This window comes from Paraburkholderia sp. UYCP14C, assembly GCF_004197395.1.
Lineage (GTDB): Bacteria > Pseudomonadota > Gammaproteobacteria > Burkholderiales > Burkholderiaceae > Paraburkholderia.
Map to the genome: position 1 here is coordinate 114,156 of NZ_SELS01000018.1, position 48,734 is coordinate 162,889.

Below are 48,734 nucleotides of genomic sequence, written 5' to 3' on the forward strand. Positions count from 1 at the left end.
GACTTCGACGGCATGACCGATCTCGCGAAGTCCTTGCGCGAAAAGCTTAAAGGGCGCGCCACGATAGCGATGCCGGGCATCGTCAGCGACCATGTTTCGTCGGACGGCACACGCAAGTGGCTGATCGACGTCGGTAACGGCAATGCCGTTGAAACCGTCTACATCCCGGAAGAAACGCGCGGCACGCTGTGTGTCTCGTCGCAGGCCGGGTGCGCGGTCAACTGCCGGTTCTGCTCGACCGGCAAGCAGGGGTTCTCCCGCAATCTCACCACCGGCGAAATCATCGGCCAGCTGCGCATGGCGGAGTTCGCGCTGCGCGCGTCGCGCGCCGATGCGGGTGGCCGCGCGATGGGCGGCGACGGCAAGGGCGAACGCGTCGTCACGAACGTCGTGATGATGGGCATGGGCGAGCCGCTCCTCAATTACGACGCGGTTGTGCCGGCCATGCGCCTGATGCTGGACGACAACGCGTACGGCCTGTCGCGTCGGCGTGTGACGCTGTCCACCTCGGGCGTCGTGCCGATGATGGACCGGCTCGGCGCCGATCTGCCCGTGGCGCTCGCGGTGTCGCTGCATGCGTCGAACGACGCGCTGCGCGACGAACTGGTGCCGTTGAATAAGAAGTATCCGTTGCGCGAGCTGATGGCGGCGTGCGAACGCTATCTGAAAGTCGCGCCGCGCGATTTCATTACATTCGAATATTGCATGCTCGATGGCGTGAACGACAGCGAGGCGCACGCGCGCGAGCTGCTCGCCGTCACGCGCAACGTGCCGTGCAAGTTCAATCTGATTCCGTTCAATCCGTTCCCCGAATCGGGCCTCATCCGCTCGAAGCAGGAACAGATCAAGCGGTTTGCGCAGGTGTTGATGGACGCTGGCGTCGTCACCACCGTGCGCAAGACCCGCGGCGACGATATCGATGCTGCCTGCGGTCAGCTGGCCGGCGCGGTGAAAGACCGCACGCGTCTTGCTGAGCGCACCGGGAAGGCGGCGAAGGTGATCGAAGTTCGCGCCGTGTAATCGCGCGAGGCGGCAGGGCATCGGCGTTCGGCGGAAGGTGTCGCGAGCGCAAAAATGCTCTTATGCCACCGGCGATTGAAAAGAAAGTTTGCTGAATCGATCGGGAGCGGCACACAAAGCCGCACATTTTGTTATAAACGGTCTGCGATTTGGACGTGAGGCTCGAGCCCGTCCAGTCGCACGATTAAAAGAATCGACGCGAAAGGAATTGGGATGAGTGAGCCGCAGCACCCGCAGCCGCACGAGACAGACACGAACGACGGCCATCCGGCACCGATTGCACGGGCGGTGGTCCAGCCTGTCGTGCAGCCGGCACTCGATTCGTTGGCGGCGGTTGGCGCGCGCTTGACCCAGTTGCGCGAGTCGAAGGGCTGGACGATCGAGGACGTGTCGGCGCGGCTGAAGGTGTCGGTCGTCAAGCTGAGCGCGCTCGAGGCGGGCGACGTCAGCCATCTGCCGGACACGACGTTCGCACTCGGGGTCGTGCGCAGCTACGCGAAAATGCTTGGCGCCGATCCGGCGCCTTTTACGGCGGCGCTGCGGCGCGAGAAGGGTGTGCCGGCACCGAATCTGTCGATGCCGGCGTCATCGGGCAAAGATTTGCCGCGCGGCAAGGTTTCGCTGTCGCTCGGCGACAGCGGGCACAAGAGCCGTTCGTGGCTATGGGGCGTTGCGGCGATCATCGTCGCGGTCATCGCTCTCGGCATGTGGCGTACCAACGGCGGCGATTCGTCCGCGTGGCTCGCGCGCCTGAAGGCAAGCGCGAATAGTTCGACGAGCAGCGACACGGCGGCATCGGGCACGGTCGCGCAAGGTCCGGCGACGTCGGCAGCGGAAGGTGCATCGGCGGCAGACGCGGCGGCCACCGCGGATAATGCGGCGTCCGCGTCGGCTACGCCGATGCCTGCGCCGCTTGCCACCGGCGCCGCGCCGGGCTCGACGCCGGCAGCGAATCCAGCGGCAACTCCGGCACCGACGGCAGAGGCGCCGAAGGCCGGCTCGCAGGCTCAGGCTCAGGTCGCGACGGAGAGTGCGAGTGCACCGGTGGTCGTGGCGAACGCGTCGGCACCGGCGGTCACGCCGGCAACTGGCGAGGCGGTCGTCGCCCTGCGCGTGACTCAGGACAGCTGGTTCAGCGTGCGCGACAAGAACGGCAAGGAACTGTTCTCCGGACTCGTGCATGCGGGCGATCCGAAGGAAGTGACGGGCGTCGGTCCGTTCAAGGTTACGGTCGGCAACAAGGCAGGTCTCGAATCGGTGACGCTCGACGGTCAGCCGGTCGATCCGTCGAAATATGCGGCAGCCAAGGGCAACGTGGCGCGCTTCGCGCTGCCTTGACAGACATGGTACGCGCCGCGGCCAACAACCGGTCCGCGGCGCTTTTTCAATTCAGGCGCTGCGTTTTTGCATAGCGCGTGCGGCGTAAATGGGTTTTTCGATGCAAACCGAAGCTCAATCCCAATCCTGTAGCAAGATCGTTTCAGACGAGCCGGTGTTCGGCGGCCCGGCGATGCGGCGCAAGTCGCATGCGGTCAACGTCCGCTGGGGCGGCCAGCTCGTGACGATCGGCGGCGATGCGCCGGTGCGCGTGCAGTCGATGACCAACACCGACACCGCCGACGCAATCGGCACCGCCATCCAGATCAAGGAGCTGGCGCAAGCCGGTTCCGAGCTGGTGCGTATCACCGTGAATACGCCGGAAGCGGCGGCGGCTGTGCCGGCGGTCCGCGAGCAACTCGACCGCATGGGCGTGACGGTGCCGCTCGTCGGCGACTTCCATTACAACGGCCACCTGCTTTTGCGCGACTTTCCGGGCTGCGCGGAATCGTTGTCGAAGTACCGGATCAATCCGGGCAACGTCGGGCACGGCGCGAAGCGCGACACGCAGTTCGCGCAGATGATCGAGGCGGCGGTCAAGTACGACAAGCCGGTGCGCATCGGCGTGAACTGGGGCAGTCTCGACCAGGACCTGCTCGCGAAGATGATGGACGAGAATGCATCGCGCGCTACCCCGTGGGAAGCACAAAGCGTGATGTACGAAGCGCTGATCCAGTCGGCGATCGGCTCGGCTGAGCGCGCGGTCGAACTCGGCCTCGGGCGCGACCAGATCATCCTGTCGTGCAAGGTTAGCGGCGTGCAGGATCTGATCGCGGTGTACCGCGAACTCGCGCGCCGTTGCGACTTCGCGCTGCATCTTGGCCTCACGGAAGCAGGCATGGGCTCGAAGGGCATCGTTGCGTCGACCGCGGCTCTGTCGGTTCTGCTGCAGCAGGGCATCGGCGACACGATCCGTATTTCGCTGACGCCGGAACCGGGCGCATCGCGCACCGGCGAAGTGATCGTCGGACAGGAAATCCTGCAGACCATGGGCCTGCGCTCGTTCACGCCGATGGTGATCGCGTGCCCGGGCTGCGGCCGCACCACGAGCACGCTGTTCCAGGAACTCGCGTCGCAGATCCAGACCTATCTGCGTCAGCAGATGCCGGTGTGGCGCGACCAGTATCCTGGCGTCGAAACGATGCACGTCGCGGTGATGGGTTGCATCGTCAACGGGCCAGGCGAGTCGAAGCAGGCCAACATCGGTATCAGCCTGCCGGGCTCGGGCGAGAACCCGGCCGCGCCGGTGTTCATCGACGGCGAGAAGGTGAAGACGCTGCGCGGCGAGAACATCGCGCAAGAATTCCAGCAAATCGTGAGCGACTACGTCGAGCGCCGCTATGGCCGCGCCGACGCGCTCAACTAAATAGCGGCTATCGAAACACAGATGACTGAACAGAAGAAAAAGCTCGAGAAGCTGTCCGGCGTGAAGGGCATGAACGACATCCTTCCGCAGGAAGCCGGGCTCTGGGAATTTTTCGAAACCACCGTCAAGTCGATGCTGCGTTCGTACGGATACCAGAATATCCGCACGCCGATCGTCGAGCATACGCAGCTGTTCACGCGCGGCATCGGCGAAGTGACCGACATCGTCGAAAAAGAGATGTACAGCTTCACCGACGCATTGAACGGCGAAAACCTGACGATGCGCCCGGAAAACACGGCGGCCGTCGTGCGCGCGTCGATCGAGCACAACATGCTGTACGACGGCCCGAAGCGCCTGTGGTACGTCGGCCCGATGTTCCGTCATGAGCGTCCGCAACGCGGCCGCTATCGCCAGTTCCACCAGGTCGGCGTCGAGGCCCTCGGCTTCGCGGGTCCGGATGCGGACGCGGAAATCATCATGATGTGCCAGCGCCTGTGGGATGACCTCGGACTGACCGGCATCAAGCTCGAAATCAACTCGCTAGGCCTCGCTGAAGAGCGCGCCGCGCATCGCGTCGAGCTGATCGCATACCTCGAAAAGCACATGGACGTGCTCGACGAAGACGCGAAGCGCCGTCTGTATACGAACCCGCTGCGGGTGCTCGATACGAAGAATCCTGCGCTGCAGGAAGTCGCGCAGAACGCGCCGAAGCTGATCGACTTTCTCGGCGCAGAATCGCTCGCGCATTTCGAAGGGCTGCAACGTCTGCTGAAGGCGAACAACCTTCCGTTCACGATCAATCCGCGTCTCGTGCGTGGTCTCGATTACTACAATCTGACCGTGTTCGAGTGGGTCACCGACAAGCTCGGCGCGCAAGGCACGGTCGCGGCGGGCGGTCGCTATGACCCGCTGATCGAGCAGCTCGGCGGCAAGCCGACGGCTGCTTGCGGGTGGGCGATGGGTGTCGAGCGGATTCTCGAGCTGCTGAAGGAAGAACAGCTCGTGCCCGAAGACGAAGGCTGCGACGTGTACGTGGTTCATCAGGGCGACGCCGCGCGCGAGCAGGCGTTCATCATCGCCGAGCGTCTGCGCGATACCGGTCTCGACGTGATCCTGCATTGCAGCGCCGACGGTCAGTCGGCCAGCTTCAAGTCGCAGATGAAGCGCGCCGATGCGAGCGGCGCCGCGTTTGCGGTGGTGCTCGGCGAAGACGAGATCGCCAACGGCACGGTCGGCGTGAAACCGTTGCGCGATACGCAAGCCAACGGCGGTAAGAGCGAGCAACAGAACGTGCCCGCCGAAGACTTGACCGAATATCTAATCAATGCGATGGTTGCATCCGCCGAAGACGGCGACGACTGATCGCGATGTCGTTGGGCCGGCTGGCTCGACACGCACACGTAGCAAGAAAGAGGAAATCGCCGGGCGATGAGTTACCACGACGAACAAGAATCGATTGAAAGTCTGAAGGCATGGTGGCAGCAGTGGGGCAATGCGACCACGTGGATTGTGCTGGTGGTGTTGTTGGCAGGCGCGAGCTGGAATGGCTGGAATTTCTGGCAGCGTCGCCAGGCTGCGGAAGCCGCGGTGCTTTATGACCAGGTTCAGCAGGCCGCGGCAAGCGGCGACAAGGCGCAGATCGCGCGGGTCGCCGCCGACATGGAAGACAAGTTCGGCCGCACCGCCTACGCGCAGATGACCTCGCTCGGCGCAGCCAAGGCGCTTTACGCCGCTGGCGACGAAGCCGGCGCCAAAGCGCAGTTGCAGTGGACGATCGATCACGCGAAGGACGACGAGTTCAAGCAGATCGCGAAGCTGCGCATGGCATCGCTGCTGCTCGACGACAAGGCCTACGACCAGGGCCTCGCGCTGCTGGCCGAGCCGCAATCCGATGCCTTCAAGGGCGTCGTGGCGGACCGCCGCGGCGACCTGCTCGCCGCCCAGGGCAAGCGCGACGACGCGCGCGCCGCCTATAAGCTCGCGCTCGACTCGCTGTCGAAGAGCGACAGTTCGGCACGCCAACTGATCCAGTTCAAGCTGGATGCGCTTGGCGGCTGAACGTCCCGCGCGGCGCGCCGCGAGCCACGACCGCAAGACGGTCTCCTTTAATCCATTTCCTGAATGCTTCGTCCACCGATGAATCTGCTGAAACGTTACGCCGTGCCCGTTATCTGTGCGATGACCGTTCTCACGCTGGCGGCTTGCTCATCCACGAAAGACGAGCGCCGTGTGCCGACGCCGCTCACCGAGTTCAAACCCGTGCTCGACGTGCAGCAGTCCTGGTCGGCGAGCGTCGGCAAGGCGGGCCGCTACCTGTTCTCGCCGGTTGCGGTCGGCAATGCCGTGTACGCTGCCGGCACCAACGGCACGGTCGCCAAGATCGACGCGCAAACCGGCAAGGACGTGTGGCGCGTCAAGCTGCATGACGATCTGTCGGCGGGTGTCGGCAGCGATGGCACGCTGACCGCGGTCGGCGGCCTGAAGGGCGACGTGTACGTGCTCGGCGCCGACGGCAAGCAGGTGTGGACCGCGAAGGCGCCGGGCGAGCTTATTACGCCACCGCTCGTCGGCAACGGCCTCGTGGTCGTGCGCACGATCGACGGCCAGATCGTCGCCTTCAACGCGCAAACCGGCGAGCAGAAGTGGAACTTCCGCAACCGCGCGGTGCCGCTGAATCTGCGCGTGTCGTCGGGCATGACGTTCGCGGGCGACGCGGCCGTGCTGGCCGGCTTCCCGGGCGGCTCGTTCGCGGCGATCAATCTGCAGACGGGCGACGCCTACTGGCAGACCCCGGTGTCGTATCCGAAGGGCGTGACCGAAGTCGAGCGTATCAACGACGTGACCGGGCCGCCCACGCTGGTTGGTTCGGAGACTTGCGCGGTGACGTTCCAGGGCCAGATTGGCTGTTTCGACGCGAACTCTGGCCGCGCGCTGTGGGGCAAGGCGTTCTCGAGCACGAGCGGCCTCGCGCAGGATGAGCGCAGCGTGGTCGCCGCCGACGACTGGTCGGTCGTGTCCGCATTCGACGTGAGCAACGGCTCGGCGCTGTGGAAGAACGAGACGCTGAAGAACCGCGACCTGAGCGTGCCGATGCTGCTCGGCCGCGCGGCCGTGTTCGGCGACTATCAGGGCTTCGTGCATTTTCTGTCGACCGTCGACGGTACGCTCGTCGCGCGGGTGAAGACCGACGGCAGCGCGATTACCGCGGCGCCGGTGCTGGCCGGCGACACGCTGGTCGTACAGACGCGCGACGGCGGCCTGTTCGGCTATCGTCCGCGCTGATCGCTACAGATGGTGTCAGGCGCGCAGGCCGGCTTTGCCGGCCGCGCGCTTTTTAATTGAAGTCTGGGTTGGCCTAGGCGTGGGACGCCGGCGTCGGATTGCCACGCTGCGCCGCCGCGAGATCGGCCAGGCTCACTAGAAGAAATCGCCGGACGGGCTGGTCCGGCAAGTCGGTTCGAGGCAGTGCCCGCCGGTATGCAAGGCGGCGCGTGCGCTTCGTCGGCGGCTTTGCAAACTCAGGACGCGCTCGAGCACGAGCGGGTCAGCCGTCGAGCAGCCCGATCTGAAGCAGGCGACCCCGGAAGCGTCTGTGCAGCCCACTCCCGTCCGCCTGGATGCGCATATCGATCGCGCATCCGGAGCAGGCCGAATTCGTGATAATTTCGTCAAAACGCCGCCGCGTCGCGGCTGCCTGGCGTCGCTACGCGCGCGATCGGTTGCGATCCCGCGTTTCACCGTGAACAACATCAGATGAAACCCGTTATTGCCCTCGTTGGGCGCCCCAATGTGGGGAAATCCACGCTTTTCAACCGTCTCACGCGCTCGCGTGACGCGCTGGTTGCCGACCTGCCCGGTCTCACGCGGGATCGCCATTACGGCGAAGGTCGCACCGGCGAGCGGCCGTATCTGGTCGTCGATACCGGCGGCTTTGAGCCGGTCGCGAAGGACGGCATCCTGCACGAGATGGCGCGCCAGACCCGCCAGGCGGTCGAGGAGTCGGACGTCGTCGTATTCATCGTCGATGGCCGCAATGGTCTCGCGCCGCAGGACAAGTCGATCGCCGACTATCTGCGCAAAGTCGGCCGGCCGATCTTCCTCGTCGTCAACAAGGCCGAGGGCATGAAGTACAGCAACGTCGCGGCCGACTTCTACGAACTCGGCCTCGGCGACCCGCGCGCGATCTCGGCCGCGCACGGCGACGGCGTCACCGACATGATCAACGAGGCGCTCGAAGTCGCGTATGCCGGGCAGCCGGAAGAGAGCGAGGAAGACAAGGAAGCGCGCGGCGTGAAGATCGCGATCGTCGGCCGGCCGAACGTCGGCAAGTCGACGCTGATCAATGCGCTGGTCGGCGAAGAGCGCGTGATCGCGTTCGACATGCCGGGCACCACGCGCGACTCGATCTACGTCGATTTCGAGCGCAACGGCAAACCGTACACGCTGATCGACACGGCCGGCCTGCGCCGCCGCGGCAAGGTGTTCGAGGCGATCGAAAAGTTTTCGGTGGTGAAGACGCTGCAGTCGATCTCGGATGCGAACGTCGTGATCCTGCTGCTCGACGCGCGTCAGGACATTTCGGATCAGGATGCGCACATCGCCGGCTTCGTCGTCGAGCAGGGCCGTGCGCTGGTGGTTGGCGTGAACAAATGGGACGGTCTCGATCCCCATGTGCGCGAGCGCACCAAAGCCGACCTCGAACGCAAACTAAAATTTCTGGACTTCGCCAAATTCCATTTCATTTCCGCCGCGGAAAAAACCGGAATTGGGCCGCTGATGCGTTCGGTCGACGACGCGTACACGGCCGCGATGTCGAAGCTGCCGACGCCGAAACTGACGCGCGCGCTGATCGAGGCGGTCGAGTTCCAGCAGCCGCGCCGCCGCGGTCCGGTACGTCCGAAGCTGCGTTACGCACACCAGGGCGGGCAGAATCCGCCGATTATCGTGATTCACGGCAACGCGCTCGACGCGATCACCGACACGTATAAGCGGTACCTCGAAAATCGCTTCCGGGAAACTTTCAAGCTGACGGGGACTCCATTGCGAATAGAGTTCAGATCGTCGACGAACCCTTACGCGGACAAAGGCTGAAGCTGGCTGACGCTGGTCTTAAACCTGGGCTGAAACCCGCGTGTACGCTGGGTTTGGCCGGGGGTCCCGGGCCCGCGCGTCGAAATGAAAATCAGCTATAGTGTAGCGGTTGGCGGCGGATCTCTTTTTCTTCGCCGTCAATTTAGTCAACCTGCAAAAAAATACGGAGTTTGCTATGAGCAACAAAGGGCAATTGTTACAAGACCCGTTTTTGAACGCACTGCGTAAAGAGCATGTGCCGGTGTCGATCTACCTGGTCAACGGCATCAAGCTTCAAGGGAACATCGAATCGTTCGACCAGTACGTCGTGTTGCTCCGGAATACGGTCACCCAGATGGTCTACAAGCACGCCATTTCGACGGTTGTGCCTGCCCGTCCGGTGAATTTCCACCCGGATTCCGAACAGTCCTAACCCTCGCCGCGGCCGGCACAGCGTCGCCCGTTGGCGATCATTCCCGGCCGCGTCATTTTGATACCCTCCAATTTGATCAATGCAGCGCTTGTTGGCATCGACTTCGGCAAGATCGATTTCGAAGCCAGTCTCGAAGAACTCAGCCTGCTCGCGCAAAGCGCGGGTGCGAATCCCGTAGTCACCCTCACCGGACGCCGTTCCAGTCCCGACGCGAAGATGTTCGTCGGCAGCGGCAAGGCCGAAGAATTGCGCCTTGCTTGCGAAGCGAACGACATCGAACTCGTGATCTTCAACCATGCTCTGGCGCCTGCGCAGCAGCGCAATCTGGAGCGGGCGCTTAATCGGCGCGTGGTCGATCGCACCAGTCTGATCCTCGACATTTTCGCGCAGCGCGCACGCAGCCACGAAGGCAAGCTGCAAGTCGAGCTCGCGCAGTTGCAATACCTGTCGACCCGGCTGATTCGCGCGTGGACCCACCTCGAACGTCAGAAGGGCGGTATCGGTCTGCGCGGTCCAGGTGAAACGCAGCTCGAAACCGACCGCCGGCTGATCGGCGAGCGCATCAAGGCGCTCAAGATCCGGCTCGACAAGCTGCGTCGCCAGCATGGCACGCAGCGCCGCGCGCGTAGTCGCAACCAGACGATGTCGGTGTCGCTCGTCGGCTACACGAACGCGGGTAAATCGACCCTTTTCAACGCGCTGACCAAGGCGCAGGCCTATGCGGCCGACCAGCTGTTCGCCACGCTCGATACCACCTCGCGGCGCGTGTATCTGGGCGACGAAGCGGGGCAGGTGGTGGTGTCCGATACCGTCGGTTTTATTCGCGAACTGCCGCACCAGCTCGTCGCCGCGTTTCGCGCGACGCTCGAGGAAACTATTCACGCGGACCTGCTGCTGCATGTCGTCGATGCATCGAGCGCGGTGCGGCTCGACCAGATCGATCAGGTCAACGAGGTGTTGCATGCGATCGGCGCGGACACGATCCGTCAGGTGCTGGTGTTCAACAAGATCGATGCGGTGCCAGAGCTGGCGGCCCGTGGCGACGCGGTCGAGCGGGACGAGTATGGTAATATTTCGCGCGTCTTTTTGAGCGCGCGCACCGGGCAGGGGCTGGATGCGTTGCGCGCTGCCATCGCTGAAATCGCTACAGCCGAACCGCTTGCCGACATGCCGCTCGATGCGTCGCAAGATGACCGTACGGCGCAACTGCGCGACGACCACAAGGTTCCAGAACTCGGGCACTGACCCGTTCCAATTGCACTGACCCGCTGTCTACTCTGGTGAACGAACACAGGTGAACGATTACAACGAGCGGAGTATCTGGCTGCGCATGCGCGCCTTGCTTTCACTGAACGATCCGCGTTGGGGCCGGGGCGACGGCAACGGCGACCGGCAACGGCCGAACGATCCGAAGCGACCGGCGCGCGATGGTGAAGGCCCACCCGATCTCGACGAAATGTGGCGCGATTTCAATCGCCGTCTGTCGCGGGTGTTCGGGCGCAAGGGTGGCGGCGGTGTCGGCGGCGGCCGTCCGGACAATGGCCGCGGCGCGCGCATCGGCGTCGGCATCGTGATCGGCGTGCTGATCGCGATCTATCTCGGCAGTGGCGTGTTCGTCGTGCAGGATGGCCAGGCGGCCGTCGTGCTGCAGTTCGGCAAGTATCGCTATACCGCGGCGCAGGGCGTGCATTGGCGTCTGCCGTATCCGTTCGAGTCCCACGAGTTCGTCAACGTCGGACAGATCCGCCAGGTCGAGATCGGCCGCAGCAATGTGGTGCGTCTCGCGAACGTGAAGGAAGCAGCGATGCTCACGCACGACGGCGACATCGTCGACGTGCGCTTCGCCGTGCAGTACCAGGTGCGCAAGCCCAACGACTTTCTGTTCCGCAGCGTCGATCCCGATCAGAGCGTGATGCATGCCGCGCAGGCGGCGGTGCGTGGTATCGTCGGCGCGCACAGCACCAGCGATATTCTCGATCAGGATCACGAAACATTGCGTCAGCAGCTGATTGCGGCGATCCAGCAATCGCTCGACCAGTATCAGTCCGGTCTGGGGGTCACGGGCGTGACGATCCAGAGTGTGCAGGTGCCCGAGCAGGTGCAACCCGCGTTCGACGACGCCGCCAAGGTGCACGACGAAAACGAACGCGCGAAGCGCGAAGCGCAGGCTTACGCGGCCGAGCTGCTGCCGCGTGCGCAAGCCGACGTCGATCGTCAGGTGCAGGACGCTAAAACCTACAGCCAGACCACGGTCGCGCAGGCGCAAGCCGAGGCCGAGCGCTTCAATCAGGTCTACGCGCAGTACGCGAAGGCGCCGGCCGTCGTGCGCTTCCGCCTGTACATGGAAACCATGCAGCAGATTTACGCGAACGCAACCAAGGTCTTCGTCGACGCGAAGAACGGCAACAACGTGCTGTATCTGCCGCTCGACAGGCTCGTCGAGCAGAACCGCGAGCGTCAGGCCGCGGCGGCGGGCGCCGCCGCTTCGGGTCCCGCTGTCGCGGCGGCCCCGCAAGCGGCGAGTGCGGCTGCGCCGGCGGCCGCGTCCGCCGCTGAAACCGGGGCCGCGGCAGGCTCCGCCGCCGATGGCGCATCCACTCCCGCGGCTTCCGCGCCTGCGCCGGCGAGCCGGCCGAGCGCCGCGTCGCTGCGCTCGCGCGAAGCGTTCCGCAATCGCCTGCGCGAAGACGACGTTCAATAAGGAGCGCATAAGAATATGAACCGAATCATTGCGCTCGTCGTCGCCGTAGTCATCGTGCTGTTCGCGGCATCGTCGATGGTGTTCGTCGTCGATCAACGTCATATGGCGGTGTTGTCCGCGCGCGGCGACGCGACGCCCACGCTGCTCGGCCCGGGGCTGCACGTGAAGCTGCCGCCGCCGCTGCAAACCGTCACGCTGGTCGACAACCGCATCCAGTCGCTCGACGCACCCGACGAAGATCATTACGTCACGTCCGACAAGACCGATCTGCTGGTCAACCCGGTCATCAAGTTCCGCGTGACCGATCCACTCAAGCTGATCGCCGAAACGAAGGGCGATCCGCAAAGCCTGCCGGACCGGCTCGCGCTGCTGTCGCGCGGCGCGCTCGGCGACGCGTTCGGCAAGTTCACGCTGTCCGACGCGCTCGCCAAACAGCAGGCCGTCGCCGAAGAGGCGCGTGGCGCGATGGACAAGGGCGCGGCATCGCTCGGCGTGTCGGTCGTGGATGTGCAGCTCACGCGCGTCGATTTCCCGGCCGCGGTCGCCGACTCGGTATTCAAGCGCATGATCGCCGCGCGCCAGCAGGCCGCGGCGGACGAGCGCGCGAAGGGCGCCGCCGAAGCGAACCAGATCCGCGCGGACGCGCTCGCGAAGCAGCAGGCGGTGCTCGCCGACGGCCTCGCGCAGGCGCAGGGCATTCGCGGCGAAGGCGATGCGAAGGCCGCGGAAATCGCCGCCGAAGCGTTCGGCAAGGACCCGCAGTTCTATCAGTTTTATCAAAGCATGCAGGCGTACAGGAAGACCTTCAAACCGGGCGATCTGATCGTGGTCGACTCCAGTAGCGAGTTCTTCCGCTTCATGCGTAGCCCGACCGGCGGCGTCGCCCCGGACGCTCCCGCGCCTGCCGCGCGCAAACGCTGATTATCGAAGGCCGCGGCATTCGCATCGCGGCCGCTTCACTCGCATGGACATAGCTGGTTCGTTATTGCTCGCGATCGCGCTGATGCTGATCATCGAGGGGATGTTTCCGTTCGTTTTTCCGAGCGCCTGGCGCGACACCTTCCGTAAAATAGCGGAACGGCCGCCGCATCAGATTCGTGTCGGCGGGCTCATCGTGATGTTGCTCGGGCTGATTCTGCTGTTCATCGTGACCTGAAGCGGGCTGGCGTGTCTGACCAACGCCGCTGGTTGTGGCGTGTTCCGCCCGCTCGGGCAAAACGCCGAAGGTCCGGTCAGGCTGCGGCGCGTCGCGCGCAAGCCGCTAAACACTGCCCGAGCGTCTGTGTCAGCCGCCAGAATCAAGCCTCTGCACGCCATTCACACTCATCATCGGCGCTTCAAGCCGCCGTGTTCAACGCCGTAGGACTGTATCGATGTCGACCTGGTTGCTTCCTGAGAATATCGCCGACGTGCTGCCGTCGGAGGCCCGCAAGATCGAAGAATTGCGGCGTCATTTGCTGGACCGTTTCCGCTCGTACGGCTACGAGATGGTGATGCCGCCGCTGCTCGAATACCTCGAGTCGTTGCTGACGGGCGGCGGGCACGACCTGAACCTGCGTACCTTCAAGCTCGTCGATCAACTGTCGGGCCGCACGCTCGGTCTGCGCGCCGACATCACGCCGCAGGTCGCGCGCATCGACGCGCATCTGCTGAACCGCCAGGGCGTCACGCGTCTTTGCTACGCGGGCAACGTCGCGCATACGCGCCCGCGCGGCCTGCATGCGACCCGTGAACAGATCCAGATCGGTGCGGAAATCTACGGCCACGCGGGCCTCGAAGCGGACCTCGAAATCCAGCAACTGATGCTCGACGCGCTGCGTCTCGCCGGCCTCGCGAAGGTGCGTCTTGACCTGTGTCACGCGGGCGTGCTGGCGGCGCTGATCGAAGCGGAGCCGGCCGCCGAGGAACTCGGCGAGGCGCTCTACGACGCGCTTGCCGGCAAGGACGTGCCGCGCCTCGTCGAGATGACCGCGCAATTCTCGCCGGTGATTCGCGATGCGCTGCGCGCGCTGCCCACGCTGTACGGCGACGCATCGGTGCTGGAAGAGGCCCGCGCGCGTCTGCCGAATTCGCCGGCGATCGCCCGCGCGCTCGACGACCTCGCGTTCCTCGCGAGCCAGGTCGACGGCGCCGAAGTGATGATCGACCTCGCCGATCTGCGCGGCTACGCGTACCACAGCGGCGTGATGTTCTCCGCGTACGTGGACGGCGTGCCGAACGCGGTCGCGCGAGGCGGGCGCTACGACCATGTCGGCCAGGCCTACGGCCGCGCGCGCGCGGCAACCGGCTTTTCGCTGGATCTGCGCGAAGTCGCGCGGATTTCGCCGGTCGAAGCGCGCAGCAGCGCGATCCTCGCGCCGTGGCGGCACGACGAAGGTCTGCGCGTCGCGGTAGCGGCATTGCGCGATGGCGGTGAAGTGGTGATCCAGGCACTGCCTGGCCACAAGCACGATCTCGATGAATTCGCGTTCGACCGGGTGCTGGTCGAGCGCAATGGCGCATGGGTGGTCGAACCGCGCGCCTGAGCCGCGCGTTCCGATCAACCCGGCCGGGGAGGTGTCCCCGGCGCTCGCCACAGGGCGGCACAAGCGCTGCCCGAACCGCGCGCGGACGAGCGGCTCTTCGCCGCCGCGCATCCGTCGCAATACTCAACATAACGTGCATACCGTTGAGCGGAAACGGAAAAATTCCGGAAGCTTCCGCGAACCTAGGTAAAATACGTTTTTAACCAGCTTACGAAACAACATGTCTGCCAGCGCAGTGAATGTGAACCCCGGGCGCAACGTCGTCGTCGTGGGTACCCAATGGGGTGATGAGGGCAAGGGCAAGATCGTCGACTGGCTGACGGACCACGCTCAGGGCGTCGTTCGCTTCCAGGGCGGTCACAATGCCGGCCACACGCTCATCATCGGCGGCAAGAAAACCATCTTGCGTCTGATTCCGTCGGGCATCATGCATCCCGGCGTCGCGTGCTATATCGGCAATGGCGTCGTGTTGTCGCCGGAAGCGCTGTTCAAGGAAATCGGCGAACTCGAAGCCGCCGGCGTCGACGTCCAGAAGCGCCTGTTCATTTCCGAAGCCACCACGCTGATCCTGCCGTATCACATCGCGATCGACCAGGGCCGCGAAGCGCGCCGCGGCGCAAGCAAGATCGGCACGACCGGCCGCGGCATCGGCCCGGCCTATGAAGACAAGGTCGCGCGCCGCGGCCTGCGCGTGCAGGACCTGTTCGACGCGCCGGCTTTCGCCGAGCGTCTGCGCGAAAACCTCGACTATCACAACTTCGTGCTCACACAGTACCTCGGCGCTGCCGCGGTCGACTTCCAGCAAACGCTCGACACGATGCTGAGCTATGCCGACCGTCTGAAGCCGATGGTCACCGACGTGTCGCGGCGTCTCTACGACGTCAACGCGAACGGCGGCAACCTGCTGTTCGAAGGCGCGCAGGGCACGCTGCTCGACATCGACCACGGCACCTATCCGTTCGTCACGTCGAGCAACTGCGTCGCGGGTGCCGCGACGGCAGGCGCGGGCGTCGGTCCGCAAAAGCTCAACTACATCCTCGGCATCACGAAGGCGTACTGCACGCGTGTCGGTTCGGGCCCGTTCCCGAGCGAACTGTACGATGCGGACAACGCGTCGCGCCAGAACCCGATCGGCCTCGAACTCGCCACCGTCGGCAAGGAATTCGGTTCGGTCACCGGCCGTCCGCGCCGCACCGGCTGGCTCGACGTCGCCGCGCTGCGCCGCTCGATCCAGATCAACGGCGTGACGGGTCTGTGCATGACCAAGCTCGACGTGCTCGACGGTCTCGACGAAGTGAAGCTGTGCGTCGGCTACACGGTCGACGGTCAGAACGTCGATCTGCTGCCGCGCGGCGCGACGGAAGTCGCGCGCTGTGAACCGGTCTACGAAACCTTCGCGGGCTGGAAGGAAAGCACGGTCGGCATCAAGGAATGGGACAAGCTGCCCGCCAACGCGCGTGCCTATCTGACGCGCGTGCAGGAAGTCGCGGGCATTCCGATCGACATGGTGTCCACCGGTCCGGATCGCGACGAAACGATTTTGCTGCGTCATCCGTTTAAGGTCTAAGCGATGCAAGGTGTACCAATGATCGCGATGAAAGATCCGCGTAACGACGACAAGAACCTGTGGGTCGGCTGGGACGAATATCACCGGCTGATCGAGGTGCTCGCACTTGCCGTGCACGAATCGGGCTGGAAGTTCGACAAGATCCTGTGCCTCGCGCGAGGCGGTCTGCGCGTCGGCGACCAGCTGTCGCGCATCTACGATCTGCCGCTGGCCATTCTCGCAACGAGCTCGTATCGCGAGGCGGCCGGCACGGAGCAGGGTGAGCTCGACATCGCGCAATACATCACGATGACGCGCGGCGAACTGCACGGCAACGTGCTGCTCGTCGACGACCTCGTCGACTCGGGCGTCACGCTCGCGCGCGTGCAGCAGCATCTGAAGGAACGCTATCCGGCAATTACCGCGGTGCGCTCGGCGGTGCTGTGGTACAAGGGCTGCTCGAAGGTGAAGCCCGACTACCACGTGCAGTACCTGCCGACCAACCCGTGGATTCATCAGCCGTTCGAGGAGTGGGACACGGTGCGTCCGCATAACCTCGGCGCGTGGATCAAGCGCGGCATTGCCCAGGCCGGGGAGGCGTCGGGCAATTGACGCGGTGCCGCGCGGGTCATGCTTTGCCGCATCGGATCTCGCGCGTCATCGCCGTGTCACAAAACGGAGCCCGGTCGGGCTCTTTTTTTTGCGTCAAACGCCGCGTCGGAACGCCCGCACGGCGGCAGACGCGTCCAAATCCAGTGCTAAACTGCGCGGACATCCACGTGGCGCATCCACAACAAGCCGGGCGGTACCGGATGGGCAGTTTAAAATAGCGGTCGCTTTTTCCGCCCGGGAACGGATTTCCTCGCGTCCATGACAGATAACAATCACGTACACAAACAGCCGCTGCCTTCTCTTGCGATTGCCGCGATCGGAGTGGTGTTCGGCGACATCGGTACGAGCCCGTTGTACTCGCTGAAGGAAGCCTTCAGCCCGTCGCACGGTATCCCGTTGACCGAACAGTCGATCCTTGGCGTGATCTCGCTGCTGTTCTGGGCGATCGTGATCGTGGTCGGCATCAAGTACGTGCTGTTCGTGATGCGCGCCGACAACAACGGCGAAGGCGGCGTCCTCGCGCTGATGGCGCTCGCGCTGCGCTCGGTCGATCAGAAAACGAAAATGGGCGGCGTTCTGATGATGCTCGGCATCTTCGGCGCCTGCATGTTCTACGGCGACGCGGTGATCACGCCGGCGATCTCGGTGATCTCGGCGGTCGAAGGCCTGGAAATCGCCGCGCCGCATCTGGCGCATCTGGTCATTCCGCTGACCATCGTGATCCTGATCGTGCTGTTCTGGATCCAGCGGCACGGCACGGCAACGGTGGGCCGTCTGTTCGGGCCGATCATGACGCTGTGGTTCCTCGTGCTCGCCGCGCTCGGCTTGTGGCACATCATGCAATCGCCGAACGTGATTCAGGCGCTCAATCCATACTACGCGTACACCTTCATGGCCGCGCACGTGCTGCAGGCCTACGTGGTGCTCGGCTCGGTGGTGCTGGTGCTGACCGGTGCGGAAGCGCTGTACGCGGACATGGGTCACTTCGGCGCGCAACCGATCCGCATGGCGTGGTACGTGCTCGTGATGCCGTCGCTGGTGCTGAACTACTTCGGCCAGGGCGCGCTGCTGATGCACGATTCGAAGGCGATCGAAAATCCGTTCTTCCTGCTCGCGCCGGACTGGGCGCTGTTGCCGCTCGTCGTGCTGTCGACGGTGGCGACGGTGATCGCGTCGCAGGCGGTGATTTCGGGTGCTTACTCGCTGACGAGCCAGGCGATCCAGCTCGGCTACGTGCCGCGCATGAAGGTCCTGCACACGTCCGAACTCGCGATCGGGCAGATCTATGTGCCGGTCGTCAACTGGATGCTGCTGTTCATCATCCTGTGCATCGTGATCGCGTTCAAGAGTTCCGACAATCTGGCGGCCGCGTACGGTATCGCGGTGACGGCAACGATGGTGATCACGACGATCCTCGCCTGCGTCGTGATGGTGAAAGTGTGGAAGTGGAACAAGCTGCTTGTCGGGCTCATCATCGGCGTGTTCATGGTCGTCGATCTGGGCTTTTTCGGCGCCAACCTGCTGAAGGTCGAAGAGGGCGGCTGGTTGCCGCTGTGCATCGGCGGCCTGCTGTTCTTCCTGCTGATGACGTGGTTCAAGGGCAGGATGATCGTGAAGGAACGCACGGCCGCAGACGGTATTCCGTTGATGCCGTTTCTGCAAGGCCTGCTCGCGCATCCGCCGCATCGCGTGTCGGGTACCGCGATCTATCTGACCGGCAGCGATTCGCTGGTGCCGGTGAGCCTGCTGCACAATCTGAAGCACAACAAGGTGCTGCACGAGCGCACGATCTTCCTGACCTTCGTCACGCGCGACATTCCGTACGTGAAGGACGCCGATCGCGTGACCGTGAAGGACATGAACGGTGGCCTGTGGCTGGTGAAGGCGGCCTACGGCTTCAACGAAACGCCGGACGTGAAGGCGGTGCTGCTCGAAGTCGGACGCACGCACGACATGACCTTCGAATTGATGGACACGTCGTTCTTCCTCGCCCGCGAAACGGTGGTGCCGACGCAATTGCCGGGCATGTCGGTGTGGCGCGAGCGGGTGTTCGCGTGGATGCACCAGAACGCGGCGAAGCCGACCGACTTCTTCAGCATCCCGGCTAACCGGGTCGTGGAACTGGGGACGAAGATCGAGATTTGACGGCCCGCGCGTGACGTGCGGGAGTGCAAACAAGAAGCCCACGCAATGCGTGGGCTTCTTGTTTATGCGGGCGCAACCGCTCTATCGCGCGACGCAGTCATGCACGGACCGGTGCACGTACAACGTAGTGCACCGGTCCGATACGCTCACTTCTGCTTGAGCTTCGCAAACGCGGCCGCCATCGCACCGCCCGGCTCCGGTTCGCGCGAGCGCTGCGGCGCACCGCGTCCCGCCGCGCCGCGGTTGCCGCCACCCGAGCCGCCGCGATCCTGCTGAGCACCGCCGCCGCTGCGAGCCGCCGCCACGCCGGGTTCGTCGTCGAGACGCATCGTCAGTGCAATCCGCTGGCGCTTCACGTCGACTTCGAGCACCTTGACCTTGACGATCTGACCGGCCTTCACGACTTCGTGCGGGTCCTTCACGAACTTCGTCGACATCGCCGACACGTGCACGAGACCGTCCTGATGCACGCCGACGTCGATGAACGCGCCAAACGCCGCGACGTTCGTCACGACGCCTTCGAGCACCATGCCCGGGATCAGGTCGCTGACCTTCTCGACGCCTTCGCGGAACGTCGCGGTCTTGAATTCGGGGCGCGGATCGCGGCCCGGCTTTTCGAGTTCGACCAGGATGTCGCGCACGGTCGGCAGACCGAAACGTTCGTCGACGAATTCAGCGGGCGACAGTCCGCGCAACGCGTCGCGATTGCCGAGCACTTCGCCGACCTGTTTGCTGATCTTCGCGAGAATGCGCTGGACCACCGGATACGCTTCCGGGTGCACGGACGAACGGTCGAGCGGATTCTCGCCGTTGTTGATGCGCAGGAAACCGGCGGCCTGCTCGAAAGTCTTGTCGCCGAGGCGGGGCACTTTGCGCAGATGATCGCGCGACGGGAACGGCCCGTTCGCATCGCGATAGTCGACGATGTTGCGCGCGAGCGTCGCGTTCAATCCCGACACCCGAGCGAGCAGCGCGACCGACGCGGTGTTCGCATCGACGCCGACCGCGTTCACGCAGTCTTCGACGACCGCGTCGAGCGAGCGCGCGAGTTCGCGCTGGTTCACATCGTGCTGGTATTGGCCGACGCCGATCGCCTTCGGCTCGATCTTCACGAGCTCGGCGAGCGGGTCCTGCAGACGTCGCGCGATCGACACCGCGCCGCGCAGCGACACGTCCATGTCGGGGAATTCTTTCGCGGCGAGTTCGGACGCCGAGTACACCGACGCGCCCGCTTCCGATACGACGATCTTCTGCAGTTTCAGCTCCGGATGACGCGCGATCAGTTCGCTCGCGAGCTTGTCCGTTTCACGCGACGCGGTGCCGTTGCCGATGCTGATCAGCTCGGCCTGGGTCTGCGCGGCGATTCGCGCGAGCTTTGCGAGCGAGCCGTCCCAGTCGCGGCGCGGCTCGTGCGGGTAGATGGTGTCGGTCGCGAGCACCTTGCCGGTGCGGTCGACCACCGCTACCTTCACGCCGGTGCGCAGGCCCGGATCGAGACCGATCACGGCCTTCGGACCAGCGGGCGCCGCGAGCAGCAAGTCCTTCAGATTGCGCGCGAACACGCGAATGGCTTCATGCTCGGCTTCGTCGCGCAGATTGGTCAGCAGCTCGTTTTCGAGGTGCGGCTGCACCTTCACGCGCCAGCACCAGCGGCACACGTCGGAGAGCCACTTGTCGGCCGGGCGGTTCTGATTGGCGATGCCGAAATGCCGCGCGATCAGCGCTTCGCCCGGATGCGGCACCTGCGCGTCGAGCTCTTCGCCGAGACCGAGCTTGATCATCAGCACGCCGGCATTGCGGCCGCGGAACAGCGCGAGCGCGCGATGCGACGGCACCGTGCGGATCGTTTCGGCGTAGTCGTAGTAATCGCGGAATTTCTCTTCTTCCGCGGTTTCCTTGCCTTCCACGACCTTCGACGACACCACGCCCTGGTTGAACAGATAGTCGCGCAGCTTGCCGAGCAGCTCGGCAGTCTCGCCGAACTGTTCGGACAGGATGTCGCGCGCGCCGTCGAGCGCGGCCTTCACATCGGCGACGCCTTTCTCTGTGTCCACGTACGCCGCGGCTTCGGTCTGCGGATCGAGCAGCGGATTGCCGAGCAGCGCGTCGGCGAGCGGCTGCAAACCGGCTTCGCGCGCGATCTGCGCACGCGTGCGGCGCTTCGGCTTGTACGGCAGATAAAGGTCTTCCAGCACCTGTTTGCTGTCGGCGCCTTCGATCGCTGCGCGCAGTTCGTCGGTGAGCTTGCCCTGTTCGTCGATGCTCGCGATGATCGCCGCGCGCCGGTCTTCCAGCTCGCGCAGATACAGCAGGCGTTCCTCGAGATTGCGCAGTTGCGTGTCATCGAGATTGCCGGTCACTTCCTTGCGGTAACGGGCGATGAACGGAACGGTCGCGCCTTCGTCGAGTAGTTCCACCGCGGCCGCGACCTGGCGCGGCTGGACGGACAGTTCGGTGGCGATGCGCTGGACGATCTTGAGTGCTACGGTTTCCGTCATAAGGTCTTGGTGTTCCTGCGGACTCAGTGATGGGCCGCGCGCGGGCGGCAAATCGGGACAGGCCGGGCGTGCGCCGCGACCAGGCTGCTAGAGCGGGGCATTTTGCCATAAATGCCAAAGGGCTCAACCGCGGGGTGTTAGAATTTCGGGCATGTTCCGTTGACCCTCTACGACGTTGCCAATCTCCTTGTCCCTCAACCGCCTGGTCTCTTCGCTGGCGTCAGGTTCGCTGCCGGGTTCGTCTCGGGGTTCGTGTCAATTGCCGCTGGTTTCATTGCGCTGGATCGGTCCGTCGGTTGTAACGGCCGCTGCGTCGTGCGTGATCGCCGCTACGCTTGCCGTGCCGGTGTCGGCCGCAGCGCAGAGCGTGACGCCCGCGCAAGGTGCGGCGCCTGTCGCGGCATCGGGCCCGCAAGCCGCCGCAACGGCCGACCGCCCCCAAAGCGCAAGTGACGCAGCCGCGCTGGACAAGTCGTTCGACGAGCGGCAACAGGTGCTCAATCAGCGCACCGACGACAACAACTATCAATTCGCGGTCGCGCAGCACAACTGCTATAGCCGCTTCTTCGTCAATCACTGTCTGAATCGCGCGCGCGACGCGATGCGCAGCGTGCAGGCGGACATCCGCAAGGAACAGCTCGCACTCGACGCCGAGCAGCGTGCGCAGCGCGCCCGCGAGCGCGACGAACGCACCGCATTGCGGCGTGCGCAAAACGAGGCGGAAGCGCCGCAGCGCGCCGCCGAAGACGCGCGCAACGAACAGGCGTATCAGGAAAAGCAGCGTCAGCACACGCTCGATCAGGCGCAGCGCAACGCCGAAGCACCGCAGCGCGAAGCCAACGCGCAGGCCTACCAGGACAAGCAGCGTCAGCACGCGCTCGACCAGGCGCAGCGCAACGCCGCGGCGCCGCAGCATGAAGCCAACGCTCAGGCGTACGAGCAGAAGCAGCGTCAGCACTCGCTCGACCAGGCGCAGCGTGGTGCCGCGCCGGCGCAGTCGGCGGTCAATCAGAAGGCCTCCGACCAGAAGCAGAGCGACTACCAGCGCCAGCTCGAGGAAGCGCGTCAGCAGGGCGCGCAAAAGGCCGCGGAGCGCCAGCAGAAGCAGGAGAATTTCGAGCGGAAGCAGGCCGACGCCGCGCAGCACAAGCTCGATGTCGAAGCGCGTCAGAAGCAGGCCGCCGAGAAGGCCGAGCAAAAGCGTCAGGACGATTTGAAGCAGCAACAACAGCTCGAAGAGCAGCAAAAGCAGCAACAGGAACAACAGTAAGCGTGCTGTAGTGGCTGTGCCGTAGAGTAAGCACTGGCGGCCGTAGCAGGACCGCCGAAGTCGCCGTAATGCGTTTTGAGCCGGACAGCAACCTCAGGCATCGGGCCGCGCGCACGCGGTTCGTGCCGCCGACTAGAGGAGGCGAGCATGCGCGATCGTCATCACGTCATCGACGCAAACACACTTCGCGACCGCATTCTGCAACTGGAATCGGAGCATAGTGGACTCGACCGGTTGATCGACCGGATGTCGGATGAGCCCGGCATCGACGACTTCGAGTTGCAGCGCCTGAAAAAGCGCAAACTCAAAGTCAAGGACACCATCATCTTGCTGCAATTGCAGCTCGAACCGGACGCGCGCGCCTGAGTTCGCGGCCTGGCAGGCGCCGGGCGCGCAGCGCGCGAGCCGGATTTAGCAGGAACGCTTGCCTTGAATTCACCGCATGACACTTCATCCCGGGCCACGCCGGAGAACGCATCTGCACCGGGCACGCCGGCGCCGCGCGCGGCAGCGTCGATGCCGGGCGTGTCGCTGAGCCGGAGCCGCGCGAGCGAGCTCGACGACATCTTCGCCGACAACGGTCTGCTCGCGCGGCAGATCGACGGTTATCGGCCGCGTGCGTCGCAGATCGAGATGGCGCGCGCGGTTGCGGCGGCGATGGAAGCGTCGGGCCGCGCGATGCCCGAGCCCGCGATGTTCGACACGCAGAAGCGCCCGGCGCGGCGCCTGCAGCAGACCGGCGCGGATTCCGCCTCCGAGTCGACCGACGGCAACGCCCAGGCCGATGGCGTCGATGCGGGTGAGAACACGCTGATCGTCGAGGCGGGGACCGGCACCGGCAAGACCTATGCGTACCTCGTGCCGGCCATGCTGTGGGGCGGCAAGGTGATCGTCTCGACCGGCACCAAGCATCTGCAGGATCAGCTGTTCCAGCGCGACATTCCGACCGTGCGCGACGCGCTCGCGGTGCCGGTGTCGGTCGCGATGCTGAAGGGCCGCGCAAACTACCTGTGCCATTACTACCTGCAACGCACCGCCGACAACGGCCGTCTGCCGTCGCGCCAGGAAACCTCGTATCTGCAGGACATCGTGCGCTTCGCGAAGATCACGCGCACCGGCGACAAGGCCGAACTCGCGAGCGTGCCGGAGACGGCGCAAGTGTGGTCGATGGTCACGTCGACGCGCGACAACTGTCTCGGCCAGGAGTGTCCGCACTACAAGGACTGCTTCGTCATGCAGGCGCGCCGCGAAGCGCAGCAGGCCGATATCGTGGTGGTCAACCACCATCTGTTTTTCGCCGACATCATGCTGCGCGATACCGGTATGGCGGAACTGCTGCCGACCGCGAACACCGTCGTCTTCGACGAAGCGCATCAGCTGCCCGAAACCGCGACGCTGTTTTTCGGCGAGACGCTATCGACCGCGCAGTTTCTCGAACTCGCACGCGATTCGGTGGCCGAGGGCCTCGGTCACGCACGCGATGCGCTCGACTGGGTCAAGCTCGGCGCGACGCTCGAGCGCGCGGCGCGTGACGTGCGGCTCGCGTTCAAGGAAGACTCGGTGCGGCTGTCGATCGGCCAACTGCCCGACGATCATCCGCTGTTTGCCGCGCTCGAGACGCTCGAAACCGAGCTCGATGCGCTGGCCTCGGCGCTGGCAGGGCAGGCCGAGCGGGCCGAATCGCTGGGTGCGTGTCTGCGTCGCGCGCGCGAGTTGCAGGACGTGCTGAGCGGCTGGACCACGCCACCCACGAGCACCGAACGCAACGCGGTCGCTGTGCGCGAAGGTGATGCCACCGCAGAGCGCGCCGATCCGAACGAAAAGGTGCGCTGGATCGAGGTGTTCTCGCACACCGTCCAGCTGCACGAGACGCCGCTATCGGTCGCGCCAATTTTCGCCAAGCAGCGTGCCGGCGTGCCGCGCGCGTGGATCTTCACATCGGCGACGCTGTCGGTGCGCGGTGACTTTACGCACTATGCGGCGCAGATGGGCTTGAACTCGAAGCGCTCGATGACCTTGCCGAGCCCGTTCGACTATCCATCGCAAGGGCTGCTGTACGTGCCGCGCAATCTGCCGCAGCCGTCATCGCCGATGTTCACCGATGCCGTGTTCGATGCCGCGTTGCCCGCGATCGAAGCATCGGGTGGTGGCGTCTTCATGCTGTGCACGACGCTGCGCGCGGTGGACCGCATCTCCACGAAGCTGCGCGACGCGATCGAGTCGCGTGGCTGGGACTATCCGCTGCTCGTGCAGGGCGATGCGAGCCGCACCGAGCTGCTCGACCGCTTTCGCGCTTACGGCAACGCGATTCTGGTCGGCAGTCAGAGCTTCTGGGAGGGGGTGGACGTGCGCGGCGACGCGCTGTCGCTGGTGGTGATCGACAAGCTGCCGTTTGCGCCGCCGGACGATCCGGTGCTGGCCGCGCGGCTAGACGCGCTGACGAAGAAGGGCTTGAGCCCGTTCGCCGTGCATCAGCTGCCGCAGGCCGTGATCACGCTGAAGCAGGGCGCGGGCCGGCTGATTCGCGCGGAGACCGATCGTGGCGTGCTGATGATCTGCGATACACGTCTCGTCGATAAACCTTATGGTCGCCGCATCTGGCAGAGTTTGCCGCCGTTCAAGCGCACCCGCGAGATCCACGTGGTCCGCGAATTCTTCGAAGAAAATGCGGTGCCCGGGGCAACTGCCAGATAGAACCGCTGTAGTTCTGCGCTGAAAACAAAACGCCGCTATAAAAAGCGGCGTTTTGTTTTTTAGATGACGAGACAATTATCTGCGCGGCCACCTCGATAAATCGCGCGCCAAAAAGCAAAACGCCACGGAGATGAATCCGTGGCGTTTTGCCTGACTGCCCGGGAAATCGCAACGACTTCCCGAAGCAGTTTTCGCCCAGAGGCGAACCCTACGCGACAGCTTACTGGCTTGCGCCCGAAGCCGGAGCTGCAGCCGAAGCAGCAGCGCCTGCGTCCGAAGCGGCAGCGCCAGCGTCCGAAGCAGCAGCCGTAGCCGAAGCAGCAGCGTCGCTCGCAGCAGCAGCAGCACCCGAAGCAGCCGTTGCTGCGTCCGAAGCGGCAGCAGCCGGTGCCGAAGCAGCAGCTGCGTCGCTAGCCGGTGCAGCGGCTTGATCGTTGCTCTTGTTGCATGCAGCCAGTGCCACAGCTGCCAACAGGGATGCTACGAGGAGGGATTTCTTCATGATCACGTCCTTTTATGGTTTAAAGGTAAGCAACAGCGCAAAATAAAACCGGTAATGTGCTCCAACACCGACCTGGGCCGCTGGTGGAGAAGCTCTTTTGACGAGCTGGAATCTTCCCTACGGCTTGGGCGGAAATTATATGCACTTTCGTACTGACAGTCGATAAATCCGGGGTCAATACGTTGTCTTTCTAATACAAAATTTCACTGTACGGTATAGCACGCGGGCAGACTTAAGCAAGCTCGCCCACCTGTATCCAGCCCGCACGATACCACTCGTGTAGCAGTGCTGTCACCGATGAATCGTGCGATAGTGTTACAAAGCGTTTCGCACTCATACACCGTAGATTTGCGAGTTCAAACAGCCATTTTTTCGCGCCGCCCCACGTCATTTGTTCTCCATTTACGAAGAAAAAACGACGTTCATACAACAGGTTAGTCTTGCGATCGAGCCGCAAACCGGATTTCGACGCCGCGCCGATGAAACGGGCTTCGTTGAGCGGCCGTTGCGGCGGATCAAAGACGACGCTCGGCTTCGGTTCGCTGAGGTACGTGCCAAGGAACGACGCAATGTCCTGCTCATTCCAACGCACTTTAGCAAGCATCGCGCCCACCCGTTCGACGAGCGCCGCGGGCAACTCGGCCGGCCGCTCGACGGCGGACTGCTGGGGATCGCGATAGAGCGCGCCGGCCTTGCCCGCGGCCTCGCCGCGCTCGGCCAGGTGGTAGAGGAACTGCGCGGTCAGTTCGCTCTCGGACGGCGCGCGAAAACCGATTGAGCAGGTCATGCATTCGCCGTCGGCGATGCCGTCGTGCGCGATGTGCGGCGGCAGGTACAGCATGTCGCCGGGCTCCAGTACCCACTCCTGTTCGTGCTCGAAGTGCTGTAAAACTTTCAAAGGCAAGCCGGGCTGCAGGGTGAGGTCTTTCTGCGCGCTAATGCGCCAGCGGCGCTTGCCTTTTACTTGCAAAAGAAACACATCGTAGGAATCGAAATGCGGGCCGACGCCGCCGCCATCGGTCGCATACGAAATCATCAGGTCGTCCAGACGCGCGTCCGGCACGAAACGGAAACGGTCGAGCAACGCGCGCGCACGGTCGTCATGCAGGTCCACGCCCTGCACGAGCAGCGTCCACGCGCGCTGTTTGACGGACGGCAGTTCGTCGGGCGCGAACGGGCCGTGCTCCAACTGCCATTTGTTGCGGAAGTGCGTGATCAGCCGGGCTTCGACGTCGTCCTGATCGGCCAGCTCGAACAACTCGTCGCGCGACAGCGGTGCTTCGATGTCCGGAATCGCCTGGCGAATCAGCAGGGGCTTCTTCTGCCAGTAGCGGCGCATGAATTGCGACGGGCTCAGATGGTTGAGCAGAGCGGTCGGAATGTCGGGCGAGGGCGGAAGAACGGGCTGCGCGGCCGGCTTTGCAGCAGACGGCGAATTGCTTGCCGAACCTGCATCCGCAGGTAGGTGAGTGGGCCGCCTGGGCATCGTATAATGTGAGTTGTATTCTGGAGAATCGAATGAAAATCGCAAAGAACACCGTCGTGTCGGTCGCCTACAAGCTCTCGGATGCGCAGGGCAATCTGATCGAAGAAAGCGAAGAGCCGATGGTCTATCTTCACGGCGGCTATGATGGCACGTTCCCCAAGATCGAGGAAGAGCTCGACGGCCACGAGGCCGGCTTCGAGACGCAGATCCAGCTCGAACCGCAAGACGCGTTCGGCGAATACGATCCCGAGCTTGTGAAGATCGAGCCGCGCGATCGCTTCCCGGAACCGCTCGAAGTCGGCATGCAGTTCGAAGGCACCCCGGAAGATGGCGACGAGGAAATCGATGCGCTGGTCTACGTGGTGACCGACGTCGCTGAAGACAAGGTCGTGCTCGATGGCAATCATCCGCTCGCCGGCATGGCGCTGCGTTTCGCGTTGACCGTCAAAGACGTGCGTCCGGCTACTGAAGATGAAATCCAGCACGAGCACGCACATGGCGCGGACGGCCTCGAAGTTCTCGACGACGACGAAGACGAGGACGAAGAAGACAACTCAAAACCGACCCTGCACTGAGCTTGCGGGTATGCGCGGTGCCGTCGCGGGGACAGGCGGCACCGATGTGGGCAGCGCCGGCGAGGCCGGCAGTATCGACCCCGGCGGCATTGAGATTGCGGGCCCATAGTCGCCGCCGCCTTGGTCGGACGGAATGCGCGGCTGCTGATCCTGCGATTCTCCAGGCGTCTGCAATACGGGCGGCAATTCCGACGCCGGCCCGAACCCTTCCACATTCGGCATCTCCGGCGCACTCGGCATCGACGCGGCAGATTCGTCGCGTGGCGATACGGATGGCAAGACCGGCGGTGTGGTGGGCAGCGGCATCTGCTTCGGCACGTCGCGCACGCTGACCCTGAACGGCGGCTTCCTGCCGAAATCCGCTTCTATCTGAATCCATTGGTTGAGACGATCACGCGGCGCGAATGCGATGCGCGTGAGATTCGTCACGACCATCCCTTTGTCGTTACGTAGCGGCTGATCGATGACGAAACCGCCGGCCGGCCGTTCGTCGTCTGCGTGAATGACGACCACGGGTCCGGGGAACACTTGCGCGAGCTTGACCAGACTGCGCTTGAATTCGAGAAAGCCGTCGCGGCGCGAACTGTGCGCGAAGTGCAGCCAGGCGAATCGTTCGGGTCGCTCGTAGCGCTCCGGATCGAAGTCCCCCTGAACGAACACGACGATCGCGCGAGCGTCGCGGCGCTTTGCGTATTCGGCCGCGTGTTCGAGCCAGAATGCGTTGGCGATCACCCGATCTTCGAACTCGCCGTTGCGGCCGCCCGCGCTCAGATAGTGATTGTTCGGACCCGGCGCGTTCAGGCCGATGAAGACGATGTCGCCGGCTTTGGTGTTCGCTCTTTCGTTGACCACCCAGCGCACGTTTTCGCGGAACGGACGGAAGCGCGATACCTCGCTCTCGCGTGTCAGCGCGATCGGGTTCTGTCCCATCGACGTTGGATCGGCGAACAACGTTTGCCGCAACTGGTCGAGCCGTTCGACCGGATCGAAGCTGCCCGCTTCCGCCGTGCCGCAATCGACCCAGTCATGCTGGCCGGGGATGAAGAAGAGGGCAGCGCGAGAGTTGTCGAGCAGCGCGTGGCGGCGTTCGAACAGCGCGTCGCGGCACACCTCCTTCGGCCCCTTCAGATTGCCGTCGTAAACGACGAAGCGCACGTCGCGCTCGCGGCCGATCGCCTCGAGCAGCCGTTGCGTGGCGGCTTCGTCGGCGGGCCTTTGCATGGTGCCGGAAATCACCGCGAACGCGAGACGCGAGGATTCGGCGTGCGCCGGCGCGTTCCATGCGCACACTGCCGCGAGCACGACGATCCCGCCTGTCGGTGCGAGCACGTGGCGCAGCGCCGCGCGAAGCCCGCGCGGGCGTGGCGGGGGGCTCGGCGTGTCAGTGGTCGGCATCCGGCGCGACGGCCAGTTCGTGCAGTTCGTACAGCAGATCGAGCGCTTCGCGCGGCCGCAGATCGTTCGGATCGATGCCGCGCAGACGCTCAACGAGTGTCTGCATCGCGGGAGACGAAGGCGCTGCGTCGCTCACCGCCTCGTGGTCGTCGTCCGCATCTTCGGCGAGCATCGCGGGCTGCGTCGCAAACAGATCGAGTTGCGGCGCGGGCTGTGCGGCCGATTGCTGCTCCAGATGCGCGAGATGCTTGCGCGCCGCGCGGATCACCGCGTTCGGCACGCCGGCGAGTTGCGCGACCTGCAGACCGTAGCTCTGATTGGCCGGCCCTTCGTCGACTGCGTGCAGGAACACGATGCCGTGCCCATGCTCGACCGCCGACAGATGCACGTTGGCCGCATGAGGAAACTCCGCGGGCAGTTGCGTCAGCTCGAAATAGTGCGTCGCGAACAGCGTGTAGCAGCCGTTGTGGGATAGCAGGTGGCGCGCGATCGCCCATGCGAGCGCGAGGCCGTCGAACGTCGACGTGCCGCGGCCGATCTCGTCCATCAGTACGAGGCTTTGCGGCGTCGCGTCGTTGAGGATCGCGGCGGCTTCGGTCATCTCGACCATGAAGGTAGAGCGGCCGCCCGCAAGGTCGTCGGCTGCACCGATGCGCGTGAAGATGCGGTCGATCGGTCCGAAGGCCGCGCGCCGCGCCGGCACGTAGCTGCCCACGTAAGCGAGCAGCGCGATCAGCGCGGTCTGGCGCATGAATGTCGACTTACCGCCCATGTTCGGACCGGTGATTAACAGCAGCTTGCGCTCGGTCGTGAGTGAACAATCGTTGGCGATGAACTGCTCGACCTGCGCCTCGACCACCGGATGACGACCCTGCTCGATGTCGATACCCGCGTTCACCGAGAATGTCGGCGCAACCCAGTCGAGCGCGCGGGCGCGTTCGCCGAACGCGGCCAGCAGATCGAGCTCGGCGAGCGCGAGCGCGACGCGCTGACAGTCGGGAATGAACGGCAGCAGCGATTGCAGCACAGCGTCGTACAGTGCGCGTTCGCGCGCAAGCGCGCGTTCCTGCGCGGACAGCGCCTTGTCCTCGAAGGTTTTCAGCTCGGGCGTGATGTAGCGCTCGGCGTTCTTCAGCGTTTGCCGGCGGCGATAGTCGTCCGGCACCTTATCGGTCTGGCCGCGTGTGACTTCGATATAGAAGCCGTGCACCTTGTTGTACTCGACGCGCAGATTGTTGATGCCGGTGCGCGCGCGTTCGCGCGTTTCGAGATCGATCAGGAACTGTCCGCAGTTCTCCGAAATATCGCGCAGTTCGTCGAGCTCGGCGTCATAGCCACGCGCGATGACGCCGCCATCGCGCACCATCGCGGCCGGCTCCTGCGCGACTGCGAGTTTGAGCAAGTCGACGCACGCGTGAGGCGGTTCGAGCGCCGCGTCGATGCGCGCGAGCGAATCCGCGTTCGATGCCACCGCCGCGAGCTGCGCGCGCAAAGCGGGCAGCGCGATAAACGTATCGCGCAGGCTCGACAGATCGCGCGGTCGCGCCGACAGCAGCGCAAGACGTCCGGTGATACGTTCGATGTCCGAGATCTGCCGCAATGCGCCACGCAACGAATCGAGATCGGTGCCGGGCGGCGCGTCGAGCAAGGCGCCGATCGCCTGTTGGCGCGCCTGCGCCACCGCCGAATCGCGCGGCGGATGATGCAGCCAGTGCCGCAGCAGGCGGCTGCCCATCGTCGTGCAGCAGGTGTCGAGCAGCGAGCATAGCGTCGGCGCTTCGGTGCCGCGCAGGGTTTCAGTGAGTTCGAGGTTGCGGCGCGTGGCCGGATCGAGGCCGATGTATTCGGATTCGGATTCGACCTTCAGGCTGCGCACATGACGCAGTTGCTGGCCTTGCGTGGACGCCGCGTACAGCAGCAACGCGCCGGCCGCGCCGCACGCGCAACCGAGCGAATGCGCGCCGAAGCCGTCGAGGCTCGAGACTTCGAGCTGATCGCACAGGCGCTTCGTGCCTGACGTGATATCGAAGTGCCAGGCCGGCACGCGCTTGAGAGCGCTCGCGTTGACAGGCGGAGTCCAGCTGGTCGAATCGGCGGTGGCATCGGCTACCAGAATTTCCGCGGGACGGATGCGCTCCAGCGCGGCGGCGACCTGATCGGGCGCGACTTCGGCGAGGCGCAGCGCGCCGCTCGCGAGATTGAGCCAGGCGAGACCGACGCTCGTCGCGATGCCGCGGCGATTGTGCGCGACGCACAGCGCGAGCAGATAGACGTCGCTCTTGTCGGACAGCAGCGCCGCGTCGGTCAGTGTGCCCGGTGTGACCACGCGCATGACCTTGCGCTCGACCGGGCCTTTCGACGTGGCCGGGTCGCCGATCTGTTCGCAGATCGCGACCGATTCGCCGAGCTTCACGAGCTTGGCCAGATACTGTTCGACCGCGTGATGCGGCACGCCGGCCATCTTGATCGGATTGCCTGCCGATGCGCCGCGCTGCGTGAGCGTCAGGTCGAGCAGACGCGCGGCTTTCTCCGCGTCGTCGAAAAAGAGTTCGTAGAAGTCGCCCATCCGGTAGAACACCAGCGTGCCCGGATGCTCCGCCTTGATGCGCAGGTACTGCTGCATCATCGGCGTGTGTTGTGCGACGTCGTTGGCCGCTGCGGTTTGAATGCCCATCCTTCGTGTCTTCTTGCGGTAGATGCTCAGGGCGTGAGTTTAACCCGTCGGCGCGGCGAGCGGACCCTGGCCGAACGGACGATGCACAACCCGTCAGGCGGATGGCAGCATGACCGATTCGATCGAAGCGTGCGATTCACGCCGTCGAGCCGCGTCTCGTGCCGTCATTGCCGGAGCCTTGTGATGCATTCATTCCCCGATCATCGCCCGCATGTCCACCCTGCGTTCGTTCGCGGCGCTGCGGCGTTTCGCGAGCCACATCAGCAGCGTGATGAAGCTGCCGAACACGACGATGATCCACTGCGCGGGCATCTTCGCCGTGAGCAGCAGCGCGTACACGCCGAGCATCAGCAGCACCGCGAGATTCTGGTTGAAATTCTGCACGGCGATCGAGTGACCGGCCGACAGAAGCGTCGCGCCGCGATGCTGCAGGATCGCGTTCATCGGCACGATGAAAAAGCCCGACAACGCGCCGAGCACGATCATCAGCGGATAGGCCAACAGGATGTAGTAGGGCGCGACGTGCGTGCCGAAGCGCAGGCCCGCGCCGGCCGGGAACAGGTCCTTGTTGTAGAAGGCCATCGCGATCGCCACCGCGCCCGTCAGCACGCCGACCGGCAACACCTTCAGCGAGCGGCGCAGCGGAATCAGCGCGGCCGCGCCTGCCGCGCCGATCGCAATGCCGAAGCCCGTTACCCCCTGCATCACCGCTGCTTTCGACAACGACAGCCCGAGGTTCACGTTCGCCCATTTGAGCACCAGCAGCTGCATCGTCACCGCGCCTCCCCACATCAGCGTGGTCACCCACAGCGCGATCTGCGCGAGCCGGTCGGCCCACAGCACGTGAAAGCAGTGATGGAAATCGCCGAGCAGCTTCTTCGGCTCGCTCAGCCGGTTCGGATAGCGCGCGCCGGTGTCCGGAATGAAGACGTTGATCGCGGCGGCGATCGCGTAGGTGAGCATCACCGCGCCCATCGCGAGATCGGCCGCCGAGCGGATCAGCGGCACATGCACACGCGTGACGAAATGCTCGACGACCGTACTGATCAACGCACCGCCGAGCATCGTGCCGACGATCGTCGACAGCACCGTCGCCGATTCGAGCCACGCGTTCGCCTGCACGAGCTTTTCCGCGGGCAGCAGCTCGGTGAGGATGCCGTACTTGGCGGGCGAATAGGCGGCTGCGCCGAAGCCGACCACGCCGTAGGCGATCATCGGATGAACACCGACGATCATCATCAGGCAGCCGCTCGCCTTCAGCGCGTTGGAGATGAACATCACGTGGCGCTTCTGCATCGAGTCGGCGAACGCGCCAACGAACGGCGCGAGCAGCACGTACGAGATCGTGAAGAAAATCTGCAGCAGCGGCGTGACCCACGCGGCCGAGCGAATCACGGAAAGCAGGGCGATCGCAGCAATCAACAGCGCATTGTCGGCCAGCGACGAAACGAACTGTGCCGCGATGATCGTGTGGAAGCCTTTTTTCATGGGCAGGTTGGAGGCTGCGCGCGGGGTGGAAGTCGGGCAGGGTCAAAGTGGCAGGAAGCAGGGAATGGTCCCGGTCGAGTCCCGCCGTGAATGACTCCCCGCCTTTTAGCACGGAGCACCACGCACTGCAGCGCCGCCAACAAAAAAGCGGCCGAAGCCGCTTTTCTGTACAACCGTTATGCGATGCCGCGGACCGGCCGCGGCGGCGCACCTTACGCCGACGGCTGGCGTGTGCGGCTGTAGCGCGACAGGATCGGGATCATCTGCGCGTAGATCTTCGGGTTGCCCGCGACCACTTCGCCGACGTGCAGGAACTCCGAATCGCCGGTGTAGTTGCCGACCAGACCGCCGGCTTCCGTGATCAGCAGGCTGCCCGCCGCGACGTCCCATGCGTTCAGGCCCTGCTCGAAGAAGCCGTCCATGCGGCCGGCCGCGACGTAGGCCAGATCGAGCGCGGCGGCGCCCGGACGGCGCAGGCCCGCGCAGGCTTCGGTCATCTCGGCGAATTGGCGGCCGTACGATTCGAGGTTGTCCGACTGGCGGAACGGGAAACCGGTGCCGATCAGGCCGTCGGCGAGGCGGTCGCGCTTGGCGACGCGCAGGCGGCGATCGTTGAGGAACGCGCCACGGCCGCGCGATGCGGTGAACAGATCGTTGTGGTTCGGATCGTAGACGACGGCCTGGGTGATGATTCCCTTGTGCGCGAGCGCAATCGACACGCAGTAATACGGGAAGCCGTGGATGAAGTTGGTGGTGCCGTCGAGCGGATCGATGATCCACTGGTATTCGGAATCTTCGTCCGACTTGCCCGACTCTTCGGCGAGGATCGCGTGATCGGGATAGGCGGTCTTCAGCGTTTCGATGATCGCCGCTTCGGACGCTTTATCGACCTCCGTGACGAAATCGTTGTGCTGCTTTTTGCTGACCTGAATCAGGTCGAGATCGAGCGATGCGCGATTGATGATCTGAGCTGCGCGGCGCGCGGCCTTCACAGCGATATTGAGCATGGGATGCATAAACTGATCCTTGTGCCGGGGCAGCAAGGCTGCCGGCCGGTAAATGAGCGCGAAACCCGAATTGACGGGCGCCGCAACGACGCAAAAACAGCACGGAACGGCGGGCCGGCTATCGAACCGGAGCGCCTTCCGTCGACGGAGACGAATTGAATAAGAACGGTGCGACCGGTTCGACGGAAAGCTTCAGCAGACGTCGGCGCCGGACGCGAAAAGCGGTATTTTACCTGAGTCCGGGCGCCCTCGCGCAGGCGCCCGCTCACGTACGGCCGATGTGCCGCGCTGCCGCCCGCCGGTGCCGATCAGACGCTGCGTCCTCGTACGCGCGCATGGCTCGCGCGTACGTCCGATTCGGCATAGGCGCCCGTTGGCGCTACCATACGCGTCTTGAGTCCTAGCCAGTCGAGTTTCATCGTGGATCACACGCACCATTCCTCCGACCCCGCCGTGGCCGATTTGCGCGGCGGCTTCACATCGACGCGTTTCGTGCTGGTCGAGCCCAGCCATCCGGGCAATGTCGGCGCCGCGGCGCGCGCGTTGAAAACCATGGGTTTTTCGCGGCTCGTGCTGGTGTCGCCGCGCGTGCCCAACGTGCAGAACGATCCCGAGGCGATCGCGATGGCGAGCGGCGCCGACGACGTGCTCGCCTCCGTGCACGTGGTGCCGACCCTCGCCGACGCGCTGACCGGCGTGCACTGGTCGATCGCGCTGACCGCGCGGCTGCGCGAATACGGTCCGCCGCAATGGACGCCGCGCGCGGCGGCCGCCGCCGCGCACGGAGAGGCGACCCATGGCGAGATCGCGCTGGTGTTCGGCAACGAGCGCACGGGTTTGTCGAACGAGGACGTCGAGCGATGCAGCGCGATCGCGCATATTCCGGCCAATCCGGCCTATAGCTCGCTCAATCTCGCGCAAGCGGTGCAGGTGCTCGCCTACGAGTTGCGCACCGCGTACCTCGGCGTGGATGAAACGACTGACGGCGGGCCCACCGCGGCAGCCGTCGCAGTGCAGTCCGAATCAGCCGGTACGCGCGCGCAGATGGCGGCCAGCGACGAGATCGAAAGCATGTTCGCGCATCTCGAAAGCGCGCTGGTCGCGCTCGAGTTTCTCGATCCGGCCAATCCGAAGAAGCTGATGTCACGCTTGCGGCGGCTCTTCGCGCGCTCGGGCCTCGAGCGTGAGGAGGTCAACATCGTGCGCGGCATCGCCAAGCACATCCTGCTCAAGACCACGCGGACCGACTGACCTCCATTGACGGCGCATCACGGCTCACCTGATGCGCCGCCTTCATCTGACGACAACCTTGCAGGCGACGGGGACTTCCGGCAGGTTTCGCGCAATCAACCTACAATCCACGAAACGTCAGAAGCAAAGCTGCCGCCGAGCTAAGCGGCAGCGATGCCGTCATGTGTGGCGCGCAAGCGCCAGGCGCGCGGAGCCGCGCACGCAGACGGCTTTTCCCCCAACAACCCAGTCCCTGCCATGTTCACGAGACTTCGCGAAGATATCGCCACGATCCGCGAGCGCGATCCCGCCGCCCGCAGTGCATGGGAAGTGCTCACGTGTTATCCGGGACTGCACGCGCTCGTGCTGCACCGGATCGCGCACGCTTGCTGGCGCGCGAAGCGCCGCTGGCTCGCACGTTTCGTGTCGCAGATGGCGCGCTTCATGACCGGCATCGAGATCCATCCGGGCGCCACTGTCGGCCGGCGCGTGTTCATCGATCACGGCATGGGCGTCGTGATCGGCGAGACCGCGCAAATCGGCGACGACTGCACGATCTATCAGGGTGTGACGCTCGGTGGCACGTCGCTCACGCGGGGCGCGAAGCGGCATCCGACGCTCGAGCGTGGTGTGATCGTCGGTGCGGGGGCGAAGGTGCTCGGCGGCTTCACGGTCGGCGCGGACGCGAAGATCGGCTCGAACGCGGTGGTGACGAAGCCGGTGCCCGCGCGGGGCACGGCGGTCGGCAATCCGGCGCGGATCATCATGCCGGCGGCGTCGGTCGCCGCGAACGCGAACGGCGCGAACACGAATGCGAGCAACGCCGCGCGTGATGCCAAGCGCGGCAGCGAAACCAGCGCGTTTTGCGCATACGGCATCACGCCCAATGCGGACGATCCGGTATCCCTTGCGATTCACGGGCTGATCGATCATGCGGCTACCCAGGCGCGACGTATCGATGAAATCGTCGATGCACTCGAGCGACTCGGCACGAGCCTCGAAGGGCTGCAAGGCGCGGATGCGGCGTTGCTCGATTTGCGGCGGCTGTCGGCGGCGATCGCGGGGAAGGTGGAGGGGGCGGCGGAGCGCTAGCTTGCGGCGCCCCGGCGGCGCGAAGCGCACGCCAGACCTGCCGGGTCAAACCTGGTCAATCCAGCGGTAACGCTCGAATCCCGTCTGCATCGATCTTCAGATAGCCGCCACGGCGCTCGCCGTGATCGAGATCCCAGTCCGGCAGAACCCAGCGCGTGCCGCCCGGCTCACGATGCCGCGCGGGCAGATGCGTATGCCCATGAATGATCGTCGCCGTCTTCGATTTCTTGAACAATGCGGCGACCCCTGCCGGGGTCACGTTGTATTTGATCGACATCGGTCGCGTACGGCCATGCTCGCTCTTCGAGCGCATGTTTTCGGCGAGCTTGCGACGCCAGCGAAACGGCCACGCGAGAAATAGTGTCTGCGCGAGCCGATTGCGCGCGAAACGCCTGAACAACTGATAACCGCGATCCGCGGTGCACAGGCCGTCGCCATGGGCGAGCGCAATGCGTGTGCCGAACGCGGTGATCACGAACGGATCGGGCAGCCAGATCGCGCCGGCCGCTTTCATGAAGCGCTTGCCCAGCAGAAAGTCGCGGTTGCCGTGCATGATGTAGAGCGCGATGCCGCGCTCGGACAGCGTGTGCAACAACGTCGCAATATGCGCGACGAACGGCTCGCTCAGCATGTCGTCGCCGACCCAGTACTCGAACAGGTCGCCGAGGATGAACACCGAATCGGCCGCTTCCGCGTTCACGCGGATGAAATGCTCGAACGCGGCGACCGTGCGCGGAATCGCCTCGCTCAGATGCAGATCGGAGAGGAAGAAGAAAGGGCGTGCGGCGTGCGGGCGTTGGCCCTCGCCAGGCACGCCCGCGGCGACGCTTCGCAGCGGCGTCTCTTGCAGCATTGAAGGTGCCTGATTTCAGTTCAAACGAGTCGACGCCCGCGTGGGGCGCGACTCACTCACGGTTTAGCCGACGACGACAGCCTTTTCGATCACGACGTCATCGACCGGCACGTCCTGATGGAAGCCCTTCGAGCCGGTCTTGACCTTGCGGATCTTCTCGACCACGTCCATGCCTTCGACGACCTTGCCGAACACCGCGTAGCCCCAGCCTTGCGGCGTCGGCGACGAATGGTTCAGGAAGTCGTTGTCGTTCACGTTGATGAAGAATTGCGCGGTCGCCGAATGCGGGTCGTTGGTACGCGCCATCGCGATCGAGCCGTTCTCGTTCTTCAGACCGTTGTTCGCTTCGTTGGTGATCGGCTCGGCCGTCGGCTTCTGCTTCATGCCGGGTTCGAAGCCGCCGCCCTGGATCATGAAGCCGTCGATCACGCGGTGAAACACCGTGTTGTCGTAGTGGCCGGCCTTCACGTAGTTCAGGAAGTTCTCGACCGACTTCGGCGCCTTTTCGGCGTTCAGTTCGAGTTTGATGACGCCGTGGTTCGTATGCAGTTCAACCATGATGGAATCCTTTGATGAACAGGTGGATAAAAGGCGCGGCGCGTCGTCATGCGCTGACGACAGGCCGCGCCGGGGCGTTGGTTGGGGCCGGGCTGCGACCGCGCGTGGTCGCTAGCTCACCCGCTCTTACTTGCTCACCACCGTCGCCGACTGGATCACGATCGGCTTCTGCGGCACGTCGCGCATCGGACCGCGCGTGGTGGTGGGCGTGCCTTCGATGCGCTTCACGACGTCCATGCCGCCCGTGACCTTGCCGAACACCGCGTAGCCGTTGCCGTCCGGATTCGGGTAGTCGAGATTGGCATTGTCCACCGTGTTGATGAAGAACTGTGCGGTGGCCGAATTCGGGTCGCTCGTGCGCGCCATCGCGAGCGTGCCCGTGGTGTTCTTCAGACCGTTGCGGCTCTCGAGCGGAATCGGCGCGCGCGTCGGCTTCTCGACGAAGCTTTGCGTATAGCCGCCGCCCTGGATCATGAAGCCAGGAATTACGCGATGAAAGATCGTGCCGCTATATTGGCCCGCTTTCACGTAGTCGAGGAAATTCGCGACTGTCTTTGGCGCTTTCTCGGGATAGAGTTCGACGCGAATGTCACCCTCCGACGTCTTCAGCAGCACGGTGGGGTGAACGGCCTGCGAACCGGACTGCGCAAAGGCGGGTGCGTTTGCGATCAGGGCGGCGCTGCCGAGCGCCAACATCAACCATTTCATGAAAATCCTCGGGGTTGGAGAAAACGTGCGGCCGGCAACGAGCCCGGCGCTTAGCGCGACGGCGCCATGTATGGCGGCATGGCGAGCGAGCCATTCGGGCCGCCGAACTGGAAGCTCGGGCTTTCAATGATGTTCGACGTGGGGTGCGCGGCGGGCGCGGTTTCCCCGGCAGCGGGCTGCGACGCCGCGGCGGCGGGAGCCGCGGGCGACACCACCTTCTGGATGTCCGCGAGACGCTGCGCGGTGCGCGGGCTCGCCTTGCCGAGGCTCTCGGCGCGACGGTAAGCGGCATCGGCCAGGCGCAGATAGAGGTCGCCAAGGTTTTCGAACGCGAGGCCGTAGTTCGGATTGACCTGGGTGGCCATCTCGAGCGCGGCGCGCGCTTCGCTCAGGCGACCTTGCCTCGCGAAGAGCGTGGCGAGGTTGTTGTACGGCTCGGGCAACTCGGGATACAGCTGCGTGAGTTCGGTGAACGCGGCGATTGCTTCGTCGTCGCGATTCAGATGCACGAGCACGTTTGCGCGTTTGAACTTCGCTTGTGCGTCGCGAGGATTCGCGGCGACGCGTGCATCGAGTTGGGTCAGTGCGGCTTGCCAGTTCTTCTGCGCGATCGACGCGTCGATTTCCGGCGTATTGTCGCGCACGGCAGGGCCTTGCGGCATCACCGCGGCCTTCTGCGCATAAGCGCTCGCGACCGGCACCGCGGCAAGCGCGGCAACCAAGGTGACGCGCCATGCGAGGGCGCGCGCCGCTTCGAAAGTAACGCCGCCAACAACGCCGCCGACAACGTCGCCAAACGCAGTCGCGGCGAGGGTCGCAGCGCTGCGCGCGCGGCCGCTGGAGTGTTTCATAGGCTTAGGTCTGGATGTTATACTCCGAGCCATTCTAACAAAAGGTCTGCGCGTTCCGTCGAACCGCCGACTGTCTTTTCGCCACTCGTGGCCGTCTCCGCCCGGTTCGCAGCGTCGTCTGCAGCCAGATCGCCGCACGAGGGTGCGCCGGTTTAAGCTGTATGCGATGCACCCGTTGTCCTGTTCGTATCGCGGGTCGCGGCGCGCATGAAGCACAATGCGGACTTCTTTCGGCCCACGCACCGCTCTCTATGGAATCTCTGCGCATCTACAACACGCTCGCGCGTGACAAACAGACTTTCGTGCCGCTGCGCGAAGGTGTCGTGCGGATGTACGTCTGCGGGATGACCGTGTACGACTATTGTCACGTCGGTCATGCGAGGGTGATGGTCGTGTTCGACGTCGTGCAGCGCTGGTTGCGCACGCTCGGCTACGACGTGACCTACGTGCGCAACATTACCGATATCGACGACAAGATCATCAAGCGCGCAGTCGAGAACGGTGAAACCATCAAATCGCTGACGGATCGCTTCATCGCCGCGCTGCATGAAGACGCGGACGCGCTGGGCATCGAGCGTCCGGACATCGAGCCGCGCGCGACCGACTTCATTCCGCAGATGCTCGGCATGATCGAAACGCTCGAGGAAAATGGCTACGCTTACCAGGCGAGCGATGGCGACGTCAACTACGCGGTACGCAAATTCGCAGGCTACGGCAAGCTGTCGGGCAAGTCGCTCGAAGACCTGCGCGCGGGCGAACGCGTCGCGGCCAACGACGCGAAACAGGACCCGCTCGACTTCGTGCTGTGGAAGCAGGCCAAGCCCGAGGAGCCGGCCGACACCGGGTGGGACTCGAAGTACGGGCGTGGTCGTCCCGGTTGGCACATCGAGTGCTCGGCGATGGGCTGCACGCTGCTCGGCGACCAGTTCGACATTCATGGTGGCGGCCAGGATCTGCAGTTTCCGCACCACGAAAACGAGATCGCGCAAAGTGAGGCCGCGACCGGACAAACATTCGTCAATTACTGGATGCACAACGGCTACGTACAGATCGACAATGAGAAGATGTCGAAGTCGTTGAACAATTTTTTTACGATTCGTGAAGTGCTCGCGCAGTACGATGCAGAGGTGGTGCGCTTCTTCATCGCGCGCGCGCATTATCGCTCGCCGCTGAACTACAGCGACGTGCATATCGACGACGCGCGCAATGCACTCGCGCGTTTGTACACGGCGTTGAAAGACGTGACGCCCGATAGCGCCGCGCTCGACTGGAACGAAGCGTACGCGCAGCGTTTCCGGACGGCGATGAATGACGACTTCAACACGCCGGTGGCCGTGTCGGTGCTGTTCGAACTGGCCACTGAAGTGAACCGCACGCGCGATCCCGCGCTGGCCCGTCAATTGCGCGCGCTTGGCGCGGTGCTCGGGCTGCTCGGTCGCGAACCGCGTGCATACCTGCAGCAGGCAGCGGGTGCTGCAGCCGAGGGCGCGCTCGAGCCCGCTGCGATCGAAGCGAAGATCGCCGCGCGCATCGCCGCCAAGAAGGCAAAGGACTATGCGGCAGCAGACCGGATCCGGGCTGAATTGCTCGATGCCGGCGTTGCCCTTGAAGACAAACCCGGCGGGTTGACCGAGTGGCGGCGCGTGTGAGCGCACCTCGTACTTCCCTCTGAACGACTCGCCAGGCAGGAGGCAGGATGGCAACGGCCACGAAGACGCCGGCTAAACGCGCGACGTCTCAAACCAGTGCGGCAGCCGCAGCGACGGCTACCGCAGCAACGGCTGCCGCAGTTAAATCGACGCGTGCGTCGACTCGTGCGGGCGGTGGCGCGGTAGACAAAGCGCCGTCGAAAGCCGGCTCGGCGGCGCCGAAGAAGAGCGCGGCCAAACGTTCGCTCAATGGCGCGGGCGGCGCGGTCACTGAAGTCGCGCATGCACCTGCGAAACGCGCAGGCGCGGCCTCGCGTGCGAAAGGCAACGGCGCGGTGCCGGCCAAACTTGCAGGCGAGCTCGCCCGCGACGTGCAGGAGCTCGCGCGCGACACGAACGCGGGCGAAGTCGTACGCAAGACGCGCGTATCGGCCGCCTCGGCGAGCACGGTAAGCGCGGGCGGCGAAGCGGCTGGCGTCGCATCGCTCGCGAACGAAGTTGCGGTGCCGGTGCAGATCGGCGGTCTCGCGCCCGAAGTTACGCGTCCCGCGTATTGGGACAAGGCGTGCGCGGATCTCGTCAAGCGCGATCGCATTCTGAAGAAGCTGATTCCGAAGTTCGGGCCCGTGCATCTGCTGAGTCGTGGCGATCCGTTCGTCACGCTTGCGCGCTCGGTGGTCGGCCAGCAGATTTCGGTCGCGTCGGCGCAGGCGGTGTGGGCGAGGGTCGAAGCGGCCTGTCCGAAGCTCGTGCCGCAGCAGTTCATTAAGCTCGGTCTCGAGAAGCTGACCGGGTGCGGCCTGTCGAAGCGCAAGGCCGAGTACGTACTCGATCTCGCGCAGCACTTCGTATCGGGCGCGTTGCACGTCGGCAAGTGGACGTCGATGGACGACGAGGCGGTGATCGCCGAACTCACGCAGATTCGCGGCATCGGCCGCTGGACCGCGGAAATGTTCCTGATCTTCAACCTGTCGCGTCCCGACGTGCTGCCGCTCGACGACCTCGGGTTGATCCGCGCGATCAGCGTCAACTATTTCAGCGGCGAACCCGTCACGCGCAGCGAAGCGCGCGAGGTTGCCGCGAACTGGGAGCCGTGGCGCACGGTGGCGACGTGGTATATGTGGCGTAGTCTCGATCCGTTGCCGGTCGACTACTGAAGAAGAACAGGAAACGAAGCCGTTTCAAAGACTATCGCGGATATGATGTCGATAGTTGAGAAATGGTTTTGACATCGGCGCGCGCGGTTAGAATACGCGCTGCCCGGTAAGTCCAAGGATTAAAACCAATGAAGACCACGTTTCTGGATTTCGAACAGCCGATCGCTGAACTCGAAGCGAAGATCGAAGAATTGCGCTTCGTGCAGGACGACTCGGCCGTCGATATTTCGGAAGAGATCGAGCGGCTGTCCAAGAAGAGCCAGCAGCTCACCAAAGATCTGTATGCGAACCTCACACCGTGGCAGGTTTCGCAAATCGCCCGTCATCCGCAGCGTCCGTACACGTTCGACTACGTGAGCGAGCTGTTCACCGACTTCCACGAACTGCACGGCGACCGCAACTTCGCGGACGATCTGTCGATCGTCGGCGGTCTCGCGCGTTTCAACGGTCAGGCGTGCATGGTGATCGGTCATCAGAAGGGCCGCGACACGAAAGAGCGCGCATTGCGTAACTTCGGCATGCCGCGTCCGGAAGGCTATCGCAAGGCCGAGCGTCTGATGCGCCTCGCCGAGAAGTTCGGCCTGCCGATCTTCACGTTCATCGACACGCCGGGCGCGTACCCCGGCATCGGCGCGGAAGAGCGCGGCCAGTCCGAAGCGATCGGCCGCAATCTGTACGTGATGGCCGAGCTGAAGACCCCGCTGATCGCGACGATCATCGGCGAGGGCGGCTCGGGCGGCGCACTCGCGATCGCGGTGGCCGACAGCGTGCTGATGCTGCAGTTCTCGACCTATTCGGTGATTTCGCCGGAAGGCTGCGCGTCGATCCTGTGGAAGAGCGCCGCGAAAGCGCCGGAAGCAGCGGAAGCGCTTGGCTTGACCGCGCATCGTCTGAAGGCGCTCGGTCTGATCGATAAGATCGTCAACGAGCCGCTCGGTGGCGCGCATCGCGATCCGAAGGGGATGGCCGCGATGCTGCGCCGCGCGCTCGCCGATTCGCTGCGCCAGTTCCAGGGCATGAGCACCCACGACCTGCGCGAACGCCGTTTCGAACGGCTGATGGCGTACGGCAAATTCAAGGAAACGACGCCGGGCGCATAAGCCCGCGCGTTGGCCTGTCTCTATCGTCCACCGGCGCTGTCCGCGCTAACGACGTGACCACCACCGCAGACTCATCCGCCGAGCGCCTCGTGATCGAAACGCTCGGCGCGGCGTTGTCCGGGCTCGATCCGAACGCGCGCATTGCGGTCGCATTCAGCGGCGGTGTCGATTCAAGCGTGCTGCTCGATGCGGCCGCGCGTGTCGCGGGTGCGTCGCGTTGTATCGCGCTACACGTGCATCATGGTTTGAGTCCGAATGCCGATGCATGGCTTGCACATTGCGAGGCTTTCGCGCGCGAACGTGGCGTCGAATTCGACGCGCGACGCGTGGACGTTTCGCGCGCGCCGGGCGTGAGCATCGAGGCCGCGGCGCGCGACGCGCGTTATCGCGCGCTCGACGCGATGTGCGCAACGCACGGCATTCGCACGCTATGGCTCGCGCAGCATGCCGACGATCAGGCCGAGACCGTGCTGCTGCAACTGCTGCGCGGCGCGGGGCTCGCAGGTCTCGCGGCGATGGCGCCCGGCTCGCTGCCGGCGGGTGCGTCGACGACCCGTGTGCGGCCGCTTTTGCATCTGCTGCGCGCGCAACTCGAACACTATGCGAGCGCGCGCAAGCTGCGCTGGATCGACGACGAATCGAATGCGGACATGCGTTACGCGCGCAACGCATTGCGTCATCAGGTGATGCCGGTGCTCGCGGTGCACTTCCCGGGCTTTCGCGATGCGCTCGCGCGCACGGCCGCGCATGCGGGAGCGGCGCAGCGCCTGCTCGATACGCTCGCGCGCGCGGACATGGAGAGCGCGTCGCGCGATGAAGGACGCGCGCTCGCGCACGACGCGCTGCTTGCACTGGACGACGATCGCGCACTGAATCTGCTGCGCTACTGGATGCGTACGCTCGGCTTCGTCGCGGCATCGAGCGCGCGTGTAGCGGATGCGCTGCGGCAGTTGCGCGAAGTTGGTGCGGGGCAGGACGGACATCGTTTGCGCATCGATCACGCGGGGCATGCGTTGCGCAGCTATCGCGGTCTCGTTTACTGGGAGGCCGGCGATAGCAGCGAGCCCGCCGACGAAACCGCGCTCGTCGAGCGCGAGATCAGCGAACTCGCGTGGCAGGGGCAAGAGGTCTGGCATTTACCGCAATGGCGCGGCACGTTCGTGTTTGCGGTGGTGGATGCAGCCGCTGGTTCCGACGCATCCGACGCATCCGACGAAGCGCCACGTGACGAAGCATTCCACACGGTTCCCGTCAGCGTCCTGCTAAGAGCGTCGCTAAGCGTGCGGGCGCGCCGCGGCGGCGAACGCATGCGCATCGGTGCGCCGAATGCGCCGAGCCGCACGCTGAAGAACCTGTTTCAGGAACGCGGCATTCCCGCATGGAAGCGCGACGTGCCACTGCTTTACGTCGGCGATGAACTGCTGTTCGTGCCGCTGATCGGGGTGAATCGGGGAACAGTGCACGACGTATCCCGGGAGCGCGAAGCGCGGGTGAAAATCGTCTGGCGCGAGGATCTGCTGATTGCCTGAGCGCCCGACCGACAGTCGCGCAAGCCGCGCGCACGAATGTCGAAATCGTGAAATAGGGCGCAAATCAACGATAAAACAGGCGATTGCAGGCCCGATTTGACGCATTTGAACCCTCGTTGCGTCTTGTCTTTTTGTGCCTAATCAGGTACTTTAGCTTGTTTGCCCGACCCGATTTCGCCGTCGCTTTTGTCGCTCTCGGTCGTTATTAGTGCCGGTTGGCGAGCGTGATCCGTCGCCGCCGTTCAAATCCGATCAGCCATTTGCGATCTCATCCCGGGCAAATCCGCGCGTGCTGCACGCGTGCTGCATCTACGCCGCCACACACTTCGCCGCCGTTCACGAGACGTTGCGCCCCTGTGCTTTCTGTGCGGTCGTCTCCAGCGCGCCAGCGCGGTTTCTCTTCAAGTTCAGAACGACAATGGCACTCATCGTACATAAATACGGCGGCACCTCGATGGGCTCGGTCGAGCGCATCAAGAACGTCGCCAGGCGCGTCGCGAAATGGCACAAGGCTGGCCACCAGATGGTCGTCGTGCCGTCGGCAATGTCCGGCGAAACCAATCGCCTGCTTGGCCTCGCGAAAGAAATCACGACTCAACCGAGCCCGCGTGAACTCGACATGATCGCCGCCACCGGCGAGCAGGTCAGCTCGGGTCTGCTCGCGATCGCGCTGCAGGAAGCCGGCGTCGACGCGGTCAGCTACGCAGGCTGGCAGGTGGCAGTCAAAACCGATAGCGCATTTACGAAAGCGCGCATCAGCGAAATCGACGACGAGCGCGTCAAGCGCGACCTCGCAGCCGGCAAGGTGGTCGTGATCACCGGTTTCCAGGGTATCGACCCCGAAGGCCACATCACGACGCTCGGCCGTGGCGGCTCGGACACGTCGGCGGTCGCGGTCGCGGCCGCGCTGAAGGCCGACGAGTGCCTGATCTACACGGACGTCGACGGTGTGTACACGACCGACCCGCGCGTCGTCGAAGAAGCGCGCCGGCTCGACCGCGTGACGTTCGAAGAAATGCTGGAAATGGCCAGCCTGGGTTCGAAGGTGCTGCAGATCCGCTCGGTGGAATTCGCCGGCAAATATCAGGTGAAGACGCGCGTGCTGTCGAGCCTGACCGATCCGCTGATGCCGCTCGACGAAGAAATGAAGTCGGGCACCCTGATTACTTTTGAAGAAGACGAGACCATGGAAAAAGCAGTCATCTCGGGCATCGCGTTCCAGCGCGACGAAGCTCGTATCGCCGTGATGGGCGTGCCCGACAAGCCGGGCATCGCGTATCAGATTCTCGGCCCGGTGGCGGACGCGAATATCGACGTCGACATGATCATCCAGAACCAGAGCGTCGAGGGCAAGACGGCGTTCACGTTCACCGTTGGCCGCGGCGACTATGCGCGCGCAATGGAGATCCTCACCGGCACGGTGAAGGCGCACGTGCAGGCCGAGCAGGTGCTGGGCGACCCGAAGGTGTCGAAGGTGTCGGTGGTCGGCGTGGGCATGCGCTCGCACGTCGGTATCGCCAGCAAGATGTTCCGCACGCTGTCGGAAGAGGGCATCAACATTCAGATGATCTCGACCTCGGAAATCAAGATTTCGGTGTTGATCGACGAAAAGTACATGGAGCTCGCGGTGCGCGCGCTGCATAAGGCCTTCGAACTCGATCAGGCATAAATGGCGGGAAAAGCGGGGCGCTCCAGAGCGCCCCGTTTGTTTTGTGGCGTTCACGTGAACGAATTGCGTCGCGAGACGCCAGGTTGGCACAAATAATGTTCGTCAGACATTGACCTTATCGGCCCGGCCCGCTATTATCTTGGCTTCGTCGCACTGACTCCCTGTGCGACAGAAAGTTTGGGAGACGTGGCCGAGAGGTCGAAGGCACTCCCCTGCTAAGGGAGCATCTGGGCCAAAACCTGGATCGAGGGTTCGAATCCCTCCGTCTCCGCCAGCAATGGTGGCGAAACCCCGCAGAGTCTAGGCTCTGCGGGGTTTTTGTTTTTCAGCAGGTCTTTTCGATTTTGATCTCGCTCGACACCTCTCGCCGATTGTTCCGTCAGCTCGCTGCAGGCTGTGCGCGGTGAAGTCCGGTCGGCCATCGACTCGTCCGGTGGCAGGTAGCGCCCGATCCGTCAGCGTATGACGACGTCCGTCGTGGATATGCAGGTCTCCTGATGAATGTCTGGCGCCGTCGGCGCCCGCGCCGGCCCACAGACGACTCAGTGGACAGCAGCAACGGCTGCAGTTCACAACGTGCCCCGTAACCGGCCTTGCGGCGCTTTGCGCCGAGTCGGGCGTGGCCGCGATGCGCCTACCCGTAAGCTCTGTCAAATTTCGGATAATTCTTAATATACGATCCAGAACGAATTTAATATTAAGAATATGACATGCATTGCGTCTGCGCATCAATAAACATCTGTTCGGCATTTGCATTCATTGACAAATATTTCGTTTTTATACTATTTCGAATATTGGTGGGTGCGCCGACAATACGCGATAATAAGACGCTGCAGACGGTAATTGCCACCTTTGCCGGAGTTATCCGGCGACGTAAAGATCGGTCACGGTTGGTGCTGGTTTAATGATTTTGTATTGGATTCCAATAATCTAAACAAGTTGCTTTTAACTGTGCTGTCGATCTTTGTTCTCATGGCGGAATGGGCATTTTGAGGTTTGGGAAGATTCTTAAAATCGGTTTTCAATGATGGAGTTGTGATAGGCAACCATCATCTGGAGGTGGGTTTTGCTTACTAAGATTGCTATCGCGGACGGCAATTCGATTCTGCGGATAGGAATGCGGTGCATTTTCGGAAGCCAGGCAGGCTTGCGAGTAGTCGGCGAGGCGGAAAACTCCACGGCAATCATCGAGTTGCTTCGGGAAAAGGAGGTCGACGTCCTGCTGAGTGATTTCGAGATCCGCGGGGACATATACGGAGACGGCGGCTCCCTGATGGCACTGTTGCGACGGACCTATCCGTCCACCAAGGTCATCTTCGTCACCATGCTCACCAATCCTTTGTTATTGAGAGCGGTCATCAATTCGCGGGCGCATGGCGTATTGCTGAAAAACGACTCGCCAGAAGAGGTGATTAGTGCGGTGCGTCTGGTTTCACGCGGTCAATTCTATATTGCGCCGTCAGTGCAGCGCATCACCGGTATTAACCATTGCGAAGAACTCGAAGCAAGGAAGGTCGGACATCTGTCGGCGCGTGAAGGGGAGGTGCTGCGATTGTACGTCAGCGGAATGAGTATCAGTGAAATTGCGACATTAAGACATCGGAGCCTGCAGACGGTCAGTACCCAGCGCAAACAGGGCATGAAAAAGCTCGGCTTTACCAACGATCGCGAGCTGTTTGAATACATGTTGCCCGCGCGACGCTAGTTTTTCGGCAAACGGACAGCGCAAACCATTGGTCCGGGTGGTTGGATCAAATTATTCCAAAAAATAACGATAAAGCGATCGAATAATTTGCGGGATTGCTGTCGTCTGCAAAAGCAATGTAATAATTCGTCGTCACCCCGGAGCAGCGCAAAAGGCGTGGCGACATTCACCATGCGGCGGCTCCGGTTTTTCTGGACACAGAGTTGGGGTAAAACGTGTGATCCAAACTGGAGTAGTTGATGTTGAAGA

40 protein-coding genes and 1 tRNA gene (1 of these 41 only partly in view) are annotated in these 48,734 nt (G+C 63.9%); 29 read left to right on the plus strand and 12 right to left on the minus strand.

What is annotated here, in order from left to right:
• From rlmN to EVC45_RS18615, 16 genes are all read left to right on the plus strand, one after another.
• Positions 1-1,020 carry the 3' portion of a 23S rRNA (adenine(2503)-C(2))-methyltransferase RlmN gene (gene rlmN, locus EVC45_RS18540; RefSeq protein ID WP_129959403.1) on the plus strand. It extends 132 nt beyond the left edge of the window, so only the last 1,020 of its 1,152 coding nucleotides appear in the window; its start codon lies beyond the left edge, outside the window; the stop codon is at positions 1,018-1,020.
• Between the two features lie 213 nt (positions 1,021-1,233).
• Entirely contained in the window at positions 1,234-2,358 is a 1,125-nt protein-coding gene (locus EVC45_RS18545) for a helix-turn-helix domain-containing protein (protein WP_129959405.1), read from the plus strand.
• Positions 2,359-2,446: 88 nt separating this feature from the next.
• Positions 2,447-3,763: a flavodoxin-dependent (E)-4-hydroxy-3-methylbut-2-enyl-diphosphate synthase gene (gene ispG / locus EVC45_RS18550; protein WP_129959407.1), complete on the plus strand. Its 1,317-nt coding sequence runs from the start codon at positions 2,447-2,449 to the stop codon at positions 3,761-3,763.
• A gap of 21 nt (positions 3,764-3,784) precedes the next feature.
• Positions 3,785-5,125, plus strand: a complete 1,341-nt coding sequence (gene hisS, locus EVC45_RS18555) for a histidine--tRNA ligase (protein WP_129959409.1) — start codon at positions 3,785-3,787, stop codon at positions 5,123-5,125.
• Between the two features lie 66 nt (positions 5,126-5,191).
• Positions 5,192-5,821, plus strand: a complete 630-nt coding sequence (locus EVC45_RS18560; protein WP_129959411.1) for a tetratricopeptide repeat protein — start codon at positions 5,192-5,194, stop codon at positions 5,819-5,821.
• Between the two features lie 78 nt (positions 5,822-5,899).
• Positions 5,900-7,045 carry an outer membrane protein assembly factor BamB gene (gene bamB, locus EVC45_RS18565; RefSeq protein WP_129959413.1) on the plus strand — a complete coding sequence of 382 codons (1,146 nt, stop codon included), beginning with the start codon at positions 5,900-5,902 and terminating at the stop codon, positions 7,043-7,045.
• A gap of 471 nt (positions 7,046-7,516) precedes the next feature.
• Entirely contained in the window at positions 7,517-8,854 is a 1,338-nt protein-coding gene (der, locus tag EVC45_RS18570) for a ribosome biogenesis GTPase Der (protein WP_129959415.1), read from the plus strand.
• Positions 8,855-9,029: 175 nt separating this feature from the next.
• Positions 9,030-9,266, plus strand: a complete 237-nt coding sequence (gene hfq / locus EVC45_RS18575) for an RNA chaperone Hfq (RefSeq protein WP_006051315.1) — start codon at positions 9,030-9,032, stop codon at positions 9,264-9,266.
• Between the two features lie 57 nt (positions 9,267-9,323).
• Positions 9,324-10,511, plus strand: coding sequence for a GTPase HflX (gene hflX, locus EVC45_RS18580; protein WP_129959417.1), 1,188 nt, complete (start codon positions 9,324-9,326; stop codon positions 10,509-10,511).
• A 49-nt stretch (positions 10,512-10,560) separates the two neighbouring features.
• On the plus strand, positions 10,561-11,967 hold the full coding sequence (hflK, locus tag EVC45_RS18585) for an FtsH protease activity modulator HflK (protein ID WP_129959419.1): 1,407 nt from the start codon (positions 10,561-10,563) through the stop codon (positions 11,965-11,967).
• Between the two features lie 15 nt (positions 11,968-11,982).
• A complete protein-coding gene (gene hflC / locus EVC45_RS18590; protein WP_129959420.1) occupies positions 11,983-12,888 on the plus strand; it encodes a protease modulator HflC in 906 nt (301 codons plus the stop codon).
• Positions 12,889-12,931: 43 nt separating this feature from the next.
• The gene (locus tag EVC45_RS18595) at positions 12,932-13,123 is read left to right on the plus strand and encodes a DUF2065 domain-containing protein (RefSeq protein ID WP_129959421.1); all 192 of its coding nucleotides are present in this window, start codon (positions 12,932-12,934) and stop codon (positions 13,121-13,123) included.
• Positions 13,124-13,340: 217 nt separating this feature from the next.
• Positions 13,341-14,492 carry an ATP phosphoribosyltransferase regulatory subunit gene (locus tag EVC45_RS18600; RefSeq protein WP_129959423.1) on the plus strand — a complete coding sequence of 384 codons (1,152 nt, stop codon included), beginning with the start codon at positions 13,341-13,343 and terminating at the stop codon, positions 14,490-14,492.
• Between the two features lie 220 nt (positions 14,493-14,712).
• Positions 14,713-16,059, plus strand: a complete 1,347-nt coding sequence (locus tag EVC45_RS18605) for an adenylosuccinate synthase (protein WP_129959425.1) — start codon at positions 14,713-14,715, stop codon at positions 16,057-16,059.
• An 18-nt stretch (positions 16,060-16,077) separates the two neighbouring features.
• A complete protein-coding gene (locus EVC45_RS18610; RefSeq protein ID WP_129959427.1) occupies positions 16,078-16,650 on the plus strand; it encodes a phosphoribosyltransferase in 573 nt (190 codons plus the stop codon).
• Between the two features lie 258 nt (positions 16,651-16,908).
• Positions 16,909-18,795 (plus strand): potassium transporter Kup, encoded by a 1,887-nt coding sequence (locus EVC45_RS18615; RefSeq protein WP_129959429.1) that lies wholly within the window; start codon positions 16,909-16,911, stop codon positions 18,793-18,795.
• 146 nt (positions 18,796-18,941) lie between these two features.
• Here the strand turns inward: EVC45_RS18615 and EVC45_RS18620 are convergent, their stop codons facing one another.
• The gene (locus EVC45_RS18620; RefSeq protein ID WP_129959431.1) at positions 18,942-21,293 is read right to left on the minus strand and encodes a Tex family protein; all 2,352 of its coding nucleotides are present in this window, start codon (positions 21,291-21,293) and stop codon (positions 18,942-18,944) included.
• Between the two features lie 259 nt (positions 21,294-21,552).
• Between EVC45_RS18620 and EVC45_RS18625 the strand changes: the two genes are divergently transcribed.
• The 3 genes from EVC45_RS18625 to EVC45_RS18635 all read left to right on the plus strand — a co-directional run bounded on the left by EVC45_RS18625 (position 21,553) and on the right by EVC45_RS18635 (position 25,257).
• Positions 21,553-22,563: a hypothetical protein gene (locus EVC45_RS18625; RefSeq protein WP_248295181.1), complete on the plus strand. Its 1,011-nt coding sequence runs from the start codon at positions 21,553-21,555 to the stop codon at positions 22,561-22,563.
• Positions 22,564-22,710: 147 nt separating this feature from the next.
• Positions 22,711-22,929: a DUF465 domain-containing protein gene (locus tag EVC45_RS18630; protein ID WP_013089766.1), complete on the plus strand. Its 219-nt coding sequence runs from the start codon at positions 22,711-22,713 to the stop codon at positions 22,927-22,929.
• A gap of 63 nt (positions 22,930-22,992) precedes the next feature.
• A complete protein-coding gene (locus EVC45_RS18635; protein WP_129959433.1) occupies positions 22,993-25,257 on the plus strand; it encodes an ATP-dependent DNA helicase in 2,265 nt (754 codons plus the stop codon).
• Positions 25,258-25,477: 220 nt separating this feature from the next.
• Here EVC45_RS18635 and EVC45_RS46760 read toward each other — a convergent pair whose 3' ends face one another.
• Together EVC45_RS46760 and EVC45_RS18650 are read right to left on the minus strand one after the other, a co-directional pair.
• Positions 25,478-25,759, minus strand: a complete 282-nt coding sequence (locus tag EVC45_RS46760; RefSeq protein WP_129959435.1) for a hypothetical protein — start codon at positions 25,757-25,759, stop codon at positions 25,478-25,480.
• Positions 25,760-25,991: 232 nt separating this feature from the next.
• Positions 25,992-27,245, minus strand: coding sequence for a cupin domain-containing protein (locus EVC45_RS18650; RefSeq protein WP_129959437.1), 1,254 nt, complete (start codon positions 27,243-27,245; stop codon positions 25,992-25,994).
• Between the two features lie 32 nt (positions 27,246-27,277).
• On the opposite strand from EVC45_RS18650, the gene EVC45_RS18655 reads away from it, so the two are divergent.
• Positions 27,278-27,820 (plus strand): peptidylprolyl isomerase, encoded by a 543-nt coding sequence (locus tag EVC45_RS18655; protein ID WP_129959440.1) that lies wholly within the window; start codon positions 27,278-27,280, stop codon positions 27,818-27,820.
• On the opposite strand, the gene EVC45_RS18660 is transcribed toward EVC45_RS18655, so the two are convergent.
• The 4 genes from EVC45_RS18660 to EVC45_RS18675 all read right to left on the minus strand — a co-directional run bounded on the left by EVC45_RS18660 (position 27,800) and on the right by EVC45_RS18675 (position 34,393).
• The gene (locus EVC45_RS18660) at positions 27,800-29,215 is read right to left on the minus strand and encodes a hypothetical protein (protein WP_129959442.1); all 1,416 of its coding nucleotides are present in this window, start codon (positions 29,213-29,215) and stop codon (positions 27,800-27,802) included. The genes EVC45_RS18655 and EVC45_RS18660 overlap by 21 nt on opposite strands.
• The gene (gene mutS, locus EVC45_RS18665) at positions 29,202-31,889 is read right to left on the minus strand and encodes a DNA mismatch repair protein MutS (protein ID WP_129959444.1); all 2,688 of its coding nucleotides are present in this window, start codon (positions 31,887-31,889) and stop codon (positions 29,202-29,204) included. The genes EVC45_RS18660 and mutS overlap by 14 nt, the downstream gene beginning before the upstream one ends.
• Positions 31,890-32,078: 189 nt before the next feature.
• A complete protein-coding gene (gene lplT, locus EVC45_RS18670; protein ID WP_129959446.1) occupies positions 32,079-33,377 on the minus strand; it encodes a lysophospholipid transporter LplT in 1,299 nt (432 codons plus the stop codon).
• 212 nt (positions 33,378-33,589) lie between these two features.
• Positions 33,590-34,393, minus strand: coding sequence for an inositol monophosphatase family protein (locus EVC45_RS18675; protein WP_129959448.1), 804 nt, complete (start codon positions 34,391-34,393; stop codon positions 33,590-33,592).
• A 411-nt stretch (positions 34,394-34,804) separates the two neighbouring features.
• On the opposite strand from EVC45_RS18675, the gene EVC45_RS18680 reads away from it, so the two are divergent.
• Together EVC45_RS18680 and cysE are read left to right on the plus strand one after the other, a co-directional pair.
• Positions 34,805-35,635 (plus strand): RNA methyltransferase, encoded by an 831-nt coding sequence (locus EVC45_RS18680; RefSeq protein ID WP_129959450.1) that lies wholly within the window; start codon positions 34,805-34,807, stop codon positions 35,633-35,635.
• A 237-nt stretch (positions 35,636-35,872) separates the two neighbouring features.
• Positions 35,873-36,706 (plus strand): serine O-acetyltransferase, encoded by an 834-nt coding sequence (gene cysE, locus EVC45_RS18685; protein ID WP_129959452.1) that lies wholly within the window; start codon positions 35,873-35,875, stop codon positions 36,704-36,706.
• 55 nt (positions 36,707-36,761) lie between these two features.
• Here cysE and EVC45_RS18690 read toward each other — a convergent pair whose 3' ends face one another.
• From EVC45_RS18690 to EVC45_RS18705, 4 genes are all read right to left on the minus strand, one after another.
• Positions 36,762-37,559 carry a UDP-2,3-diacylglucosamine diphosphatase gene (locus EVC45_RS18690; protein WP_129959454.1) on the minus strand — a complete coding sequence of 266 codons (798 nt, stop codon included), beginning with the start codon at positions 37,557-37,559 and terminating at the stop codon, positions 36,762-36,764.
• 63 nt (positions 37,560-37,622) lie between these two features.
• Complete coding sequence (locus EVC45_RS18695; protein ID WP_129959456.1) at positions 37,623-38,117, minus strand: peptidylprolyl isomerase; 495 nt, start codon at positions 38,115-38,117, stop codon at positions 37,623-37,625.
• Between the two features lie 126 nt (positions 38,118-38,243).
• On the minus strand, positions 38,244-38,825 hold the full coding sequence (locus EVC45_RS18700) for a peptidylprolyl isomerase (RefSeq protein WP_129959458.1): 582 nt from the start codon (positions 38,823-38,825) through the stop codon (positions 38,244-38,246).
• 50 nt (positions 38,826-38,875) lie between these two features.
• Positions 38,876-39,676, minus strand: coding sequence for a tetratricopeptide repeat protein (locus tag EVC45_RS18705; RefSeq protein ID WP_129959460.1), 801 nt, complete (start codon positions 39,674-39,676; stop codon positions 38,876-38,878).
• A gap of 251 nt (positions 39,677-39,927) precedes the next feature.
• On the opposite strand from EVC45_RS18705, the gene cysS reads away from it, so the two are divergent.
• From cysS to EVC45_RS18740, 7 genes are all read left to right on the plus strand, one after another.
• Positions 39,928-41,325: a cysteine--tRNA ligase gene (gene cysS / locus EVC45_RS18710; protein WP_129959462.1), complete on the plus strand. Its 1,398-nt coding sequence runs from the start codon at positions 39,928-39,930 to the stop codon at positions 41,323-41,325.
• A 47-nt stretch (positions 41,326-41,372) separates the two neighbouring features.
• The gene (locus EVC45_RS18715; protein WP_129959464.1) at positions 41,373-42,482 is read left to right on the plus strand and encodes a DNA-3-methyladenine glycosylase; all 1,110 of its coding nucleotides are present in this window, start codon (positions 41,373-41,375) and stop codon (positions 42,480-42,482) included.
• 128 nt (positions 42,483-42,610) lie between these two features.
• Entirely contained in the window at positions 42,611-43,582 is a 972-nt protein-coding gene (locus EVC45_RS18720; protein ID WP_129959466.1) for an acetyl-CoA carboxylase carboxyltransferase subunit alpha, read from the plus strand.
• A gap of 53 nt (positions 43,583-43,635) precedes the next feature.
• A complete protein-coding gene (gene tilS / locus EVC45_RS18725) occupies positions 43,636-45,111 on the plus strand; it encodes a tRNA lysidine(34) synthetase TilS (RefSeq protein ID WP_129959468.1) in 1,476 nt (491 codons plus the stop codon).
• Between the two features lie 418 nt (positions 45,112-45,529).
• Entirely contained in the window at positions 45,530-46,780 is a 1,251-nt protein-coding gene (locus EVC45_RS18730) for an aspartate kinase (RefSeq protein ID WP_129959470.1), read from the plus strand.
• A gap of 180 nt (positions 46,781-46,960) precedes the next feature.
• Positions 46,961-47,054 (plus strand) — tRNA-Ser (locus EVC45_RS18735).
• Between the two features lie 792 nt (positions 47,055-47,846).
• Positions 47,847-48,485: a response regulator gene (locus EVC45_RS18740; protein WP_129959472.1), complete on the plus strand. Its 639-nt coding sequence runs from the start codon at positions 47,847-47,849 to the stop codon at positions 48,483-48,485.
• On the opposite strand, the gene EVC45_RS46165 is transcribed toward EVC45_RS18740, so the two are convergent.
• Positions 48,482-48,734 (minus strand): hypothetical protein (locus EVC45_RS46165; protein ID WP_211193437.1); only part of this gene is annotated, 253 nt, incomplete at its 5' end. The two genes, EVC45_RS18740 and EVC45_RS46165, sit on opposite strands and share 4 nt — an antisense overlap.

Excerpts from the sequence above, each read along its gene's own strand:
- EVC45_RS18545 (WP_129959405.1), top strand. The coding sequence starts at position 1,234 with ATGAGTGAGCCGCAGCACCCGCAGCCGCACGAGACAGACACGAACGAC.
- ispG (WP_129959407.1), top strand. The coding sequence starts at position 2,447 with ATGGGTTTTTCGATGCAAACCGAAGCTCAATCCCAATCCTGTAGCAAG.
- hisS (WP_129959409.1), top strand. The coding sequence starts at position 3,785 with ATGACTGAACAGAAGAAAAAGCTCGAGAAGCTGTCCGGCGTGAAGGGC.
- EVC45_RS18560 (WP_129959411.1), top strand. The coding sequence starts at position 5,192 with ATGAGTTACCACGACGAACAAGAATCGATTGAAAGTCTGAAGGCATGG.
- bamB (WP_129959413.1), top strand. The coding sequence starts at position 5,900 with ATGAATCTGCTGAAACGTTACGCCGTGCCCGTTATCTGTGCGATGACC.
- der (WP_129959415.1), top strand. The coding sequence starts at position 7,517 with ATGAAACCCGTTATTGCCCTCGTTGGGCGCCCCAATGTGGGGAAATCC.
- hfq (WP_006051315.1), top strand. The coding sequence starts at position 9,030 with ATGAGCAACAAAGGGCAATTGTTACAAGACCCGTTTTTGAACGCACTG.
- hflC (WP_129959420.1), top strand. The coding sequence starts at position 11,983 with ATGAACCGAATCATTGCGCTCGTCGTCGCCGTAGTCATCGTGCTGTTC.
- EVC45_RS18595 (WP_129959421.1), top strand. The coding sequence starts at position 12,932 with ATGGACATAGCTGGTTCGTTATTGCTCGCGATCGCGCTGATGCTGATC.
- EVC45_RS18600 (WP_129959423.1), top strand. The coding sequence starts at position 13,341 with ATGTCGACCTGGTTGCTTCCTGAGAATATCGCCGACGTGCTGCCGTCG.
- EVC45_RS18605 (WP_129959425.1), top strand. The coding sequence starts at position 14,713 with ATGTCTGCCAGCGCAGTGAATGTGAACCCCGGGCGCAACGTCGTCGTC.
- EVC45_RS18610 (WP_129959427.1), top strand. The coding sequence starts at position 16,078 with ATGATCGCGATGAAAGATCCGCGTAACGACGACAAGAACCTGTGGGTC.
- EVC45_RS18615 (WP_129959429.1), top strand. The coding sequence starts at position 16,909 with ATGACAGATAACAATCACGTACACAAACAGCCGCTGCCTTCTCTTGCG.
- EVC45_RS18620 (WP_129959431.1), bottom strand. The coding sequence starts at position 21,293 with ATGACGGAAACCGTAGCACTCAAGATCGTCCAGCGCATCGCCACCGAA.
- EVC45_RS18630 (WP_013089766.1), top strand. The coding sequence starts at position 22,711 with ATGCGCGATCGTCATCACGTCATCGACGCAAACACACTTCGCGACCGC.
- EVC45_RS46760 (WP_129959435.1), bottom strand. The coding sequence starts at position 25,759 with ATGAAGAAATCCCTCCTCGTAGCATCCCTGTTGGCAGCTGTGGCACTG.
- EVC45_RS18650 (WP_129959437.1), bottom strand. The coding sequence starts at position 27,245 with ATGCCCAGGCGGCCCACTCACCTACCTGCGGATGCAGGTTCGGCAAGC.
- EVC45_RS18655 (WP_129959440.1), top strand. The coding sequence starts at position 27,278 with ATGAAAATCGCAAAGAACACCGTCGTGTCGGTCGCCTACAAGCTCTCG.
- EVC45_RS18660 (WP_129959442.1), bottom strand. The coding sequence starts at position 29,215 with ATGCCGACCACTGACACGCCGAGCCCCCCGCCACGCCCGCGCGGGCTT.
- mutS (WP_129959444.1), bottom strand. The coding sequence starts at position 31,889 with ATGGGCATTCAAACCGCAGCGGCCAACGACGTCGCACAACACACGCCG.
- lplT (WP_129959446.1), bottom strand. The coding sequence starts at position 33,377 with ATGAAAAAAGGCTTCCACACGATCATCGCGGCACAGTTCGTTTCGTCG.
- EVC45_RS18675 (WP_129959448.1), bottom strand. The coding sequence starts at position 34,393 with ATGCATCCCATGCTCAATATCGCTGTGAAGGCCGCGCGCCGCGCAGCT.
- cysE (WP_129959452.1), top strand. The coding sequence starts at position 35,873 with ATGTTCACGAGACTTCGCGAAGATATCGCCACGATCCGCGAGCGCGAT.
- EVC45_RS18690 (WP_129959454.1), bottom strand. The coding sequence starts at position 37,559 with ATGCTGCAAGAGACGCCGCTGCGAAGCGTCGCCGCGGGCGTGCCTGGC.
- EVC45_RS18695 (WP_129959456.1), bottom strand. The coding sequence starts at position 38,117 with ATGGTTGAACTGCATACGAACCACGGCGTCATCAAACTCGAACTGAAC.
- EVC45_RS18700 (WP_129959458.1), bottom strand. The coding sequence starts at position 38,825 with ATGAAATGGTTGATGTTGGCGCTCGGCAGCGCCGCCCTGATCGCAAAC.
- EVC45_RS18705 (WP_129959460.1), bottom strand. The coding sequence starts at position 39,676 with ATGAAACACTCCAGCGGCCGCGCGCGCAGCGCTGCGACCCTCGCCGCG.
- cysS (WP_129959462.1), top strand. The coding sequence starts at position 39,928 with ATGGAATCTCTGCGCATCTACAACACGCTCGCGCGTGACAAACAGACT.
- EVC45_RS18715 (WP_129959464.1), top strand. The coding sequence starts at position 41,373 with ATGGCAACGGCCACGAAGACGCCGGCTAAACGCGCGACGTCTCAAACC.
- EVC45_RS18720 (WP_129959466.1), top strand. The coding sequence starts at position 42,611 with ATGAAGACCACGTTTCTGGATTTCGAACAGCCGATCGCTGAACTCGAA.
- EVC45_RS18730 (WP_129959470.1), top strand. The coding sequence starts at position 45,530 with ATGGCACTCATCGTACATAAATACGGCGGCACCTCGATGGGCTCGGTC.